Below are 57671 nucleotides of genomic sequence, written 5' to 3' on the forward strand. Positions count from 1 at the left end.
CCCAGCGCTTTATAGTGCAGTTGTTAATCTCTGACTATGCTTGGGTTAAGCATTAAGCATTAAGCATTAAACAAGGAGGTTTGTATGCCGCACCCTCGCAGAACTCAGATAAGTGTTGAAGACACTCCCGTCTATTACAGAGGAAGAGGATTAAACTGGCTTACAACACACACCATATCTTAAGTTCGCTCTGCGATGGAGTTCATAGATTTCACAACCTAACAATGGCTCAGTTCTATTAAGAACGGCGCCAAAACGCTCAAAGTAGTCTTCATTAACCTGTTTTGCACTGATAAGTGGTACTTCAATACTGACATCTACACGACCTTTACGTATTAACGCGGGGTCAAGATTATCAGAATGATTGGTGGTCATTATTACAAGGCAGTCATCAAGAGGAATGATTCCGTCTAACGCGTTTAGAACGCCACCTAAAGTGAGTGGAGGGTTATCTGCATTGCTTTCAGCAGTTCGTGATACCGTAGCCTTTACACAGTCACAGTCCTCGATTAACAACATAGCTCCGGGCGGTACTTTTCTAATAGCCTTATGAATAGTGGCATCATTTACCGTCGATAGATTCAATATGTATAGATCGCGATGATACTCAACGGCTAAGGCTCTCGCTATACCCGTCTTACCTGTACCCGTTTTTCCATGTAACAGTATGGTTAGCTTACTTACAACCGATTCCCCCCTACTTGCGAAGTTATCAACTTCCCCCATCAACTCCTGCTTAAACCCTCCATCTAGCACTAATTCACTAAAACCCGATGATTTCAATATGCCATAGCAACACCATTCGGTTTCTTCGAAAATATTAACTTTCGGCTCAGTAGAGATGTCTCCACGAGTATCTTCTAGAAAACTATGTAGTTTATCTTTTGCCCACCATGGTGCACTTACAGTAATGGTATCGTAAGCCATCGTACTATCGACCTTAGTACGGGTCGCCAACATGATACAACCATGGAATTTAAACAGGTGCATACCGTAGCCGATAGACTTAACACTGACACGCCCGTCGTAACTCATACTATAGTCAAAGTACACAGCCTCAGAGATAGAGCGTGAAAAAAACGGAATGGTAGTATTACTGATCAAAAAGGACAGTTTATTGAATACCTCTGTGCGCGCTTGATGGCTATCGTCGATAGTGAGCCGCACAAACAGCAGGCAACTGAGCCAACTTAACAGCTTCGCGGGGACATCTTTTAGCATGTAGCCTACGAGTCCAATTAACGTTAATGTTAATACTCCAACAATGACAGCCGTCAACAAAGGATCACCATTGGTGAGCGCCTTAATTTGTAGTAATACCTCGTTCATTTACTCACCTTTACTATAAATGCCTAATAGACATAGTCGAGAATACAGCCAACCGAGTCGAGGATACTACCAAGGTATCCTCAGTATGTGCGCTATCGCACCTGGTTAAAGCGACTTGATAAAGATCCCCTGCTTATCACTAACGATTGCCATAGGTCGTAGCAATATCACACTTTAAATCAACATCTTAATATTAGATTGATATTTAAGCGCTCACTAAAGTAAACGGATGAACATCAGGGATGGCGCCGTTCATCAAAGAGTTGGATGGAGCGGCTCTGCATCCACGGATTGACTTGAATAACATCCGTGTTTAACTGCCAGTTCGCCATATATGGCTCTCGTTCATAAGCTTAGAGGCCCTAGGTTTCTATTCACCGAGTCGGTGAGTGAATGCCATGGCAAGCCTGTAAACTGCTTGTCAATAAACGTTAATTGGTAAGCTGTGTTAGTGGTTTATCAGCCTACAACTCAAATATCATTCAGCGAAGTCTCAATAAGAAAGCCGCTAATGAAGGCGGCTTTCGTGATCGATTGCCCTGTAACCCTTGAATTTTCTTGGTTACATTAAATCAATAGGCATCAGAGCAAATACACGTTCAAGCTGCAGGCGCCGTGGGCACCGACGACGAGGGCTTGTTCGATATCGGCGGTTTTTGATGGACCCGCGATAAACACCCCGAACTCACCTGAGGCTAGCGTGATTTCTTTAGCTGCCTGATGTAGGGTCGGCACAATCTTATTCGCTGGCAGGGCTAAGATCAGGTTTTCACAGATAAAAGGCGTGACTCTGTGGCCTAAATTCTTATTGTTCACCCAAATGGCACCGTTTTCGGCAACGCCAATGTCACCTGGGATCACTGCATAATCTATGTTTTTGAGCTCGTGGGCTGTGGGTGGCATTTCACGGTTTGCCGTGACACCTTCTACAAGGGAGATGACCTGTAACCCTTGGGCGATATGTTCATCGACTTTGGCTTGCAGGGCGACTAAGCCACCTTCTTTATGCAGCGTACCCGCGACAGTATTGAGGTTGGTCTCGAACTGGCCGACGAGATTGTCACGTCTTGGCGTCACATCTATGCTTGGCATAGGATGATTTGTTAAGGCCGACAGTTTGAGCGCATTGAGAATTTCAAGTTTACTAGACATCTTATAGGCTCCTGTGTTTCTTAAACCAAGCTTCGAAGCTGGAGTTCGGGGCGACGGGCAGTTCACGGTATTTACCCCATGCACCGCTAAAGGGTTTTAACAGACTGCCCGGTAGAATGCGCAGCGCGGTTCTCGCCACACTCATAGAGCAATTCAGCATGGTTTCACTTGCCATAAATTTACCCACTAATGGCATATAACTATTTTTGCCATAAGGGAGTTTTCCGGCTTCGGCCTTAAGGCGTCTGTGGTGGAAAATAATCTTATCGAGCGGCACTTTTGTTGGGCAGATATAGGTACAGCTGCCACACAAGGTACAAGCCCAAGCAATCGAGTTAGTGTCATCAATCTTAGCGCCTACTGCGATACCAATGGGGCCTGGAATGGTGTAGTTGTAGCTGTAACCGCCGGAGCGACGATACACAGGGCAGGTATTGAGGCAACCACCACAACGGATACATTTCAATGATTCTGCAAGGATTTTATCCTTAAGCATCTCAGTGCGACCATTGTCGACAATAATAATATGCATCTCGCCAGCAGGCTGTGGACCACGGTAAAAGGCGCTATAAGTCGTAACAGGTTGACCCGTAGCGTTACGTGCTAAGGTACGCAGCAAAACGGCGGCACTGTCCACATCGGGCACCACTTTGTCGATCCCCATTGAATGCAACTGCAGTTTAGGCAAGTTAGCACCCATGTCGGCGTTGCCTTCGTTGGTACAAACCACCACGGCGCCTTTGTCAGCAATCGCCATGTTCACGCCTGTCATCGCGGCATCGGCAGTAAGGAATTTTTCTCGTAAATGAGCGCGGGCGGCACGGGTTAAATACAAGGGATCGGCTGCCCCTGCTTTAGTGCCGAGTTTCTCATGGAAGAGGTCGCCAACTTCTTCTTTTTTCATGTGAATAGCGGGAACTACTATGTGTGATGGCGGCATTTTGGCGAGCTGAATAATCCGCTCGCCCAAGTCAGTATCTATGACTTCAATACCACGTTGTTCTAAGTACGGATTGAGGTGACATTCCTCGGTCAGCATTGACTTAGACTTCACTAATTTTTTGACATTATGGCGCGATAAAATGTCATGGACGATACGATTATGTTCGGCGCCATCTTTTGCCCAATGGACTTGTATGCCGTTGGCGATACAGTTTTGCTCAAAGGTTTCGAGGTATTGGGCAAGATTTGTGAGCGTATGGAGCTTAATTTCTGAGCCTAACTGACGCAGCTGTTCCCACTCTGGGATACTACCCGCAGCGCGGTCGCGTTTTTCTCTGAGCATCCACAGGGCTTTTGAATGCCAGTCGACACGGGTTTCGTCGCGGCAAAAAATATCGGCTTTATGGGCATGGACCTGTGAGCCTTGACTAGCATCGTGATTATGATTGTAAGCCATGGTGAGTCTCCTAAAGCGCGGCGTTCAGCACTTGCGCTATGTGGCGAATTTCAATCGGCAATTGCTGTCTGCGGATCATGCCATCGAGGTGCAACAGGCATGAAGGATCAAAACCTACGACATACTCTGCACCCGTTGCCGCGTGGGCTTGGGCCTTGTCTTTACCCATTTTGGCAGACACTGCGCCCTCATCGACGGCGAACGTACCGCCAAAGCCACAGCATTCGTCACGACGGTCGGTATAGACTATGTCTATACCCGCAATATTGGCGAGCACGGCTTCGACTTTGTTGAATCTTGGCCCCATCTGCTCGCTTGGTGTCGCAAGGCTTAACATGCGAATACCATGGCAACTCAGTTGTAGGCTGATTTTGTGCGTAAAGGGCTTGTTAAAGGCGGGGATTGGCGCGATATCGTGCAAAAATTCTGTCAGTTCATAGAGCTTGTTGATCACAGCTTGCGCTTCAGGGCTGCTATCAAACTCGTGGAAGTTTTCTTTGGCGGCCACTAAGCAAGAGGCGGCTGGGCAAACAATAGCGTCGCATTCCACTCCCTTAAAGGCGTTGAGCAATTTAAGGGTGGTACTGCGCGCTGCATCGAAGCAACCTGAGTTTGTCATCGGCTGGCCACAGCATGTTTGACCCGCGGGTAGAATCACTTGGTGCCCAAGTTTCTCTAATAATTCCAAGGTGGCAATAGCAACCTCTGGCATCATTTGATTGACTAGACACGGGATGAAAAGGGCGATTTTCATTGTGTTTTCTCTTTCTTGTTAGTGAACGACATTGCCTTGCACTGTGCCCCCAAAGTCCACACAAATGCTAAGGTAGTTGATCAAATATAGGCCTATCTAAAGTAAATAAGTAGCCCTAATTTAGTAAATGAGCTTGTAGATTTTTGCAAAAATGAGAATATTTTAACTTGCTGATTATGTTGGTTTAAAAATGTATTTATTCAGCTTTGGATTTATCAATAATATTAAAAAATGAATAAATGAGAATAGTTCGCTTATATAAACAAACGGGGCTAAATATCGCCCCGTTGTTTACTACTGTCATACCAGATTAGCGGCTGCACTCTTCGAGCAGATAAGCTAAGTGGCGATAGGAAATGCCACTGTGCTGAGTGAGGCCGACTTCACACATACGGTTGGCGTAATAGCCTTCCTTAATCTCGACAGGAATGAGCTTTTTGATATTACGCAGCGCGCTGGCGTTGATTTCAGGCTTATACAAGCCTTTTTCACCCGCGTAACCGCAGCAGTCAATTCCCGCAGGTTTGAGCACTTGCGCAGAGCAGGCATCGGCAATTGCTTGCATTTTAGGCTCAAGTTTCATCTTGCGTGCGCTACAACCTAAGTGCAGTGCCACATTGACTTTTTTGCTGATGTTGAGCTTAGTTAGCAAGTTGTCGTGCATAAACTCAACTAAGTCGATAATCTGCACTTTTGGATTACCCGACAAAGTTCGGTAGGTACAAGACAGCGCATCGACGACCACAGGCAGCTTGCCGTCATTGGTCATCTTGCTCACCGCATCGATAAGTTCTTGGCGTTTGGCATCGGCGTTTTTAAAATCGCCCTTAGACTCCCACATTTGGCCGCAGCATAAATCGCGGGTTTTCTCTGGCGTAATCACGTTATAACCCGCGCGTTCCAGCAGCGTGACGACCACTTCTGGCAAAGTGCGGTTATCGGGATCTTTTGGTGTCGGGCCAAAGGTTCTGCCGCCACAGGCTGGGAAATAGACCACAGTTTCTTGGCCTACTTTTGCAGGTGATGGTTTTGGTAGCTTGCCGCCTTTCGGGAAATCAGGATTCCAATACGGCACTTCTTTCGAAATCAGACGGCCGGTTTTCATCAGCGCACTGGTGATGCCATCGCCAGTGATCTTGTGGATCACGCCGAGCATGTCAAAACCTGAGCTGATCACTTGGTTAACCGCGCCAAAATGTTTGGCTTGGAAATCTAATACTTTCTGTTCAGTGGTACTGATGTACGGCGTGCGCAGCTTACGTACCAATTGGCCCATGCTGTTATCCACTGGACACGCAATAGTACAAAGCTGACATGCGGCGCAGGTATCAACCACATCGTATTTAGCGGCGGCGCGCATTTCGGCTGCAGCGGCTTTATCACCGGACTGCTCTAAGCGCTCGATTTCACGCAAAGTGGCAATACGTTGACGCGGCGAGAAGTTAAGTGCCGATGTTGGACAGGTTTTTTCGCAGAATCCACATTCGATACACTTATCGACAAAATCATCGACCACAGGGCAGGGCTTAATATTTTTCACATGCACTGTGCTGTCATCGTTCAAGATAACGCCAGGGTTAAGCATGCCTTCGGGATCGAAAATGTGCTTGATGCGTTTCATCAAGGTGTAGGCATCGGCGCCCCATTCCATTTCAACAAAGGGCGCTACCGCGCGGCCTGTGCCGTGCTCGGCTTTCATTGAACCGTCGTACTTGTGGATCACCATTTCGGCGACATCTTGCATAAAGCCTTGGAAACGTTCGATATCGGCTTGCGATGCAAAAGTCGGCGTGATGATAAAGTGGAAGTTACCCGCTAATGCATGGCCGTAAATCACCCCTTCTGGGTAACCATGTTTGTTAAACAATGCGGTTAAATCCGCTGCTGCTTCGGCTAAATGTTCAACGTTAAAGGCCACGTCTTCGATAATAACTGAGCTGCCCTTTGGACGTTCGCCGCCAATAATTGGGAACAAACCTGAGCGCATTGCCCAGTATTTGCTGTAAACACTGGCATCGCTACTGAAGGTAATGGGGCGTTCAGTTTTAAGGTGTGACAGTTTGGCAATTATATCTTGGGTGTTGGTTCCTAAGGTTTGAGCATCATTAGCGCGGGATTCAATCAGTAGAATTGCAGCGCCTTCAGGCAATGTGCTCAACCAATCTGGCATGCCTTTTTTGCCCGTCACGGCTTTGATGGATGCCCAGTCGAGTAATTCGGCGGCGGCTACACTGTCACCAATAATCGGCGGAATCGCGCTCGCGGCATCCACCATGTTAAAGAATACCGCCATGGCGGAGGCTTTAAATTTGGCTTCATCAACTGTGTGGTAAGTGACTTCTTCCACAAAGGCTAAAGTGCCTTCTGCGCCGACAATCAAGTGGTTAATCAGCTCGAAGGGATCTTCGAAATCCACCAGCGAATTGATGCTGTAACCTGTGGTGTTCTTGATGGAATATTTTTTACGAATGCGCTGGGCGAGGACTTCATTGCTGCGGGTCAGTTTTGCTAACGCAGTCAACGAGTCTAATAATTCGCCATGGGATTGGGTAAAGGCCGCTTTGGATTTGTCGCAGCCTGTGTCTAATTCAGTGCCATCGGCAAACAAGAGTTTGACTGATGCTATGGTTTGATAGCTGTTTTGAGCCGTGCCGCAGCACATGCCTGAAGCGTTGTTGGACACAATCCCGCCGACCATAGCCGAGGTTAATGTGGCTGGATCTGGGCCTATCTTTTTATTCAATGGCTTAAGTGCAGCGTTGGCATCGGAGCCTATCACGGCCGCGCCAAGAGTGATCTTGTTGCTGTCTGGGCTGACTTCTATGGTTCTAAAACCATCGTGGCCTAAGATCAGCAATATACCATCGCCAATGGCTTGGCCCGATAAACTGGTGCCTGCGGCGCGAAAGGTAACTGGGACCTTGTGAGCGCGAGCAATGGCCAGCGTGTGTTTTGCCTGCTCGAGATTATCAGCATGAACAACAATTTCTGGCACTATGCGGAAATAACTCGCGTCGGTAGACCAAGCGAAGCGGCGAACAGGATCATTAGATACTGCGGACTCGCCGAGCAGTTTAATTAAGTCTTTATATACAACGTCATAATTAATTGACATAAGGCTACTCTCTTAACGCTAAAAATGACCAAGGCCGCCGCAGCGACCTTAGTTTTCAATGGGCTTAGAAACCACCCCAAAGGGTAGCAATAGTGCCCGCAAGTAATGCATAACCAATGGCAACTGGCATGGTTTTACGGATGATTTCAGACTCTCTACCCGCCATACCGACTACCGTTGCAGCCGCAACCACGTTCATCACACACATCATGTTACCCGCGTTCGCACCTATGCCTTGTAGGGCAAGGACGAGAGCGTGGTTCATGCCGATATTGTCAGCCACACTGTACTGTAGGCCTGAGAACATCATGTTGGAGAAGGTTGCTGAACCCGATAGGAAGGCACCAAAAATACCGACGATAGGCGCCATCCAAGCCCACACTGCACCCATGGAACCTGCCAACATATCTGCTAATGCGACAGGCATAGAGGCTAGGCCCGCACCATTCACACCTGAGTTTAAGAAGATTTTCACCATAGGCACGGAAGCCCCTAATGAAATAATGGTTGGTAACATGGATTTACATGACACACCGACCGTTTGCTTAATCGCAGGGCTTTTCATTTTGAATAGGAAGAAACCTAAGATACACACGGCAACGAAGAAGGCACCAGGCGCATATAAGGTGGCGAAGCTCGCCTTAAGTTCAGTGCCCATCAAGCCCGTCCAGCTGATGTTAAAGCCGGATAACCAGGCTTTTAGCGGAGCAACGGTACGTGACAGCACTAACAGCGCAGCCATGATGATGTAAGGCGTCCAAGCGGCGATTTGGGAAAATTTAGCAGTGGTTTCCACTTTGGCGGTTTCTTGGTTGTCATTTTCGGCAAAGTCATTCCAAGCGGCTTTAGGCAGTAAGTAGCCTTTGCGAGCAACTGGGATCACCATTGCCATACCGATTAAAGAACCGATAACCGATGGGAATTCTGGGCCAGCAACATAGTTGATGATCCATGCTGGAACGGTAAACGAAAGACCTGCAAAAATCGCAAATTTCCAAATCGCTAAGCCTTCTTTGAAGGATTTATTGCGACCAAAGAAGCCTGTCAGAATCGACACCATCACTAATGGAATTAACGAACCTGTGATTAAATCGATAGTGATCATGTGCATTGCAATAAACTGCGCAAAGTCAGCATAGGTGCCGCCATGTTCTGCAATTTGCGCCGCAGCCATGCTTACGCCGCCTTGGGTCAAGCCTTGCTCCATACCAAAGAGTACGGGTAGACCAATCGCACCGAAGGACACACAGGCAGAGTCGGCAATCAAAGCAACAACTGCTGCGGCAACCGGTGGCACGCCAAGCAGTACGAGCAGTGGTGCGCCAATCGCGGCGGGTGTACCAAAGCCTGCACTGCCTTCGATAAAGGCACCAAATAACCAACAGATGATGATTACTTGCACACGGGCATCGGCGCTGATGTTAGTGAAACCTGCGCGGATAGTGTCCATCGCACCTGAATATTTCAGGGTATTCAGTAGGAACACAGCACCAAAAATGATGGTTAAAGGTGTGATGGCTGAAAGCAGTCCTTCGAGGACCGATGCCGCCAGTAATGTGGTATCCATTTGCCAAATAAACACAGCGGCGAGCGCAGTGACTAGCATGGAAATGGGCATAGCCTTTGATGCGGGCATTCTGAGTAATACTAGGAATAGCATTACACTGAGCACAGGCGTCAAGCTGGCGAGGAGTTGAAGTATTGTCATGCTTGCCTCTTCATAAAGTGGTCTGTCTTATTATTAATATTAGAATTTTTCATCTGCCTTCATGTCGACTTCCCAGACCGATAAATCAGCAGTTAATACTGCAATGAGTTATGGTCTCGACATTCTGTGTTGTGTACTAGACGCTATTGTGGGCTTGACTAATATGATCTAGATCATCTTGGCTGCTATATGAAATGCTAATTTACAGTGCTGCGGGACACTTCTCTCAGGGGATTTATCTATCTGTGACAGTGATCACTTAGACGGCTAGGCGTATATCTATTTCGATTATATTAAATTTAAGTTATCGGTATTTTAGTTATTAAAACTAGAGTTATCACTCAAGTTGATGGTCATTATTGCAATTAACTGATCCATTTATTTCATTAATAGGCTGTTATTGGTTTTTTTAGACATTTTTAAGGTGTGATTAAGGTCGCATAGGGTGATGCTGCTTAATTGGTGATGTTACACTGGTATATTTCAAGTTGTTGTTATAGTTGATTTATTTTGTGGTTTTAAGGTGGTTTTTTATAGTGATCCAGATCACTTTTTTAAATAGTGGAATTTTCTTGTGATGCATGTCACTTAATTAATTTTACTTTAATATGAAATTAAATAACCGTTATTTAAGTTACTTTCAGTTTATTTGAGCGAACAGCGCGCCTTAAATGTCGATGATATTTAGCGGCTAACGCAAATATTGAAATTAAAAGTCACCGCTTCTAATAGCTTAAGCTGAATTATTGAGAGTACAGGGCTAAATTGAGGCAAAAAGTTCACGTAATAAAGCGAAAGAATGCTGTGCGAACTTTTATCAGACTGGTTAGTGTGATTAATTCGCAAATGCGATGAATGAGAATGCCGGCTCGTTTATTTAATCTAGTGGGCAGTTCACTCACTATTATCTTAATGAGATCTTCTCGTATTTAGCCGTCGTTGTTATGGGGATATTAAAGGCATAAAAAAGAGACGGGAGACGTCTCTTTTATGGGGATCGGTAATTAATGGGAATAGGACAAATATGCGCTGGCTTAAAACAACTTGCTGCCCCAGCCTAATTTGGTCCGTAGTACGTGGAAATAATTGTGCCCTTTAGGATGAATTAAGCGTAATCGTTCTGAGCTGCGACGCACTATGATTTCATCGCCCGGTAACACGGCTAGATGCACGTGGCCATCACAGCTGACTTCGAGGTTCTCGCCATTGTCCGGTGACACCACCATTTTAATGGTGCTGCAGGCATCGACGACAATCGGGCGGCACGACAAAGTGTGCGGAAACATAGGCACTAAGATCAGGGCCTGCAAATTAGGCGTCAGGATAGCGCCGCCAGCGGAGAGGGCATAAGCCGTCGAACCCGTTGGCGTTGACACTATCATGCCGTCGGCACGCTGGCTGTACATGAACTGATCGTCAATATAGACCTCAAACTCAATCATGTGGGCAATTTTACCCGGATGGAGTACGGCTTCGTTGACAGCGGTATTGCTCGCCTTGAGCATACCGTGGCGATAGACTTCGGCTTCGAGTAAGAATCTGTGCTCGGTATCAAACTCACCGTCGAGGACTTTGGCGAGCGCTTCTTCAAAGGCATCGGGCGGCAGGTCGGTTAAGAAGCCCAAATTACCGCGGTTAACGCCAATCACGCCTAAATCGAAGCGGGCTAATACCCTAGCAGCACCAAGCATGTTACCGTCACCACCGACGACTATGGCTAAGTCGCAGCGCGCGCCAATTTCTAGTAAATCGACCGCCTCGATATTGGGCCCTAGTTCGGCAGCAACACGCTCTTCCACTAAGACTTCAAAGCCTTGCATTGTCAGCCAATGATGCAGACGTTTTAAGGTTTGGTTGGTCCCTTGGTGATGAGGTTTGCCGATAAGGCCGATAGTATGAAACTTTGTGGTCATATTTATGCTAGATCTGGCCTTAGGCCTTGAAACGTCAAAATTGATCCCCATAATATGCCCAGAGTATTTCAGAAACAAAGCATTTTTAGCTGGAGTGAAAATGAGCAACGAATCGATTAAAGCAGAACAGGATCTGATCCAAGAGGGTGTAGAGTCTGAAGTATCTACCGCAGAAGCAAGTCTGATCGATGAGCTTACCCAGGCCAATTTCCGTATTGAAGAGCTGGAACAGTTACTCGCTGAAGCTTTGGCGAAAGTTGAAGAGCAGAAGGATTCAGTCATCCGCGCCGCAGCCGAAGTCGATAATATTCGTCGTCGTGCCGCAATGGATGTGGAAAAGGCGAACAAGTTTGCCTTGGAAAAGTTCGCCAATGAACTGTTGCCAGTACTTGATAACATGGAGCGCGCATTGATGGGGACTAACCCTGAAGATGAAGCGACGAAAGCGATTTATCAAGGTGTTGAGTTAACTCAAAAAAGCTTACTCACTGCGGTGGCTAAATTTGGTGTTAAGCAGATTGATCCACAAGGTCAGTCATTTAACCCTGATCAACATCAAGCTATTGGTATGCAGCCAAGTGCCGAGTTCCCTGCGAACACTGTGATGTTGGTGATGCAAAAGGGCTATGAGCTGAACAGTCGCTTGCTGCGCCCTGCTATGGTAATGGTGTCACAGGGTGGCCCTAACCAAGAAAGCGCAACGATAGATATCGAAGCTTAAGCTTTATTGGTTAGGCCGCTGTTCTAACAGACAGCAACAAAAAAGGACTGCAATTGCAGTCCTTTTTTTATGGGCGAAATCTGAATCGGCAAACAGTATCGGTCAGCAGTACTTGACCGAGTTCTCGTTCTTACGCCATCTATTGAATCACTTATTGCGCTAGATAAGCATTGATTTGCGCCAGTATGCCTTCGGCATCCAGTTGCAAGTCATGGGTAACTTCCTCGGGTGAGCCATGTTTGATAAATTCATCAGGCAAACCAATTTGAAGCACGTCCTTGGGCATTCGCAGCTTTTGAAGCTGTTCAAGTACGCCAGTACCTGCGCCGCCCATGATGGCGTTTTCTTCCACTGTGACTAGCACTTCGTGGGTTTGCGCCATCTCTTTGACTAAATCAACATCGAGCGGTTTTACAAAGCGCATATCGACAACCGTTGCATCTAAGCTTTCGGCAGCGGTTAACGCCGAGGCTAACAAGGTGCCAAAGTTGAGAATGGCAATGCGCTTGCCCACACGTTTGATCACGCCTTTACCAATCGGTAATGCCGTCATCGCTTCGACTTGCGTTGCTCCCGTGGCACAGCCCCTTGGATAACGCACTGCACTTGGACCCGCATCATAGCAATAGCCAGTGTAGAGCATTTGACGACATTCATTTTCGTCCGACGGCGCCATGATCACCATGTTGGGGATGCAACGCATAAAGCTTAAATCGAATGCACCTTGGTGAGTTGGACCATCGGCACCGACAATACCGCCGCGATCGATAGCGAACAATACCGGTAATTGCTGTAGCGCCACATCATGAATAAGTTGATCGTAGGCGCGTTGCAGGAAGGTCGAGTAAATCGCCACCACAGGCTTAAAGCCTTCACAGGCAAAACCTGCGGCTAAAGTCACTGCATGCTGCTCGGCAATCGCCGCATCGAAATATTGTTTCGGGAAACGCTGGGAAAACTCAACCATACCCGAGCCTTCGCGCATCGCAGGAGTAATGGCTAATACTTTCTCATCTTGCTCAGCGATGTCGCATAACCATTTACCGAAGACTTGGGAAAAGGTCGGTAAACCGGGTTTGGTGGCCGGCTTTTTAAACAGCGACGGGTCGAACTTAGGTACGGCATGCCAACCGATAGGATCTTTTTCAGCAGGTTCATAACCACGACCTTTCTTTGTCATGATGTGCAGCACCTGTGGACCTTTCAGATTGCGCATATTACGCATGGTCTCGACCAGAGCATCAACATCGTGGCCGTCGATAGGACCGATATAGTTGAAACCTAACTCCTCAAATAGCGTGCCAGGAACGACCATGCCCTTAAGGTGTTCCTCAGTGCGTTTGGCCATTTCTTTGATGACGGGCATGCCTTTCAATACTTTCTTGCCGCCTTCGCGCAGCGTAGTGTAGAAACGGCCTGACATCAGTTGGGCTAAATGGTTATTGAGGGCGCCGACATTTTCAGAGATCGACATTTCGTTGTCGTTCAGTACCACGAGCATGTCATTGTGTAAGTCGCCTGCGTGGTTCATGGCTTCAAACACCATACCACCAGTCATGGCGCCATCACCGATCACGGCAACGACTTTACGACCCGCTTGTTCTTTTTCTGCGGCAATCGCCATCGCCAGTGCGGCGCTGATAGACGTGCCTGAATGCCCAACGCTGAAAGTGTCGTATTCACTTTCTTCACGCCATGGGAAAGGATGCAAGCCATCTTTTTGGCGAATGGTGTGCATCTTGTCGCGACGACCCGTGAGAATTTTGTGGGGATAAGCCTGATGGCCCACATCCCAAATTAGCCGATCAAAAGGGGTGTTGTAGACATAGTGCAACGCAACAGTGAGTTCCACTGTGCCGAGCCCAGAGGCAAAATGTCCGCTGGATATGCCAACAGACTTAAGAAGGAACTCGCGCAGTTCGTCGGCTACTTGTGGTAAAAGTGCCTGAGGAAGCTGGCGGAGTTCATTAGGGGTGTTGGCCTGCGCCAACACGGGAAACTGAGAAATGTCCAAACTCATAGCGAGATACTTCGACTCTTATTATATTCTTCGCTCAATGATATAGCGGGCGAAGTCTGCAATTAACTGGCTATTGTATGGCAATTTAGCCAGCGCTGATAGTGCCTCTTGGATCAGTTGTTTGGCGGTGTCTTGTGCACCTTGTAGTCCAAGTAGTTGTGGAAACGTACTCTTATTCGATTCAGTATCAGAGCCTTGCGGCTTACCGAGTTCTTCGGTGGTGGCTACGATGTCAAGGATATCGTCTTGTACTTGAAAGGCGAGTCCGACCGCATGGGCAAAATCCATCATAGCAGCATACTGATTTTTTGGCGCGTTTGCGGCGATTAACGCTAACTCAACGGCGCAGCTGATAAGGGCGCCCGTTTTCATATTATGTAACTGAGTTAATGCTTTAAGATCAATATGTTTATCTGTTGAGGCTAAGTCTATCGCTTGGCCGCCACACATGCCACGATAACCTGAGGCTTTTGCCAATACTCTGACCATAGCGATATGTTGCTCGCTGCTGATCCCAGGGACCGCTTCGGTGACAATTTCAAAGGCTAAGGTCTGCAGTGCATCCCCCGCTAAAATGGCGGTCGCTTCATCAAAAGCGATATGCACTGTGGGCTGACCACGGCGCAGTTCATCATCATCCATGGCGGGTAAATCGTCGTGGATCAATGAATAAGCATGGATACATTCAATGGCTGCGGCGCAAGCATCTAATTTTTCGAGCTCGACCCCAAACATGCGTCCGACACTGTAGACAAGGAAAGGTCGAATGCGTTTGCCACCCAATAAGGCGCCGTAAGTCATGGCGGCTTTTAATTGGGGAGCAGTATCTTCAAGCGTACTAAAACGCTGTTTTAATTGATTATCAACCCGTTGTTGATATTCTTGAATGGCACTGACTAACACGCTTATTCGCCCTCAACGGCATAGGGGGATAGGGGCGCATTTTCATCTTGTTTCAGTAAAATGGCCACTTTTTGTTGGGCTTGTTCGAGTTTTGCTTGGCTATTTCGAACCAGATTGATGCCACGTTCAAATTGTTTTAACGCGTCATCGAGGGAGATATCGCCTTGTTCTAGATCGGCAACAATGCGCTCGAGTTCGCCAAGGGATTCTTCAAAACTGAGATTTTCGGGTTTCTTCGCCACGTTTATGCTTCCTTTGATTTAGCGGACACAAGGTATATCAGGGCGGCTTTAGGGTCAAATTCAGACTAAAGATATTTGCTCAATAGCACGCTTTGTTACTGAAATTTTTTCAGAAAATATAAATTGTCGCTAAACTTGCTTAGTGTGTGTCCGATAACTGACAATAGTATCATCATTTGTATGGTAATTTTTAACTGGATAGACAAGGCTCGCATGTGTGTCGGTGGGATTATCTTACTCAGTGGAACAACTGAGTGTTATTGCTTACCTAGGGTAAGTATTATGTCGTTTATTACGAAAATTGAGGAGCCGTTGTGGATTTAGCAACAGTAATTGGAATTGTGGGTGCCTTTGGTTTTATCCTCGGGGCAATGGCCACCAGCGGCGGTTTAATGATTTTCGTTGATGTACCCTCGATTCTTATTGTTTTCGGTGGGTCCTTCTTCGTGGTGATGATGAAGTTCAATCTTAAACAGTTTTTTAGTGCGGTAAAAATCGCCGCCAAAGCGTTTATTTTTAAGATTGATAAGCCAGAAGATTTGATTGAACAGTCCGTGACTATGGCTGATGCCGCCCGTAAAGGCGGTTTTTTAGCCTTAGAAGAAGCGCAGATTACTAACAGCTTTATGCAAAAAGCCGTCGACATGCTCGTTGATGGTCACGATGGTGAAGTGGTGCGCGCTGCCTTAGAGAAGGATATCGCCCTGACCGAAGAGCGCCATCGTACTGGGATCGGCATTTTTAGAGCGTTTGGTGACGTAGGTCCGGCAATGGGCATGATAGGTACGCTGGTGGGTCTTGTGGCCATGCTGTCAAACATGTCAGATCCTAAATCCATCGGCCCTTCAATGGCGGTGGCCTTGTTAACCACCTTATACGGCGCTATGGTCGCCAACATGGTTTGTCTTCCTATCGCGGATAAGTTAACGCTTAGGATGGGTGAAGAAATGCTGAACCGTAACTTGATTATGGATGCGGTATTGGCGATTCAAGACGGACAAAACCCTCGGGTGATTGAAGGCTTCTTGAAAAATTATCTGGCTGAGAAAAATCGCAAAATAGATACAACGGACGGAGAGTAGCCCATGGCTAAGGCTAAGTGCAACTGTCCACCGGCCGGAGCACCGATGTGGTTGGCGACCTTTGCTGACTTGATGTCGCTGTTGATGTGTTTCTTCGTGTTGTTATTGTCATTTTCCGAAATGGACGTATTGAAGTTTAAGCAGATCGCGGGCTCAATGAAGTATGCCTTTGGTGTGCAAAATAAGGTGGAAGTCAAAGATATCCCGAAAGGGACGTCTGTTATTGCCTTAGAATTTAGACCCGGCCGCCCCGATCCCACGCCGATTGAAATCATCAACCAGCAAACTAATGAAATGACGGAACCTGTATTGGATTACCAAGCGGGTGAAGACGACAGTGCTGGCGGCGTTCAGCAGCAAAGTGGTTCTCAGCGTGGCGGTGAAGCCACTGCAACGGCGCAGGAAGTGGCCGATGCGGTTAAAGCCGAAGCGGCAGCGGCGCAGGATAAGATCAATCAAGAAGTGAAGAAGATGGCGCAGGAGCTCAATAAAGAGATCACCGATGGTGCGATCGAAATTGAGTCATTAGGTCAGCAGATTATTATCCGTATCCGTGAAAAGGGCGCATTTGCCTCTGGTTCGGGTTTCCTTCAACCACGATTTAAGCCTGTGGTGCGATCTGTTGGCGAACTGCTAAAAGATGTGCCGGGGATTATTACCGTATCGGGTTACACGGATGTTATGCAAATCAGCGATGAGCTTTATAGCTCTAACTGGGATTTATCCAGCAAACGCGCTGTGGCTGTGGCCCACGAGTTAGTACAAGTTAAAGGCTTTGATTCTAAACGGATGAAAGTGGTTGGCATGGCGTCTAATAACCCGATAGTGCCAAATGATTCACCGGAGAATCGTGCCCGTAACCGCAGGGTGGAAATTGCCATTGAGCAAGGTAAAGCGAAGGAATCTGATGAGATTCAGGTCGGTAATTCGCCTTAGGTAGCTTGGTATTCACTGAAACTAAAGCCGTAATCCTGTTGCGGCTTTTTTATTGGGCGAATGTGGACTTTCCCTTTTTTTGCTAACGCTTTGTGCATCAAAGCGCTGTGGTTGGTTTGAATCCATTTGGGCTTTACGCCAATCGCAGAGAGTGTGTAATCCCTAAGCTTTCTTCAACCTTACCTCAACCACTTATCTCAAATAATTCATTTCAAACCACTCATTTTAAGCAGGGCAATTCAAACTAAGTGAATAGGCTTCACTGACATTATCCCAACCTCATTCGCTTAAAAATCCCGCCGTGACTTAATCACTAATGCGCCATTAATCCGCCATGAATGTGGCTTGTGTGGCTGTTTGCGACGCGCGCTGAAACTCGCATTTTTAGGTCGCTTGGGTATATAATCCCCCGATTATTCTTTTAACCAATTTTGCTGTTTTAAAATTGCCCGCGGAAATCCCATGAAGTTTATTGTAAAGCTGTACCCAGAAATCATGATGAAGAGCAAACCCGTAAGGATGCGCTTCACCAAAATGCTCGAAACCAATATACGTAATGTACTCAAAAAAGTCGACGAAGACGCTAAAGTTCAACGTCAGTGGGACCGCATTATGGTAATGGTGCCAAAGGATAAGCCTGAATTGGCCCAAGCCTTCGGTGAGCGTCTGGCGTGTATTCCTGGCATTGCCCACGTAGTGCAAGTGGATGAGTACAGCTTTGAATCTGTGGACGATATTTATCAGCAAGTCTTGCCTGTTTACCGTGACCAACTCGCGGGTAAAACCTTCTGCGTGCGAGTGAAGCGCACTGGCGATCACGATTTTAATTCTATCGAAGTGGAGCGTTACGTCGGCGGCGGCTTAAATCAGTTTACCGATGCTTTAGGTGTGCGTTTAAAGAATCCCGATATTACCGTTAACCTTGAAATTGAACGCGATAATCTTTATATGGTCACTAAGCGTATTGAAGGCTTAGGTGGTTTCCCGATGGCGACACAGGAAGATGTGTTGTCTTTGATTTCAGGTGGTTTTGACTCAGGTGTGTCTAGCTATCAGTTTATCAAAAAGGGCGCTCGTACCCATTACTGCTTCTTTAATCTTGGCGGCGCACAGCACGAAATTGGTGTTAAACAAGTGGCTTACCATTTGTGGAAAACCTACGGCGAATCCCATAAGGTGAAGTTTATCTCTGTGCCTTTTGAGCCTGTGGTCGCTGAGATTTTAGAGCGTATCGATAATGGCCAAATGGGCGTTGTGCTCAAGCGTATGATGATGCGCACTGCGGCGCGTATTGCCGACCGTATGGGCATTCAAGCCTTGGTGACCGGTGAAAGTTTAGGCCAAGTCTCTAGCCAAACGTTGACCAACTTGAACGTGATTGACCGCTGTACTGAGCTGTTGATTTTACGTCCGCTGATCGCCATGGATAAACAAGACATTATCAACGAGAGCCGTAAAATCGGCACCGAAGATTTTGCCAAATCTATGCCTGAATATTGCGGCGTGATTTCGCAAAAGCCAACGGTTAAAGCGGTATTAGCTAAAGTAGAAGCGGAAGAGAAAAAGTTCTCTGAAGATTTGATCGATCAAATCATCGCCCAGTCTGTCACTATTGATATCAGGGAGATCGCAGAACAAATGGATACTCGGATTACTGAGACTGAAACGGTCGCCAGTATTGATACCAACCAAGTGGTCATTGATATTCGCGCCCCTGAAGAAGAGGAAAGCAAACCGTTACAAATTGAAGGCATTGAGATTAAACGTATCCCATTCTTCAAGTTAGCGACTCAGTTTGCCGATCTCGATAAGCAAAAGACTTATTTGCTGTATTGTGAGCGTGGGGTGATGAGTAAATTGCAGGCATTGTATTTAATCGAGCAAGGCTACACTAACGTCAAAGTGTATCGCCCATAAATCCATGCAAACTTGCCCACTGACATGTCTTGTCAGTGGGAAGTGCCCATAGAGATTGAATACAAAAAAGCCGCATATCAATGCGGCTTTTTCTTTTGGTCTTCGGGGTGAAAACCTAAATTGGTGTTGTCTTATAAGCTGTTAGGCTTAACGATTTGCTGATTTGATGCGACATCATCTGCGGCAATCAACAGAGTAGCTTCTTGCAGCACTTCTTGGTGCATTTTATTCATTGCAGCAGTTAAGTCTGCAGTGATACTGGCTTGTAAGTCGCTAGTATCGATGACGATTTCGTCAACGAGTACATTAGCACAGGCATTTAAGCTGAGTGCTGAAATTATCGCTAACGCAAACGCTGATTTTAAATTAAACATAGTCGCCTCCGGGCTGACAAATTAACGCTGTCAGACATTCCCATCACCAACTTTGAGATTGTCCAACTAGGGTGTTTCATAGATATAAGTGTTTCGTGGATACCGCTGTTTCAATGGCGCAAAATTTAACCAAAATCACTGGTCTTTACAAACGATTAAATGTAACAATACGGATTAGAAAAACTAATTAAAAAACGAGACTGAGATCACTATGTCCAGACGATTACCACCGCTTAATGCGGTTAAAGCATTTGAGGCAGCCGCGCGGCATTTGAGCTTTACGCGCGCAGCAGAAGAATTGTTTGTTACGCAGGCTGCGGTGAGCCATCAAATAAAGGCATTAGAAGATTTCCTCGGATTAAAATTATTTCGCCGAAAGAACCGTTCTTTGCTTTTAACTGAAGAAGGGCAGAGCTACTTCCTCGACATCAAAGACATCTTTATTCAACTCGCCGATGCTACCGACCGATTACTCGCCCGCAGTGCGATTGGTTCTCTGACGGTCAGTATGTCGCCCAGTTTTGCAATTCAATGGTTAGTGCCGCGTTTGGCAAAGTTCAGTGAGAAAAATCCCGATATCGACGTGCGTATTAAAGCCGTCGATACCGAAGCGAGCTCATTAACCGATGATGTGGATGTCGCCATTTATTATGGTCTAGGCAATTGGCCTGGTCTGCGCGCCGATAAGCTCAGAAACGAAGTGCTCATTCCTGTGTGTTCGCCCATGTTGCTCAACGGTCCTAAGCCGTTGTCAAAACCGAGCGATTTAAAATATCACACGCTATTACATGATATGAATCGTCACGATTGGCAGGCGTGGTTTAGACAATGTGGGATTAACGATATTAATGTGAACCAAGGCCCCATTTTCAGTCATTCGTCCTTGGTATTGCAGGCGGCGGCCCATGGTCAAGGCGTGGCTTTAGGTTACAGCGTACTGGCGCGTCCCGATATAAAAGCGGGGCGTCTCGTGTGTCCATTCCAAGAAGTCTTAGTCAGTAAAGATGCTTACTACTTGGTTTGCCAGCAGAATCACGCTGAACTTGGTAAGGTCGTCGCGTTTCGCGAATGGATGTTAGATATGTTTGCTGAGGAGTCGCGCAGTGAGTTGTTGCCCGGATAAGCCAAGTTTTGTGTTAGAGGGTGAGCCTGCGAGCACAATGATTTTATTAGCCCACGGCGCGGGCGCTAACATGGACTCTGAGTTTATGCAGGCTATGTCGGCGGGGTTGGTGGCTAAGGGCTGCCAAGTAATGCGCTTTAATTTTCCCTATATGCAGGCCAATGCCGTCGATGGCAAACGGCGTCCACCGGACCGCGCGCCTAAATTGCTCGCGTGTTTTACTCAGATGCTCGATATCGCTCATTCACAACCTAAGGTCGAGCGTGTCGTACTGATGGGCAAATCCATGGGCGGACGTATGGCGGCGTTATTAGCCTGCGATCCCGCGTTAGCTTCGCGCATCGATAGGGTGATTTGTTTAGGTTATCCCTTTGTGCCACTTAAAGGCGGCGAGCCTAGATTGGAACCTTTGAATGAATGCCAAGTCCCAGTATTAGTCGTACAGGGCGAGCGGGATAAGTTCGGTGGCAAAGAGCAGATCCCAAATTGGCCTTTGAAAGCTGAGATAGGATTGGCTTGGATAACCGACGGCGATCATAGTTTTGTCCCAAGAAAGTCGTCAGGCACTACTGAAGCGGCTAACCTTGCACGTGCCATTGATTTATCTAGCGATTTTATTGGTTAGCTTAATGTTGAGCGAATGAATGTTGAATGAGTTAAGCCCATTCCAGCAGGAGAGTTAAATGCGTAAAGGTCTATTGTTACTCGCCGCCGTGAGCGGATTTTTAGCCGTCGCCTTAGGGGCTTTTGGTGCCCATGGTTTAAAAGCAGTCGCGCCACCGGATTTGATTGACGTGTTTAATCTTGGGGTGCAATACCATTTCTACCATACCTTCGCCTTAATCATGGTTGCCTTTTCGGGCCAATGGTTAACCTCACGTTTATTGGATTGGTCGGCGTATTTGTTTATTGCAGGCATAGTGTTGTTTTCTGGCTCGTTATACGGACTGGCATTGTTCGGCACTAAGTGGCTGGGCCCTGTCACGCCGATGGGCGGTGGGTGTTTCTTACTCGGCTGGTTATTATTTGCCGCTGCGGTATGGCGCCATAAAGTGATTGACGGTCACGAGTCTTAATCTCGAACGTTAAGTGTGAGTTAACAGGCTTAGGGCGCACCTAAGCCTTTTTTATTTCTCCAATCGCAATTCAAGGTCCGCAGTAGGCAAATAGGGCATTTATGGATTGAAATTGGTATACTGACGCCCAAATCGATAGTCAGCCAATGCTTTGGCTTGGATTTCTCAGGGATCCCCATGAAAAACCTATTTTTATTTTGCCGCGCAGGCTTTGAAAAAGAATGCGCTGCAGAAATCCAACAGCGAGCCGGTGAGCTCAATGTGGGCGGCTTTGTTAAGGCCAACAATAACGACGCCTATGTCGTGTACCAATGTTTTGAAGATGACGCCGCTGATACGTTAGTGAAACAACTGCCTTTAGATTCGCTCATTTTCGCTCGCCAGATGTTTGCTGCCAGCGACTTATTAGTCGACTTGCCTGAAAACGACAGAATTAGCCCAATCGTGGCGGCACTCAGTGACGTCAGCAAAGCGGGTGAAGTGCGGGTTGAAACGCCAGATACTAACGAAGCGAAAGAGCTATCGGCTTTTTGCCGTAAGTTCACTGTGCCTTTACGCCAGCATTTGAAAAAATCTGGCAGTTTGCTCGCGCAGGAAAATCCAAAACGTCCGATTGTCCACGTGTGTTTTATCGGACCCGGCCGTGCCTATGTGGGTTATTCCTACAGCAATAACAGCTCGCCACACTTTATGGGTATTCCACGTCTGAAAATGGCGGCGGATGCACCGAGTCGTTCTAGCCTAAAACTCGATGAGGCCTTTGGCCAATTCGTGCCAAAGGACGAGCAAGAAGAGCGTATTCGCAGTGGTATGAACTCAGTGGATTTGGGCGCTTGCCCAGGTGGCTGGACTTATCAACTGGTGCGTCGCGGCATGTTTGTCTCGGCTGTCGATAATGGTCCCATGGATGAGAAACTCATGGAAACGGGCCAAGTGAAGCATTACCGTGAAGACGGTTTCCGTTTCGAGCCACAGCGCAAAAACATCTATTGGCTAGTGTGCGACATGGTTGAGAAACCAGCGCGCGTTGCCGAACTGATTGAAGCTTGGGCGATTAACGGTTGGTTTAAGGAAGCGATTTTCAACCTTAAATTACCGATGAAGAGCCGCTATAAAGAAGTCACTGCCATTCTTGAGACCATGCAGACCATTCTTAAAGAGAATGGCGTGACCGATTTTAAAGTGCAGTGTAAGCATCTTTATCACGATCGTGATGAAGTGACAGTGCATTTATGGCTGCGTCCTAATACCGCGTGGAATTAATTCCTGCGATAACTCTGCAGTGATATTGCCGTCGTTACTCGCGTACGTTACTTAGGTACGCTAATACGGTAATCGTCAGGCGGGTTTAAAAGCCACGCAGTTTTAAAGCCATGCAGGTTTAAAAGCCAGATAACAAAAAGCCCCAAAGGAAACTTTGGGGCTTTTTCGTGTTTACTCATTTGAGTTTCAAGCGCTTACTTCTTATGAAGCTGAAGCTTAAGCTTAAGCTTAAGCTTGAACAAGCGCGTTATAGACTCGTCTTAAACGCGCTCAGTATTGAGATCACAGACGCTCAAGTACCGCTTGAGTGAAGTCATTCGTGCCGTGAGTGCCGCCTAAATCGCGAGTGGTACGGTCGCCTTCTTCGATCACTGCAGATACCGCTTTACGGATTTGCTCAGCTTTGTCAGCCATACCTAAATATTCCAGCATCTGGATAGAGGCTAAAATTACTGAGGTTGGGTTCGCGAGGTTTTTACCAGCAATATCAGGTGCACTACCGTGAACGGCTTCGAAAATCGCTGCATCACGGCCAATGTTTGCGCCTGGTGCCATACCTAAACCACCAACTAAACCGGCACACAGATCCGATAAAATGTCACCGAACAGGTTGGTCGTCACGATCACATCGAAGTTTTCTGGGTTCATCACTAACTTCATGCACGTTGCATCGACGATCATTTCTTCAGTCTTGATGTCTGGGTAACGTAGGCTCACTTCACGGGCCACTTTCAGGAACAGGCCTGATGTTGACTTCATGATGTTGGCTTTGTGCACGATAGTGACTTTCTTACGGTTTTCTTTGCGAGCTAGTTCGTAGGCAAAAGTGGCGATTTGCTCGGCACCTTGGCGAGTCACGATACTGGTCGCTTCTGCCGTCAAACCATCTTCAGACACTTTTTGGCCATAGCCAGAATACATGCCTTCAGTGTTTTCGCGCACAGTGATTATATCGATATTTTCGTAACGAGCTTGAGTGCCTTTGAAAGAAATCACTGGGCGTACGTTAGCGTACAGGCCGAATTTTTTACGTAAAGTCACGTTGATAGAGGTAAAGCCTTCACCTACTGGCGTCGTCAGTGGACCTTTCAGTGTGATACGGTTTTTTTCGATTAATTCTAAGGTGCGCGGTGGCAGTAACTCGCCTTGCTTTTCGAGTGCAGTCAGGCCGGCATCGGCAAATTCATATTCAAAATCACAGCCCGCTTTATCGAGAATTTTTAAGGCTGAATCAATAATACTTGGGCCAATTCCATCACCTGGAATTACGGTTATCGTTCTTTTTGACATGGAGAAGTCCTTCCACGGTTCGTCGTTACTGCAATTGTCTGCCCCAGCGTTAACTGGATAGCAGGACTATGAATTTGGTATTTTTTCTGTCTATTATTTTAACCATCTTTGGTCAAACTTCACAGGAAATAGTGAGCAATATCACGATTTTTTATGTGGTATAACTTGTAAAAATACTGGGTTCTCACCATGATGGAGAGCCAATGGTTAAAAAAGTCTACTTTAGTCTAACAAATACATAAAAGAGGAAGACATTGAAGTTAATCCCTATCACATCTCTGGTGCTGTTATCCCTTGGAATATTGCCAGCAGTGCAGGCTGAAACCAGCACTAAACCGCTCACTCTCACAGACATCATGCACTTTGAATCCCTTGAAAAGCCGGTTATCGCAGATAAGGGCCAAGTCATCGCGGTCGAGTCTGCGCCCGATCGCGGGGATAGTCACGTCATTGTGAAAAATGTGCTGTCGCAGCAAAGTTATCAAATCGCGGGTGGGTCAGATCCTTTAGTGAGTGACGATGGCCACTTTGTGGCTGTGGTGGTCAAACCGAGTTTGCTCACGCGTGAAACGAGTGATGCCAAGGCGAAGAAAAAACTCAAATCTGACATGGTACTACTCGATACCCAAACGGGCACTCAAACCCGCTTTGAGCGCGTGAAGGAATTCGTGTTCAGTGATGACGGTAAGCATTTGGCAATGTGGTTTGAGGCCGATGAAGAGTCCAAAAAAGACCCTGAGCCTAAAGCCATCGAAAAACTCGCTGAAGCAGGCACACAAACTCCTGCGAAAGCCGATAAGCCAAAGGTTGATAAGTTTGACCAAGGCCGTCGTTTTACTTTGCTTAGTTTAGACGGTCAAACCCAGCGCATCGATGTTGAGCAAGTGACAGGTTATGTGTTTGATAAGGCGAGCCGCCGACTTGCGTTAGCGGTGAATGATATCGCCAATAAACAGCATCAATTGCAGTTAGTGGATTTACGTACCCACCAAAAAACCGTCGCTTTTGACTCGCCTAGCCAACAGGTTGGTGCGTTAGCGCTGGCTAAAAATGGTCGTTGGCTGGCGTTTACGCAGGGCAAAGATAGCGAGTTGCCCTATGGTCGAAGCTATCAGTTATCGCTGGTCGATTTGCAATCGGGTAAAATCAGCAAAACTCCTGAGTCACCCGAGTGGAAACTCAATCGATACACAAGTTTAAGCTTCTCATTGGACAGCGAACGGCTGTTCTTCGGCCGCGTGCCAGAGGTGAGCCAGCAGCTTAGTTTGCAGAAAATCTCCGAAGAAAAAGACCTGTTTAATGCCGATATTGTTACCGGACAGCGCGGGCTTAAGGTATGGCATGGTGACGACCCACGGATTAAACCCCACGAAATCAAGCAATATGAGGATGAGCAAAAGCGCACTTACCTTGCGGTATTACATTTAGGCTCAAATAACGTGGTGCAGCTTGGCGATAAAACTGTTCCAGATGTGAGGATTTCACAACATAAGCGCTTTATGTTGGCGAGTTCAGATTTGCCCTATCGCAAGATGGCGACGTGGGCTGGCTTCTATCAAGACTATTATCTGGTCGACATTAACACTGGCAGTAAGGTGCCTTTTTTGACTCAGCAGCCGAGCGATGCCGAGCCAAGTTTGTCGGGTAATGGCAAGTATGTGGCTTATTATCAACAAGGTAATGTTTATCTTTATGATATTGCTGAGGCCCATCGCACTAATCTGACAAGATCATTAAAGGTCAGCTTTGCCGATGAAGACCATGACTATCCATCGAGCGCGCCGGGATACGGTTTTGGCACTTGGCTGAAAGATGACGCTGGGTTCTTGGTTTACGATAAATACGATGTCTGGCAGTTTAATACTGAATCTAAGGCGGGTTTTGCCTTAACCGCAGGTAAAGGGCGAACCCAGAAAATTCAATATCGTCTTGAGGGCTTAGTCGATAATCCCGATGAGCCGACTGAGCTTGCCTATAACGCCACTGTGTTACTCCACGGTTATAGCGATAAAACCAAGGCCGATGGCTTCTACCAAGCGACGCTCGGCGCAGCGGGCGTGAAAACGCTGATGCAAGGCGAGTATAAGTTGACCGTGTTAGGACGCAGTAAAGACGCAGACACTATCGTCTTTTCCAAGGAGCGTTTCGACTTATTCCCTGACTTGTATACGGCTAACTATAGCGCACCGCAAAATGCGCTTAAGCAAACGGATTTAGATAAGCAACGTCAAGCGTTTAACTGGAGCCAATCTGAGTTAGTTCACTGGACGAATGGCGATGGTAAGCCTTTAGATGGGGTGCTGATCAAGCCGACCAATTATCAAGCGGGTAAGCGCGTTCCTGTACTGGTTTATTACTATCGCTTTATGACGGATAGACTGCACGCCTTTCCGCAGATGAACATTAACCACAGACCTAATTTTGCTTGGTATATCAATAATGGCTATGCGGTGTTCCTACCGGATATGCGCTTTGAAATTGGTTACCCAGGTGCGAGTTCGGTGCAAGCGCTCACCTCAGGCGTGCAAAAGCTGATAGAGATGGGCATTGCCGATCCCGATGCTATTGGTCTGCAAGGTCATTCTTGGAGTGGTTATCAAACGGCGTTTGCCATCACTCAAACTAAGATGTTTAAGGCGGCGGTCGCGGGTGCGCCGGTATCGAACATGACCAGCGCCTACAGCGGTATTCGCCACGGCACGGGTATTGCGCGTCAGTTCCAGTATGAAACTGGACAGAGCCGCATTGGTGCGAGTTTGTTTGCCGCGCCACAAAAATACATTGAAAACTCGCCAGTATTCTACGCTGACCGAATTCAAACGCCTTTGATGATCATGTTTGGTGATAAGGACGACGCAGTGCCTTGGGAACAAGGTGTTGAAATGTACTTGGCCATGCGCCGTGCGGGTAAAGATGTGGTGTTCTTACAATATGAGGATGAGCCGCATCACTTGAAAAAGTACCCGAATAAGCTCGATTACAGCATTCGCATGATGCAGTATTTCGATCATTATCTGAAGGGTAAACCCGCGCCAGAATGGCTCAGCAAAGGCGAAGCCTATGTCGAGTACAAGGCAGATGATGAATAAGTGACTGATTTAGCTTATTGCTATGGCACTGAGTGACCTAGGTATTCTGTCACTAAGACGTTAATTTGGTTAATTATGAAACAAAAACGCCACCGATTAGGTGGCGTTTTTATTTAGCAGTCAGTCGTATTTATTTACTGCTCAATGTCTCGTGGGCGGAAGTGAGCACAGTGTCTGTGCCCGCATCGAGGTATTGCTTATAGGTATCTTGGCCCCAAGCAATCAACTTATCATTTTCAAAAATAAGCGGGGTACATTCCTCTTTGGTCGTCACACCGTCTGATTTCTCATGGTGAGTGCGATAAAAGAGCACCTGTAACTTGGCTTCCTTGACGGCTTTTGCCTCTGAAAAGTCGGCCTTACCGAGCAATTCTTTTACTGAACCGATATTTTGCCCTAAGGTTAAATCGTTCATCTTCTGGCTGTTATAGGCCTGTCGGTCCTCCCAATTCATGTCTTCTGGCGTTGGTTCATAAACCAGTACAACCACAGCGACAAAGGCGACGTAGGCGGCAAAAATACTACCAATAATTACTGAAACTTTTGATTTCATTTATAGTTATTCCTTTACCTCATTAAATGAGTCACTTGAGCACGTCCATAAAATACGCTTTTGTTGCGCTAAGGTAAATGCGTTAATTGCAACTTTGTGTTAACAGAAGTTTAGTCTTGATTGATGGTTTTTTCAGGTGGGGAGTCAATCACGCGAAAGTCTTTCAAGTTGATATTGAGTGGTAGGTCCGTTTGTAACTGCGCCAGCTTATAACTCAGCCTCGCCATCTCTTTGCCCTCGGCGAGCTTCTTCGCTTGCTTAGCGCCTAAGTTAGATAAGGATGAAAACAAGGTCGGTAAGCTTCTAAAGGTTTTCAATAACTCGGCGGCCGACTTAGGGCCTATGCCCGCAATACCAGGAATTTTATTACCGCTGTCGCCCGCTAATGCCATCAAGTCGAGAAATTGGCTGCGCTCAACACCAAGCTTTTGTTCCAACGCCGCAATATCAAGATACTGCTGATTAAAGTGATCCCATTGACTGATTTGGCGATGATTAAGCTGACTAAAACCTTTGTCGGTTGACACAATTATGGCTTCACCTTGCGCTTTAGCGGTTTTTATCGCCAGTGTCGCAATCACATCATCGGCCTCCGCGGCGGCATAAATAGAGCCAATGTGCATTGCGGTTAAATGGTCTTGCAGCGCAACTAAACCCTGCGCCAGTGGTTCTGGCATAGGTTTACGGCCTTTTTTGTAATCGGGATAAAGCTGTTTACGCCATGAGATTTCATCACCGTCCCACACGATAGCAACATGGGTAGGGCGATGCACCCGCAGCAGTTTAGTGCACGCCGAACTGACGCGCTCTGTGAGGCTTTGCATATCTGTTTCATCGGGGATCGCCGCATAGATGCGGCGAACCAAGTTGAGACCATCGATGATTAAAAACTTGTTCATGGGGTGTCGTTGTTTCGCTCTCTATTTCACTATTTGGTAGCAAGGAATATAAGCGCTTCCGGGAAGCTTCATTCTCTGTTGTTGCACAAATGCACTCAAGAGCTTATCCATCATGTCCATGAATTTAGGATCGCCTTTCAATTGGAAGGGACCATCGCGCTCTATGTGCTTGATTGTTTCCGACTTGACGTTACCCGCCACTATACCCGAAAACGCTTTGCGCAGGTTGGCGGCAAGCTCGGCTTTATTGGTTTGGAAGTGCAAGTCCAAGTTTGCCATCACCTCGTGGCTCGGGACAAAAGGTAACTGGAATTCAGATTCAATCTTCAGTGCCCACTGATATTGGTAAGCATCACCCGTTGAGCGGCGATAGGCTTTCACCTGCTCCATGCTTTTCTTCATGATACGCGCCACTTCAGTGGGATTATCTATGATGATTTGATACTTCTTCTGAGCTTCAGGGCCTAAGGTTGAGGCAATAAACTCATCAATCTTAATGAAGTAATCGGCGCTTTCCGTGGGGCCTGTGAGGATCAGCGGGAAAGGGGTTTCTTGGTTTTCTTCGTTGAGTAAGATACCTAAGATATAGAGCAACTCTTCCGCCGTGCCAGCACCACCTGGGAAGATAATAATGCCGTGACCTAAACGCACGAAGGCTTCGAGACGTTTTTCAATATCGGGCAAGATCACCAGTTCATTGACGATTTGATTCGGTGGCTCGGCGGCAATAATACTCGGCTCAGTCAAACCAATATAACGGGCATTTTTAATCCTTTGTTTGGCATGGCCTATGGCCGCACCTTTCATCGGGCCTTCCATCGCGCCAGGACCACAGCCAGTACAAATGTCCAATTCCCTCAGGCCAAGTTGATAACCTACCTCGCGGGTATATTGGTATTCGATGGCATTAATACTGTGCCCGCCCCAACAGACCACGACGTTCGGGTCTTTCATGGGGGCAATCGCCCGCGCGTTACGTAAAATATCAAACACCACATTGGTGATATGGTGGGCGTTGGTCAGATTAATGTGTTTGAGCGAGTCGTATCTGTCGCTGATATAGAGGATGTCGCGTAAGACTGAGAACAGATGTTCTTGAATGCCGGTGATTATTTGGCCATCGACAAAGGCTTGTTCAGGGGGATTGACCAGTTCTAATTTAACACCGCGTTCCCGTTGTAGGACGTGGATGTCGAAATCATGGTATTGCTCGAATAGGGCTTTAGAGTTGTCGGTTTTTAAACCCGCGGCAAGTACTGCTAAGGAGCAGTTGCGGTACAGTTGATATAGTGTGCTTTTGGCACTTTTTTTGAGACGATCAACTTCAAGTTGCGAAAGCTGATCCATGCTGCCTTTAGGGCTGACTTTTACTATCATTTACCACTCCTTCGTCATGACAGGAGTGATTAGAGGAGGCGTATAGTGGGGATCAATTATACGTCAATCACAACCCTGTCTCTGCTTTCGTGTTTCGCTTTGTAGAGTGCTGCATCGGCGCGTTCGAAGGTCTCATGTATGAGCTCACTTCCCATAACTTGCGCAGCCCCTATAGATACTGTAACTGTAATTCTCTGATTTTTAAATTTAAATGGAATATTTTTTACTTTCTCGCGCACTCTGTTTAAAAGTTGAGCTATATCAGCAGGTGCTACATCGGGTAATAGCAGGACAAATTCTTCGCCGCCATAACGGGCAACAAATTCGGTATCGCGTAGCGAGTTTTTCAAGGCCATCGCAATCACCTGCAGGGTTTTGTCGCCCGTGCTGTGACCAAAGCTGTCGTTGATAGTTTTGAAGTGGTCGATATCGGCAACCGCCACCCACAGGGGCGATTTATGCCGTTGATAGTTACGGTATTCAAGATCCATGCGCTCTTCTAACGCGGCACGGTTAGGTAACTGAGTTAAGCTGTCGAGCAAGTTAAGTTTTTGCTGTTCGAACAAACGCTCTTTGTAGGTGTTCGCCTCGTTACTTAATTCATTAAGCTCTTTGCGCATCGTCTCCATCGATTTACGCAGTAAGGCTTGTTCTCTTTGCTCTAAGGCTTCTTTACGGGCCAATGCTGAACGAATGGAGTTAAGTTGCTCAGTCAATTGGGCTTTAAGATCGACAATATCTTCTACATCGAGAATGATTTCACCGGCGTTATCGACGCGGGTGTTGATCTCACGATTCAACTGGGTCTTGAGTTGGAAGCTGCGTTGATTGTGGTTGTAAGATTCACTGACCACTTCACGCACTGCGGCTAAGGCATCGTTTAGAGCAAACAAAAACTCTTGCGATGCCGATTTCTCGCGGGCGATGTTATCAAGCAATAAAGCTAAAATGGTTTGGTAGGCTTCGAGCAAGCTGTCTACTTCAATCTCAGAAGAGAGCACTTCTTTGATCACTAAGACTTGGTCACGCTGATCTTTACGAAACTCGATTTCCGAAATCATCTGCGCCAGCTCATGAGCTAGCTGCCTGTGTTTTGGCAAGACATCGAGTTTTTCAGATTCGTTAAATTGTAGCTGTAATATGGTTTCGTAGAAGCCGATGATTTGCTTAACTTTAGGAATATATTCCCAAACTGTGTGAAAAGGTTTAGCCAGATCTTGTTTGAAGTAATTGACTTCTTTTTTGAGTTTTTCAGGTGCAGAGTTCACGCGTTGGATTTGACGGATCACCTGTGACAAACCCGTACGACTCTCTTCGAGCTGTACCATCACATGGTGATATTGGCCTTTTAACAGGCGCTCGACATCGACTAATTCTGGCAATGCCTCATCGACTCGCTCAAACGTATTTAAGTTATGGCGAAGTTTGGCGAGTTTATTATCTAGCTCAAGATTTTGCCCTTTACAGGCGAGGCTTAAGTGACCAATAAATTGCAGTAATGTCTGTAACTTTGCGTTTCTGTCTTCATTGACTTCATCGAGGGCAAGTTTGGCCGAATGAAGTTTCTGTTGCAGCAAGGCAAGTTGTGAAACGGTAGCGCTCGAATCCTTCATCCTGAGTGTTGTCCTAACTCTGCAAGGCTAAAAAACATGACGATCCTATGTCCAGATTAGCTGTTAACTCATATGATACTAATGTTATAACACTGGGCGTAGAGTGCAAATGCGATTTACCTATGACTCTGTGATTAATTGCTGATATTGATCAAATATTTTCCAGTAATTGCCTATCTTGGTTATTTTCCCAGCAAGGCCAGCGAACATCTTCTTTATTTCCGTTGGTATCTAATCTGATTAACCCGCGCTCAATGCCTTTTTCAAGGTGTAAAAATAACGGATTGGCAAATAAGCTTAGAGGGACAAAATCGAGTGCTCTGAGGGCGACAAAATAATCGTTATTGCCCTCTAAACTGCGGGCACAGGCGAGCGCCATCTGCACGGTTTCGAACTTTAATTTCGCGGCCATTTTGATTTCTGATTTCGCTAACAGTGGCAAGTTGGCAAAACCAAGACGGAAATGATGGACGATGTGCTGTTGGTCGAGTTTCTGGCGTATCTGGCTGAGCACATGCGTTGGCTCAACGGCTTGGGTGAACCGCACTGCAAATACCCCTTGGCGTATCACATACACAGGTGCTGCGAGCGCATCGGTTAGATGAGTGGCCAGTTGCGCCGTTACTGCATCACTAAAATATTGGCCATAGTCGAGGTCGGTCGTGAGCTGGGTGGGGAAGGCGATAATCCCTAAAGCTGTTGTAGACGCTTGATGTTGATTATGGCCCAAGTGCGCTAATAGCGCCGCATAGCCTAAGTTATGGGTGAAGGGTTCCTGTAGGCTCAGTTGGGTTAATGCGGCGTTTTTTGCCATGGTTTTGCGGCGATGATGCAACATATACGCAATCACCAGCAGCAAGAGTCCGGCAATCAGGCAGCTGATGAGCAGTAGCGTGTGGGTGCTGTTGCTTTCCTTCACTGTCTCGGCAAGTTTTCCCTGAACCATGTTGAGCTCAAGTTTGAGCTGTTGCTCCGCAAGGGCTGAGGTCGACACTGGTGAGTCTTTCTCTTTCTCTGCAAGGGTGTTACCTAGCTCTATGATACGGGTCTGGGCATCGATGGTTTTGGTTAATTCCCCTAATTTTTGCGACGCCGAGGCAATCAGTGTGAGCGCGGCTTTTTGTTCATTGACAAGTTTTAAGTCGATAGCCAATGCCAATGCGATGTCGGCATGGGTCATCATCAATGGCCAATCTTGGTTAGTTTGCGCGATTTCGCCAATTAAGAGTTCGTTATAAACCTGATAATGATGGCTTTGTTTTTCTTTGAATATTTGATTGGCCATCAGTAAATATTTTAGGGCGTTAACATTGTCATTAATATTTGAGTAGGCTTGCCCAAGATTGTGGAAATTAAGGCCTTGGGCAATATAGTTACCGCGTTTGGCATCTAATTGCTGAGCATTAAGGTAGTAATCAATCGCTTTATTCCAATCCCCTTGTTCGCCATAGACCATAGCGATCACTGTCATACAGCTTGAAAGATAGGTGTCATTGCCCATCTTTTTAAAACCGGCCGCGGCTTCGTGGGCATTTTTAAGGGCTTCATCCCACTGCTTTAAATCGCGATATACCTTAGAAAGTTGCAATTGCAGATTGGTTTTCATCGCCGGGTAATTAGAGCGATTGGAGATCCGAATCGCTTCACTGTAATGCTGCAATGATTTGGTGAGCTGCTGATTAAAATTGTAATAGAACCCCAGTCTTGCTTCAGCCGCTGCGATTAAATAATCGTTTCTGAGCTTATAGGCAATGTCGCGGTATGTATGGAAGTGCATCAGCGCTGGTACTTCTTGGCGGATCAATAAATGTAAGCCGCCTAAGTGCTCATGAATATTGTGCTTAAGAATCAATGCTTCGATGTCATAACTGTCGTTGATGCGAGTGAGCGCTTCGTTATAAAGGCCAATCGCTTCTTGATATTTTTGCTCGGTACGACCAAGGTAACGACCATTCAACATGGCGACCATAGCAAGTTCGTAGGGCGATTGCGCCGCAGTGGATAAGAGTTCAATCAAGCTTTTTGCGTCTTGAAAACCGACCTTAGTTTTCACGTTCGGCTCCATATTCAGCCGAGTCAGCAGATACAAAATCTGTTCAAATTCGGTTGGACTGTAGCCTTGCTCTTGGGCTGCACGCTCAAATTGGTCACGGTTTTGGAACGCAAGGGGGAAGGAAATGGATTTGTTGAGCACATCATACATTTGCTGTGGAGATTCTCTTAACTCCACCTCATCAGCTTCGAGATCTCGGCTTTGAACGCTAAAAGGCAGTGACAGCAACAAAGTAAATAAAATAACCGTGAGTTTTTGCATTTGAACTGTGATTCCTCATTCCTTAAGTCAAGGAACTTATTTTGTTAGCTTTTGTTAGCGCCTAATGAGGATGCTACATCGACTTGTTATACTTGGAAAAATCATAAGAAGCATAATAACAGAAGGAAGCAAGAGTGAAACCCAACAGATTATCAATCTTGATATTAAGTGCATTATTCTCGGGCCAAGTATTGGCCGATGTGAAATATCAAATCGACCTCGTTAAACCCGAGCATCATATCGCCCAAGTGAGTGTGACTTTTCCTGAAGTGAAGACCAGCGATTTTACGGTCAATCTGCCAGTGTGGCGCACGGGTAAATATCAAGTATTGCCTTTGGCCGATGGCGTGCGTTTATTTAGCGCTAAAGACAATCAAGGTCATGAACTTCCATGGAAACGTACGGCGAGCGGTGAATGGCAAGTCGCGCTCACGCAGCCAACCAGCGTAACGGTTAGTTATCAGTTGTATGCCAATGAATTAGGCCAAAGGGTTCGCCATATTGATGCGAGCCACGCGTATTTAGATGCCAGCGGCGTGTTCATGTATAGCCCGCAATTTCGCTATGAGCCAGTGTCGGTTCAATTGAACGTTCCTGAAGCGTGGCAAAGTTACTCGGGCATGGCATCAGGCGCACCAGCGTATTCTTTCATCGCACCGAATTACGATGTGTTAATTGATTCCCCTATCGAAACCGGTGTGAGCACCCATAAGCAATTCAGTGCTAATGGCAAAAACTATGAGTTAGTATTTTGGGGTGAAGGTAACTATGACGCCGATAAAGTCGTTAAGGATTTAACGGCATTAAGTGGTCAAGCAAAGGCGATTTGGGATGATTATCCCTTTGATCGTTATGTGTATATGGTGCACGCCACTAGCGGCGCCAGTGGCGCGACAGAACATGTAAATTCTACGGTTATCCAACTGCCGCGTTTTAGTTTCCGTGAACGCAAGGATTACCTACGCTTTATTAGCACAGCATCCCATGAGTTTATCCATACCTGGAACGTAAAGGCCTATCGTCCTGCGGGACTTGTGCCCTATGATTATCAGCATGAAAACATGACGGAATTACTGTGGATGGCCGAAGGCTCTACCAGTTATTTTCAAGGCCAGTTACTGCTGCGTGCTGGGGTGATGACGCCTAAAGAATTCCTCGAAGACTTAGCTAAACGCGTCGAGAAAAACCAACTCAACCCTGGGCGTGAAACTCAATCTGTTGCCGAGGCGAGTGCAGGAGAGTGGAGCAGTACGGGCGGTGATTATGCGATTAATCACAGTGTGAATATCTATTCTGAGGGTTACTTAACCTCCTTAGCGTTAGATTTCTCGCTGCTCCAAGATACTAAGCTAAAGCATTCATACCGCGATGTGCATCGCCGTTTATATCAAGATCACCGTGTGCCAAAGGGCTATGGGGTTAGTGATGTGCAGCATATCCTTAAGGATTTATCCGGCAAAGATTATGCGCCTTGGTGGCAGGCAAATGTGAATAGCCCGATGAGCTTAGATTTCCCTGAGTTGTTATCGCAGGCTGGGTTAGCAATGTCCTATGGCAAAGATTCAAAAGTCGAGGCATTTGCCGGCATGACGTTAAGCAGCGCTCATGGTTCTTTAGTGTTAGACCAAGTGCTGCGTAATGGCCCAGCGTGGCAAGCGGGTATCGTCGCGGGGGATGAAGTATTAGCGATTAATGGTCTTAAGGTGACGGCTGCGGGTTTTGATAAGCGCATTAAAGACTTTAAGACTGGCGATAGCATTGAAGTGACATTATTCAGCAACGATAAAATCAAACAAGTTAAGCTCACCCTTAGTGAGCAGCAAAGCGGTAAGCTAGTGCTTAAGGGCGATGCGAAAGCGACTAAGCAACAGAAAGCTTTTTTCAAGGCTTGGTTAGGCATTGATTGGCCGTTTGATAATAAAGGCGAGCTAGTGTCTAAAGCTAATGATTAAATCAAGTGGCACTCGGTTTGCGATTAAGCCGAATATCTTAACTTTAGGTGTTTAACTGTCATAAAAAAGGCGCCCACTCATTTAGAGGGGCGCCTTTTGTTATTCTGTATTTCAACTCATTCATACGAGAATACGAGTGAGTCGCAGATTTAGTTTACCTAACTCGCTGAGGCTTAAACTTGTGCTTCTTCGAGTCCACCTAGTGCTGCCACGAGTGCATGCATCAAGGCGACCAATTCGCTGCCCATTAAGGCAAAGTCTGCATCTAAACGTGCCATAGGGTCATCAGTGCCGACTTCATCGTTACCCGCTCTAAATTCTTCAGAGAATTTAAGACGTTTTACGCTGGCATCCGATTGCAATAATAGTGCAATCGATTGGCCGAAATGCAGTGCTAACTTGTGGACTTGCTTGCCTGTTGCGAGGTGAGCTAAGACTTCGTCTTCTTTCAGATCTTGCTGCTTAAAGCGCACAATACCACCTTCATCCGCTTCGGATTTAAGTTCAGCTTCATCTTGCATTTCAAAAGGTAATGGCGCGCTGCCAAGTTTTAACCATTCGGTTAAATTGGATTCGACTGGCGCTTTAAAGCTCAATGGGATCACTGGCAGACTACCGAGTGCTTTGCGTAGGAGTGCTAACAACTCTTCGGCCTTAGTGGCGCTTGAACTGTCGACAAGGATCATTTCCAGTTCAGGCAATATCAGTGCGTGAGTCTGGCTGCGGCGTGAGAAAGCGCGTGGCAGTAAACTTGTGATGATTTCATCTTTTAGCGCATCTTTTTCTTTTTTCGCCATCTTACGATTTTCTTCATCTTCAATGAGGGCGACTTTTTCTTCTAGGGCTTCTTTGACGACTTGGCCTGGGAGGATTTTCTCTTCTTTAGTCACACAGATCAGATGGCGATTGTCGGCGCTGTGTACCAAAGAACTGCCTTTTTTGCCTAACGCATTTGAGAAACCAAATTTACTGACATCTTGGCTTGAGCACGGGGAGAAAGTGAAATCGGCCAACGCAGTTTCTAGCGCTTCGGTTTCGACGGCAAAAGGTTTATTGAAACGATAAAGAGTAAGATTTTTAAACCACATAAGAGGCGCTCATTGAAAATTAAAGTGGCAGTTTACGGCATAGTTTGGGCGGGGTAAACCTGTGTTCGACAGCTAATTTCTAGTGGCTAATCAGAATTCATTAAACTGTAACATAAGAATTAACTCGGCTGTAGGCCCCATCTTTACTGGGTTTAGCACCAAGCTTAGCGTCAGCTTTTTTACCTTGCGCACTAAACAGTCACAATTGAAATAAAACTGAAACACATTCATTGCACACTTTCGGTCGTTCCAAACCAATAACCAAGACGAACATAACGTCGAAAGGATTAAATGATGAACGTTTTTTGTAAAACTCTACTTGCTTCTGCGCTAGCTTCTGCAACTCTGGCTTCAGCTTATGCCGCTGAGCCACTGACTGTTTATGGTAAGTTGAATGTCACCGCTCAATCAAATGATGAGAAAGGTGATGCTACAACAACTATTCAAAGTAATGCTTCTCGTTTTGGTGTGAAGGGTAATTTCGAACTGTCTAGCTCGCTGGAAGCGTTCTACACAGTTGAATACGAAGTTGATACAGGTGCTGCGACTAGCGACAACTTTAAAGCTCGTAACCAATTTGTTGGCCTAAAAGGCGCATTCGGTTCGTTCTCAGTTGGTCGTAACGACACGCTGTTAAAAATCTCTCAAGGTAACGTTGACCAATTCAACGATTTATCTGGCGACTTAAAAAGCCTGTTCAAAGGCGACAACCGTTTAGGTCAAACTGCGACTTACTTATCTCCATCAATCAGCGGTTTTGTATTCGGTGCGACTTATGCTGCTGAAGGTGATGCTGACCAACAGGGTCAAGATGGTTTCAGCTTAGCCGCTATGTACGGTGACGCTAAACTGAAAAAATCACCTATCTATGCTGCTATAGCTTATGACTCAGATGTGAAAGGTTATGAAATCCTGCGTGCATCGGTTCAAGGTAAAATCGCTAATTTAACTTTAGGCGGTATGTACCAACAACAGGAAGAAACTTATAAAAACGCGCTGCCTGTAACGACCGATAGCGTTAATGGTTACCTGTTCAGTGCCGCTTACGATATCGATGCTGTTACTTTGAAAGCACAATATCAAGACATGGAAGACAAAGGTGATTCATGGTCAGTAGGTGCTGATTATGCACTGGCTAAACCTACTAAAGTCTTCGCTTTCTACACCAATCGTTCGTTAGAAGCGTCTACTGATGATGACAAATATATCGGTGTTGGCTTAGAACACAAATTCTAAATCCAGTATTAAGATTCAATTAAGGAGGCATATTGCCTCCTTTTTTATTGCTATAAACAAACAGTTATATAAACTTATTATGACAAATATTACTACTATATGGCTCAAACGGCGTGCTAATTCATAAATCTGTAATAAAAATGACTAATAATAGCCGTGTTGACATTCACTGACAGAAAATCACTTATGACTGCAAGGATATTGATAGTAGAAGACGAGTTAGCCATCCGCGAGATGCTGACTTTTGTAATGGAACAGCATGGGTTTACGACCTCTGCGGCGGAAGATTTTGATTCGGCCATTGCGCTGCTAAAGGAGCCTTACCCCGATCTGATTTTATTGGATTGGATGTTTCCTGGCGGAAGTGGTATTCAATTGGCGAAACGCTTGAAGCAAGATGAGTTCACGCGTCAAATTCCGATCATCATGTTAACTGCCCGCGGTGAAGAGGAAGATAAAGTCAAAGGTCTCGAAGTCGGCGCCGATGATTACATCACTAAACCTTTCTCCCCTAAAGAACTTGTCGCACGTATTAAGGCCGTATTGCGTCGCAGTGCACCGACTCGTTTAGAAGAAACCATTGATGTGCAGGGCTTAATGCTCGATCCTGTGAGCCACAGGGTGAGCGTAGGTGATACTGTATTAGATATGGGCCCAACCGAATTTCGTTTATTACACTTTTTCATGACCCACCCAGAACGTGTCTACAGCCGCGAACAGCTGCTCGACAATGTGTGGGGAACCAATGTGTATGTTGAAGACAGAACCGTTGACGTGCATATCAGACGCCTTCGTAAAGCCGTTGAAGAGTCTGGTCACGACCGCTTGATCCAAACGGTTCGTGGCGCAGGTTATCGTTTCTCTACACGCATTTAGTGCCGAATAAGTGTTAGGCACAAGTTAGCTTTTAGGCTATCTTGTGCTCCTCTTATTTAGCCTGATGTTTGGGTTTATTTATGTCTGACTCTTATTCAGGGTACCGGTTGTTTACGCGCTTAGCCTTATATCTACTGCTTTGTGCGCTAATAGGTTTATTGGTAGGGAAACTTCTCTGGATACTCTTTATCGGCATGCTAGGGCTGGTTTGCTGGCATTACCGACAATTATCACGGCTTAACTTTTGGTTATGGCGCGATAGGAAACTCACACCGCCGCAGGGCAGTGGGAGTTGGGAAGGGGTGTTTAATGGCATTTATCGCCTTCAAGGGAAAAATCGTCGACGTGTCGGTCAATTAGCCGCATTGTTGGCGCGATTCCGCCAAGGTGCAGAGGCGTTACCCGATGCAGCTGTGGTGCTCGATTCAGAGCATAATATTTTATGGTGCAACAAGTTAGCGCAGCTTATTCTCGGTTTTGTTTGGCCGCAGGATAATGGCCAACGTATTGATAACTTGATCCGCCATCCTGATTTTTCCGCTTATATTAAATCCGCACAATACAAAGAGCCGCTGGAGTTACCTTCGCCAGTATCGGATAGGCGTTTGCTTGAGATCCGTATCATGGCCTACGGTGATAGGCAGCTACTGTTAATTGCGCGGGATATCACTCGTATACGTCAGCTTGAGGGCATGCGTAAAGAGTTTGTCGCGAATGTGTCACATGAGCTGAAAACGCCGCTCACTGTGCTACAGGGTTACCTCGAAATGATGCAAAGCATGGCGGAACCCGATTCGATGAACGTGAAGCCGCTGGCCTTAATGCAGCAGCAGACGCGGCGAATGCAGTCCATGGTCGAACAGCTATTGATATTATCGCGGATTGAAGATGCGGCCGATATCAACCTCGAACATACAGTGAATATTACGCAACTGATGGAGGTGCTGAAGGAAGAAGCTAAAGCGCTGGCACAAGATAGATACGAGTTGAGCTTCTATTGCGAACCAGGGCTTGATTCCCATGGGAATGAATTGCAGCTTCGAAGCGCTTGTTCTAATTTGATTTCTAATGCGATTCGTTACACTGAACCCGGCGGCAAAATCACAGTGCAGTGGCGCAGTATGGCCACGGGAGCCATCTTTAGCGTAACGGATACGGGCGAAGGCATTGCGCCCCAGCACATAGGTCGATTAACTGAACGTTTTTATCGGGTAGACAGTGCGCGTTCAAGGCAAACCGGTGGCAGTGGTTTAGGTCTTGCGATTGTAAAGCATGCACTTAACCATCATCACAGTGAGCTTAAAATCAGCAGTGAATTGGGTAAAGGCAGTACCTTTAGCTTTGTTATTCCGTTGCATCTTATCGAGCGTAAGAAATAAATTGCTTGATTGAAATATTCGCAATTAATAATAAAAACAGGTCACTATGGCCTGTTTTTTATTTCTAGGGCTACTGAGTTCATTATTAATGACAGAAAAAATCGATATAACGCATTGTCATCTAAGTGTCACATTACGGACATAGAATTGTCATTGTAGCGATTGATACTGGCTGCGTCTGAAGAAACTTAAGTTACAAATTAGTTAGCTTACTACTGGAGCACATAATGAAACTGAAAAAGCTTGTCGGCGCGATTACCCTAACAGCCGCTGGTGTATTCTCTGCAACTGCGATGGCATCGATTGATCAATCTCTGCCAACCTATGAAAAAGCAAGTGGCGTGTCAGGCAACTTATCATCTGTAGGTTCAGATACGTTAGCCAACATGATGACACTTTGGGCTGAAGAATTTAAACAAATGTACCCTAACGTCAACATCCAGATCCAAGCGGCGGGTTCTTCTACTGCGCCACCAGCGTTGACAGAAGGCACTTCACAGTTCGGCCCAATGAGCCGCAAGATGAAGCCTAACGAAATTGAAGCGTTCGAAAAACATTATGGTTATAAGCCAACTGCGGTTCGCGTAGCTATCGATGCTTTAGCAGTATTCGTACATAAAGATAACCCAATCAAAGGTTTAAGCGTTGAACAAGTTGATGGTATTTTCTCTTCTACTCACAAATGTGGTAGCAGCGACATCCAACGTTGGGGCGAGCTGGGCTTAGACGGTAACTGGTCAGCTAAAGACGTTCAACTTTACGGTCGTAACTCTGTATCTGGTACTTACGGTTACTTTAAAGAGCACGCACTGTGTAAAGGCGACTTCAAAGCGAACGTGAACGAGCAACCAGGTTCTGCATCTGTTGTGCAATCTGTTTCTCAATCTCTAAACGCGATTGGTTACTCAGGTATCGGTTACAAAACTGCTGGTGTTAAAGCAGTTGCGATTGCTAAGAAAGGCGAAGAGTTTATCGAAGCAACTGCAGAAAACGCAGCTAACGGTACTTACCCACTATCACGTTACTTATATGTTTACGTGAACAAGCAACCAAACAAAGACTTAGCACCAATGGAAAAAGAATTCCTACGTTATGTGCTGTCTAAGCAAGGTCAGCAAGTGGTTGAGAAAGACGGTTATGTGACTCTGCCTAAGAGCGTAGTTGCTAAAGATTTAGAACAAGTGGGTATCCGCTTGTAAGCTAAACGGCTTGTTAATCAAGGACCTCCTTGGAGGTCCTTTTTTGTTTCTGGGGTTTTATCCGGGCGATGATGTTTGGTCATTCTGTCTGGTAGATTGCCAAATAAAAGGCATAAAAAAAGCAACCTAAATAGGTTGCTGTAAATTCCAATTCGGAATCTTGGGACGGTCGCGCTAGAAACCATCTAAAGGAGAATGATGATGAACGAAGAAACTCATTACAAAGATTCGGTTCATAATATCTGACTCAGCATCCTTAAATTAGTTCAGAGAAAGTGCGAAATATTTTAAATAATTTTGCATTTGTTTTTTTAAAGAGGTGTGAGCCTCGATTTTTTGCTCAGTTTGTACCTCGCAATTGGCGTCGTAGACTATTGCCCCGCAATTCTTGCATGACGCAAGAGAATCGATTGCAGCTCTGTGATTGCCGCCAAAGATAAATTGTTACAAAAACTCGCCGATAAGCTGATCTAAAACTCTGCTACGATTTGCCTCTGAGCAAATGTGCAGTCGATAATAATGGCTAATAATCTGTGATGAGTTATGGCTGTGAGTCGTTATAACAACGACAAGTTATGCAGTATTGCTCTACAGCTGCGTTCACTATTATGCATTCAAACTTACCCTTTACAATTGAGCCAGAGATAGGGGGCTAACGCCCATCGCCCTGTGCCCATAACTTGAATATTGAGGCGACAGTGTTACAACCAACTAAGACTAAGAATACCTTAGCGGATGCAACGACTTGGGATTTAACCCGAGATTACCATTCTTTTGCTAATACCGAACAAGTGCAAGTGAGACATGTCTCTTTGGATTTAGTGGTGGATTTTGACGCGCAGCGTCTTTTCGGTAAAGCGACGCTGTCCTTGGAATACCTTGAGCCCGATGTAACAGAGCTTTGGCTCGATAGCCGCGATCTAACCATACTCGCGGTTACTTCTGTGAATGATGCAGATAGCGTCAATGCCACTGATACAGTGAGTGTTTTAACAACAGAAAATGAGGAGCCGCTCGATTTTGTGCTGAGTGAAGCCAATTCCATTCTCGGGCAAAAATTATGTATCAGTTTACCAACGTCACCTTGCAAACAGGTTTGCATTCACTATCAAACCTCTCCCGCCGCCCAAGGATTACAGTGGCTAGCACCTGAGCAAACTGCGGGTAAACAGTTACCTTATCTCTTTAGCCAATCGCAACCGATCAATGCCCGCAGCTGGATCCCATTACAGGATACGCCTAAGGCGCGGATCACCTTCGAGGCTAAGGTGCAAGTGCCCAAAGGCATGCGCGCGGTTATGAGCGCGATGAATCATCCCGACGCGCCGCTTAATGGTGTGTTTCACTTTGAGATGGAGCGACCTATTCCGACCCATTTAATGGCGCTGGCCGTCGGTGATATTGCCTTTCAAGCGATAGGCCCAAGATGCGGGGTTTATACCGAGCCAAGTATGCTGGTCGCTGCTGCAACAGAGTTTGAAGATACCGAACATATGCTCGACGTTGCCGAGTCATTGTTAGGTCCTTATGTGTGGGATCGTTATGACATGATTATCTTGCCGCCGAGTTTCCCCTTTGGCGGGATGGAAAATCCACGTTTAGCCTTTTTAACGCCCACACTCATCGCCGGCGATAAAAGCTTGGTTTCCACCGTTGCCCATGAGTTAGCGCATTCGTGGACGGGCAATTTAGTCAGTAATGCAACTTGGCGAGATCTCTGGTTAAACGAGGGTTTCACTACTTACTTTACTAACCGTATCGTGGAAGCGGTTTACGGCAAAGAGCAGGCAGAGTTGGAGTGGGTGATAGAGTTTGGTCGCTTAAAAGAAGAAATGGCGTCTTTGCCTAAGGATAAACAAACCTTGCCCGCCAATGTGCAGCAGGGCGATCCCAACCTTGCCTTTAATCGTTTTACCTATGATAAAGCCTCGATGTTTGTCCATGATCTCGAGTGCAGGCTAGGGCGAGTGGCGTTCGATAAGTTTTTACGCAACTATGTGGATCATTTTGCCTTTAAGGCGATTACCACCGAAGTGTTTGTCGAATACGCGCAGCAAACCTTACTGCCATTACACTCAGATAAGATCACCGAAGCCGAGTTATTAACGTGGATTTATGGCGAAGGTTTGCCCGAGGGATATTGCGGACCAATATCCATGAGTTTAGATAAAGTTGATGATGCGCTGGCGAGTTTTTTACAGGGAACGGCCGCGAGTCGATTAAGCGTGAAAGATTGGCGTGTACATCATTGGCAGTATTTTCTGACCCAATTACCGGAAGTCGTCAGCCAAGTGCAACTGATGGATCTGGATGAAACATTCCAATTCACCCAATCGACCAATGCGGAAATTGCCTGTGATTGGTTTAGGGTGGCGATTCGCAATCATTACGACCCTGTGTTGCCGGCTTTAAGTGCTTATTTAGTGCGTATTGGACGCGGTAAATTTGTGCGGCCACTTTATGCTGAGCTGCAAATCGCGGGGTATCATACTGAATTAAAAGATATCTATACAAAGGCTCGCGCAGGCTATCACCCTTCGATTCAAGTTCAATTAGACAAGTCGCTAATATTATAGACATTTAGGCGATTATAGCGATTTAGGTGCGTATAGAAATTTAGGCAAAAAAAATGGCAACCTAAGGTTGCCACAAGGAAATCAGTGCGGGATACAAATAGAACTCAGTGCGCTAGCGTGTTTTCTATTGTGTCCCAAAAGGGAGATGATGATGAACGACCAACTAATTAGACTCAATGCGATAAAACAGAAACTGTGTCATTTGAGTGAATGAAACTGTGACTCCACATATTTCATTCTCAAGGTGCATTTAATCTTATCCGTTAATCCTTACCTATACTCAGAGTCGCCATTTTTAATTAAGTTCACCGATATCAGAAAAAAATCTCAAAAAGTTTAAAAGATTTTCTGAGGTATTTTTCTGGTAAATATTGAGTGCTCACACTTAAGTGCTACATTTGTTTTACATTAAAATCATAGCAATAAAAATTAAAAGCGTGTCAGCTTATTAATCTATGAGCTAGCGTTAGCGCTTGTTGAAATTTGAGCAAAAAAAATGGCAACCTAAGGTTGCCACAAGGAAATCAGTGCAGGATACAAGTAGAATTCAGTGCGCTAGCGTGTTTTCTATTGTGTCCCAAAAGGGAGATGATGATGAACGACCAACTAATTAGACTCAATGCGATAAAACAGAAACTGTGTCATTTGAGTAGATGAAACTGCGACTTCACATATTTCATTCTCAAGGTGCATTTAATCTTATCCGTTAATCCTTACCTATAGTCAGAGTCGCCATTTTTAATTAAGTTCATCGATATCGCAAAAAAACACCAAAAAGTTTAAAAAAGAATTTCTGAGAGATAAAAAGCAGTTGAAATGAGACATTTATTTTACATATAAATCATTGGGATAAAAAAAGGCAACCCAATGGTTGCCTAGTGACCTATTCCTAGGTCAAGGGGGCCGCGCTAGAAGCCCCAGGGAGATGATGAACATGAAAAAGACATTCACTGTTCAATACATTTGAGGGGGCTTGTACGGTTAAAGTTCCATAAAAAAGTTAAAATAAATCTAAATTTTTATAAAACGCAAAATTTCAAATAGATAGCTAGTAAATTATTTTAGCAAAGCGGCAATTTTACTTTCTAACGCTTCGGGTTTCGTGGTCGATGCAAATCGTTCAATCGCTTCGCCTTGGCGATTAACTAAAAATTTGGTGAAATTCCATTTGATACCTTGAGTGCCTAATACACCGGGAGCGGCTTTCTTAAGGTATTGATAAAGTGGATGGGTGTGTTCGCCATTCACTTCTATTTTAGAAAATAGTGGAAATGTCACGCCAAAATTCAATTCACAAAAGGCTTGAATACCTTGTTCATCGGCTTTTTCTTGGGCGCCAAATTGATTGCAAGGAAAGCCCAAAATCACTAATCCTCGACCTTTATATTCTTGATATAACGCTTCTAATCCCTTGTATTGCGGTGTAAACCCACATTCACTGGCGGTGTTAACGATCAAGAGTACTTTGCCTCGATACTGCTCTAAACTTACCGCGTTGCCTTGAATGTCTGTCGCTGATTGGCTGTATATATTCGTAGTCATGTTCACCTCCATAGGATCTTAGTCAACAGCATAAACTTAAAAATGATTTCCAGCAATCTAGTTGTGCGCAATTTATTTTGTGGGTTTGCTAATTTACTTAATTATCAATATAGTTACAGCAATTTTGTAGCTAAAGAAAAGGGCATCTGTGTGACAGAAAATGACGCAGAATACGAAACAAACATGCAAGCGGACGTGGGGCAGGTTGTTCAACAACTCACTGAAGTTGAAGGCGAAGAACAAGCTGAAGTGTTTAGCGAAATTTTGAATGACTCAGAACCTGGAACCATAGCCTTAGCGCTTGAATCCTTGCCCTTGGATGAGCGTTACGAGCGTTGGCAGCAAGTTGAATTTGCTGACCGAGTGACAGTGTTGAGCTTAATGCGTGCCGATCCGCGCATGGGGATCCTTAAACGGATGCCCGACAATGAAGTGGACTTGCTATTTGCCCAGTTAAGCCCAGAAGATTTAATTGAGTGGAGTGATTATCTCCCTGAAAGTTTTACCGATCGCGCCTTGGCCCAGATGGGCGAGCGTCAGCGACAACGATTCGAACTCTACGATCAGTACTCTGAGAATGAAATCGGCCGTTATACCGATCATCAAATGTTGGTGCTCAGTGATAAGGCGAGCGTTGCGCAGGCACAGCGCTTTTTCCGCCGTATTGAACTCGATTGTAACGACAATTTGTTTATCGTTGATGATCAGGATAAGTATCAAGGCACAGTGCGTCGGTATGACATTTTTAAACATAATCCCGATGAATTATTGATTTCACTCTTGTCCGAGGATAGCCGTGCGTTATCCGCTGACACAAGTTTATTGGAAGCGGCCGAAGCGATAGAGCACAGCCGCGAAATCGAATTGCCTGTGATCGATGAGTCTGGAGAGTTAATTGGTCGCGTGACGTTGCGAACTGCGACCGCTTTAGTGCGTGAACATTATGAAGCGCAATTGATGGCGACTGCAGGTATGGATGAGTCCGACGACTTGTTCGCGCCGATTATGAAAGGCGCCCAGCGCCGCGCTGTGTGGCTCGGGATCAATTTGCTGACAGCTTTCCTCGCTTCGGCGACGATTGGCTTATTTGAAAATGTGTTATCCCAAGTGGTCGCGTTAGCGGTATTGATGCCGATTGTGGCTTCTATGGGCGGCATTGCGGGTAGTCAGTCGTTGACGCTGATGATCCGCGGCATGGCTATGGGACAGATTTCAGCGGGTAATTTGTTTTCGTTAATGAAGAACGAACTCGGCATTGGCGTAGTTAACGGTTTTTTGTGGGCGATAGTCATAGGTTTAGTCGCGGGCTGGTGGTTCGGTGAAGCGACCATAGGCATAGTGATTGGCTGCGCAATTTTGATTAACATGGCCGTGGCAGCAATTGCTGGTGTGGTCGTGCCTATGGTGCTGCAGAAGTTTAACCAAGATGCGGCGCTGTCGGGTTCAGTGATCTTAACCACAGTGACAGATGTGGTTGGCTTCTTTACTTTCTTAGGTATGGCGACCCTCTTGTATCTGTAGTGCATTGGTATATAAACAGTTATATCAATAGTGCTCTGTTAGATTTGTAGTGTGAGAGTGATAGCGAAGTGGGATATGAGTGCACAGCTAAGTGGCGTGCATTCCCCGTATGTTGGCAACATTAACGGTTTAATCTGGATATGAGTGACATTCAGTTTGTAATAAGTGAACAGTTAGAGGAATTAGCGCTGGCGGCACAATTGATTGATGGGCGTGATGATAACGCCCATCCGCTGGACCATCAGGTATTTTTCGATTCTCGTGCGGTGATCTTAGCGAAAACTCTTGAGGGCGAGATAGTCGGTTGCGCTGCGATAAAAGCCGGTAAAGGCACTGTCGGTGAATTGGGTTATCTGGTGGTGTCGCCCCATTATCGACGTCAAGGCATAGCTCAAGGTTTAACGCAAAAACGTATCGAAGTGGCGAAGGCTTTAGGGATCTCGATTTTATACGCCACTATTCGCGCCGAGAACACCTCGAGCCAAGCCAATTTGTTGAAGGCGGGCTTTCAATTTTGGCGTGATTATTTGAGTATCCGCGGTACGGGCAACACAGTGGGTTGGTATTATTTAGCCTTAAGTGCCAATGTCGACGCTGAAGCGATAATGCTGTCTTTAGTGGGTGATCGTATTCAAGCAGTATAATTGTGCTGTAAGTGAAAAGACTTAGATCTTCAGCTGTTTCAAGTTTGTTTTGCATTTGTATATCCCTCGCAAATTATCCCCATTTATACGCAAATAGGCTGATTTTCTTTATTTATTCGGTATGATCCGCGGCTATTACCCACAGTCATTTATTGAGGTGTTTTTATGGCTAAGTTCAGAGTAGCAAGTGTTTTATTATTGAGTGCGGCAGCGCTGCAAGTGAATGCGTCAGAATTTAATCTTGGGTTGAACAACGATGTGGTTTCTACTGAGTTAGAACTGCAATTGAGCAAAGATACTAACGCAGTGTTAGGTTATATCTATGCTGACGAGGGTGGCCATATTGCCCAAGGTGCAATGCACATGACCCATGATGTGGGTGTGCATCACTTTGAAGTTGGCGCTAAGTTAAGTCAGCTTTGGTCTGACTATTCTCCAAATGGTAGCGCCATTTCTGTTGGTGGCCGTTATGCGCTATCTATGGGACCTAATATTTCATTACACGCCGCCGCTTACTACGCACCGTCAGTCTTATCGTTTGGTAATGTTGATGGTCAATATGAGCTCGATTCAAAAGTGCAATACCGCGTAACGCCAAACATGGCGTTTTATGTTGGTTATCGCAAGATTGCCTATGAGTACGATAATGCGCGCGATTTCACTTTCGAAGATGGCGTGTATATTGGCGGTAAATTCCGCTTCTAAAACAAATCGTTTTGATCTCGCTGCGTTAACTTAGCAGTCGATGTAAAGAGCCGGCCGAGGTCAACTTCGCCGGCTTTTCCATTTTGCTTTTAGCTCGCTGTAGCTGGGCAATATGGATGAGAAAATGACTAATCCGATACCGATCAACATCACTAGGCTGAGTTCTTCATCGAGTATCCACCAGCCGAACAAGGCCGCAAAAATCAATCCGGTATATTCTACAGGCGCCATTTGGCTCGCATCGGCACGTCGATAGGCGTGAATGATGAGATAGGTCATGCCAATATAAAATAGTCCTAACGTTAATCCCACCTGCGCCACTGGCAAACTAAAATCAGCGCCTTCGTATAAGGTCGCCGGTATCAGAAATATCATCGCAAAGGCATTAGACCAAAAGAGCATAGAGAAAGGATGTTCATGGGTCGAATAGGCCTTTAAAATCAAACTATTCAATGCCGACGTCATGGCACCGAAAAAGGCTAAACCTATATACAGGTTAAACTCTGTTGGTTGGCTGATAAGTAAAATGCCAGTAAAACCAATGATCCCCGCAACTGAGCGTCGATAGCCTATGCGTTCATGCAAAAATAACGCAGAAAGCACGAGGAGTAACAAAGGTGAGGTATAAATCACGGCGGTTACCGTTGCGAGGGGTAGATGCAAAATGGCAAGCATAAAAATGGCATTGCCGAGTCCAATCAATAGGGCGCGGGCAAGATGCACTTTGTAATAAGGGCTAAGTTTGAGATTACCCTGCAAGCGCCACACAAAAGGCAGCACTAGCAAGGTGGCAAAGAGTTGTCTGTAGAGCACCAGTTGGAACACGGGGGCATCATTTTCAAGCAACTTGACCAAGAGGTTGCCACTGGCAATCAGGAGTTGTGCGGCTAAAATCATCAATAGAGGCTGCATAGGATCCCAGCAAAAAATAAGTCAGTATTAAGTTGTATTTTGGATTTCAGGCCACGGTTTGGACTTTGAGATTAAAATAGCTCCATACGGCATGGGATATTCGACTAATTTAGCCTAACTGATTGTAAAAAACTAAATGTGGCCATAAAGTTAACCTACAATTCCAACTATCGACTAAGATTGACAGCATTAGCATTTACTTCATAGCTGTATAAATGATCTATGGCCCTTTAACTTAATAAGCCGATGAACAAACTTAAACAAACCCTATTTTGGTGTTTTTTACTTTTTATATGGACATTAAGTCCCTCTGTATTAAGCGCTGAAATTGCGTTGGACTCGCCGTATTTGTTCCATGCTCAAGCGGATCAACAGCCCCCAAAACAGTTTGATGCCGTGCCCCATTGGATGGGCCAACTCGACGAAGCTAACTCTGTGAGTTTAACCGGCGGTGACTATTGGATGATCACGCCTGTGATGGTCAATCAACGTCAGTCGAATTGGGTAGTGGATGCGAGTAATTCGATTATCGAATCCGTAGATTATTGGATACTCGGCAGTGATGGCAGTTCACAGCATGCCCACAGCGGCTACAGTGCCCCCTACGAATTTTTATTTGATTATGGCCGCAAGGTCACCTTGAATATGGGCACGGATTATTGGCTATTGGTTAAGCTCAGTAGCCGTTATTATTCATCGCCTCCCGAGATTGCCCTGCAAAGTGTGACGGATCATCAGTTGATGTCTGATCGCCTCGCCATGGCAGTGCTGCTGTGCTTAGGCGGTTTATTGTTTATCGCCTTATATAATCTTCTGATTTATATCTCTATTCTCGATAAAGCTTTTCTTTATTATGGCCTTTATGTCTTCGCGTATTTTGCTGGCTGGGCACTGACCTTCCATTTGCCGGCGCACTTGTTTAATTTCCATTACCTTGAGTTGCACCATCTGTTTTTTATCAGTTTGCCGATTTTTAATATCATGTTTTACAAGCACTTCTTGCAGCTGCCTAGCTACTCACCACGATTGTGGCGCCTTAGTCAGTATTTGATGTTTGCTTGTATTGTTGCTTTGCCGACCAGTATTTGGTTGTTGCCCTATACGGCGATTATTGCCTCAGTGCTGATCATGCTGTGGATTGCCTTAGCGATTACCTGCGGTAATGTGTGCTTGATGAAAGGCTTTGCCCCAGCGCGTTATTTTATTCTCGCCTTTACTTGTTTACTCTTGCCTGCGGTGATTATTTTGCCCGGGAATATGGGGCTAACACCTGATTTTATCGAACATGCGGAGCTGGCGACGCTGATGGGCGGCACGGCTGATGCGCTGCTATTGTCCTTAGCGTTAGCGAATAAGCTTAAGTTACTCGCAGAGGAACGTAAGGCGCATATTGAAGAGCTCGCAATTGCGTGGGAAAAGGCCCGCTTAGATGGGTTGACCCGAGTCGGTAATCGTTATGCTTTTGATGAATATATGAATTCGCAATTAGGCTTCGCCGATAAAGTGGTGCAGCCTATGGCTTTAGCGCTATTGAATATCGATAGCCTGAAAAGTGTTAACGAAACGCTCGGCCATCAAGAGGGCGATAGATTACTGCAAGTGGTAGTGCAGTTATTGCAAGCAACGGACTTAGCGCATTTAAAGCTTTATCGTATTAGTGGTGATGAGTTTGTGGTTGTGACGCCTTCGGTGGGGATCCCGCTATTGCTGAGTTCGTTAAATGGGTTAGCCGAACAATTAGCCAGCCAAGGCTTTAAGGATTGTCAGTGTAGTTTTGGGATCTCGTTAAACTCTGAGGTGGCCGATCCCCACGAGTGGCTGCGTTCGGCAGACACTAACTTGTACCAATCGCGAATGGATAAGCGCCGCCAAGAGTATGCCGATACGCGTGGGGTCGATGTGAGACTGCATTTAAGCTAGCCAATTCAGCATTCAATAAAACCATTTGCATGGGATGCTAGAACAAAACTAGACAACATAGAAAGGCGCAGATAAATTCTGCGCCTTATTGTTTTCACCTTAAGTATAAAATTGCTTATCTAAGCTATAAATATCAGTATTCTAACTATCAACTTATTCAAGCAGCTTTATCTGTGTGACGGTTGATATCACTTGCCCGTGGCGTAAGCGGGTTTGCAGGCTATCACCGATTGTCAGCTTATCCGTGGAGTCGACCACTTGATTGTGGATGTCAGTGGTGATGCTGTAGCCACGGCTCAAGGTAGCAAGCGGACTGACGGTTTCGAGTTGATGGGCCGCGTATTTTATCCGTTGCTCACTTTGACTGAGTTTGTCCTGCAATGCATCCTGTAAGCGACTCGCAAGATAACTTAGGCGGTTACCCTCAATGGCGAGCTTATGCTTGGGAGATTGCTGTTCAAGGCGACTTGCGAGCAACTGCTGACGGCGGCTGAGTATGTGCAAGCGATTCGACTGCGCCGACTCCAGTCTTAATTGCATCTCATCGAATCTTTGCTCGAACTGCTGCAAGGTCCGTTTGGGATCTTGGCGCTGCAGTCTGTGCTCAAGCAAACTGAGTCGCCTTTCTTGCTTAAGTTGATAATGTTTCGCACTTTGTTGCAGGCGCGATAAAGCTGTTGCGAGTTTTTGCGCCTTATTGTCGCTATCTTGGGATAACAACTCTGCACCTGCAGACGGTGTTGGGGCGCGAATATCAGCAACGTAATCACTGATGGTGGTGTCGACTTCGTGGCCGACGGCGCTGACCACGGGCAGGGCGCTGTTATAAATTGTGTGGGCGAGGGCTTCGCTGTTAAAACACCACAAATCCTCAAGCGAACCGCCGCCGCGGGTGAGCAGTAAGACATCGACTTCTAAACGCTGGTTGGCGATATTGATTGCCTGACAAATACTCTGCGCTGCAGTTTCACCTTGAACTTGAGTCGGATAGATAATGACTTCGATTGAAGGGTCGCGCCTTGCGAGTACGTGTAAGACATCGCGAATCGCTGCGCCGGTTGGCGAAGTAATAACGCCAATGCGTTGGATGTTTTTTGGCAGCGGTCTTTTGGTGTCGGCGGCGAATAATCCTTCGGCGGCGAGCTTCATTTTGAGAGCATCGAACTGCTGGGCGAGTAGTCCATCCCCTGCTGGCAGCATGGACTCAATCAATAATTGATAGTCGCCTCTGGGTTCATACACGCTGATCGCGCCTTTGACTAACACTTGCTGACCATTGATGGGCTTAAAGCTGACCGTTTGGTTACGGCCTTTAAACATGGCACAACGGATCTGGGAAGAGTGGTCTTTTAAGGTGAGATACCAATGACCTGAGCTGGGGGAGGAAAAGTTGGATATTTCACCATTTAGCCAAATTTTACCCAGTTGTCCCTCGAGAATTTGTCTGACTTCACCATTGAGTCGCGAGACAGTATAAATATTGTTTTTGGCGCCTTGCATCGAATTACTCAATTAAATGGGGATATTTGCTATTTTCCATTTACCAGTGCCGATATGCAAGGTATAATCCCGCCGCAATATTTCACCTCTAAATCCTACTCAACTGGGGAGATGTTGCATATGCTACGTTTAATTAAAGAAGCGCTTACTTTTGACGATGTGTTGCTTGTTCCTGCGCATTCGACTGTACTCCCAAATACCGCCATTCTTAAAACTCGCCTGACCAATACCATTGAATTGAATATCCCACTTGTGTCTGCCGCTATGGACACAGTTACCGAAGCTCGTCTTGCGATCGCTATGGCGCAGGAAGGCGGCTTAGGCTTTATTCATAAAAACATGAGCATTGAAAAACAAGCCGAAGAAGTTCGTAAAGTAAAAATTTACGAAGCGGGCGTGGTTCAACAACCTGTAACTGTGACGCCATCAACGACCTTAGCCGATCTGAAAGTGTTAACACTGAAGAATGGTTTTGCGGGTTATCCAGTGGTTAACGAAGCAAACGAGCTGGTCGGTATCATTACTGGCCGTGACGTACGTTTCGTGACGGATTGGAGCAAAACGGTAGAAGAAGTGATGACGCCTAAAGCGCGTTTAGTCACTGTTGCCGAAGGCACTAAATTAGATGAAGTGCAAAAATTGATGCACTCACACCGTATCGAAAAAGTGCTTGTGGTTGATGATAACTATAAGCTGAAAGGCCTCATCACAGTTAAAGACTTCGAGAAAGCCGAACGTAAACCTAACGCCTGTAAAGATGAGTTAGGCCGTTTACGTGTTGGCGCTGCAGTTGGTGCGGGCGCAGGTAACGAGGAGCGTGTTGACGCACTCGTTAAAGCTGGCGTTGATGTATTACTTATCGATTCTTCACACGGACATTCAGAAGGCGTTTTACAACGCATTCGTGAAACCCGCGCTAAACATCCTGATTTGCAAATTATCGGTGGTAACGTTGCCACGGCTGAAGGCGCATTAGCGCTGGTCGAAGCCGGCGTTAACGCAGTTAAAGTCGGTATTGGCCCTGGTTCTATCTGTACGACTCGTATCGTAACTGGTGTTGGCGTGCCACAAATCACAGCCGTTTCAGATGCTGCCGCAGCTATGAAGAGCCTAGGTATTCCTGTGATTGCCGATGGTGGTATTCGTTTCTCTGGTGACTTAGCCAAAGCATTAGCCGCGGGTGCATCTTGCATCATGGCGGGCTCAATGTTTGCGGGAACTGAGGAAGCGCCAGGCGAAACTGAACTCTATCAAGGCCGTGCGTATAAATCCTACCGTGGTATGGGTTCTTTAGGCGCTATGTCTCAAGGCTCATCTGACCGCTATTTCCAATCAGATAATGCTGCCGACAAGTTAGTCCCAGAAGGTGTTGAAGCGCGCGTGCCTTACAAAGGCAAGTTGAAGGAAATCATCCATCAACATATGGGCGGTCTGCGTTCATGCATGGGCTTAACGGGTTGTGCCACCATTCTAGAACTGAATGAAAAAGCCCAATTTGTGAAAGTGACTTCAGCAGGCATGGGCGAGTCTCACGTGCACGATGTGACTATCACTAAAGAAGCGCCGAACTACCGTTCAGGTTCTTAATCGTTTGATAAGAGGGGCGGCGATAGGCCGCCCCCTTTGTAAAGCGTGTGATCCAATACTCAAGGCTGGCTCTCGCCGCGTTGAGCAATGTTAAAACAATAGATGAGATAAAGGTTACCCATGAGCGATATTCATGAGCACAAGATACTGATCCTCGATTTTGGATCTCAGTACACTCAACTGATTGCCCGTCGTATCCGTGAAATCGGTGTGTACTGTGAATTATGGGCTTGGGATGTAACAGAAGCCCAAATCCGCGAATTTGCCCCGAACGGTATTATTCTTGCTGGCGGACCTGAAAGTGTAACGGCTGAAAACTCGCCGCGTGCGCCTGAATACGTATTTACTGCGGGCGTGCCTGTACTGGGCATTTGCTACGGCATGCAAACCATGTCTGAGCAGCTGGGCGGTAAAGTGATCCAAGGTGTGGGTGAAGGTGAATTCGGCTACGCTCAAATTGAAATGCTGACAGATTCCTTGCTATTCAAAGGCATTGAAGACGCAGTTAATAGCGAAGGCAAACCCTTACTCGACGTATGGATGAGCCACGGCGATAAAGTGTCGGCCATTCCTGAAGGGTTTGTGGCAGTTGCTAAAACGGACACTTGCCCATTTGCTGCTATGGCAAACGAAGAGAAGCAATTCTTCGGCGTACAGTTCCACCCTGAAGTGACCCACACTCGGCAAGGCATGCGGATGTTATCGCACTTTGCCTTAGACATTTGTGGCTGTGCGGCTAACTGGAAACCTTCCTCTATCATCGAAGATGCGATTGAGCGCTTGAAGAAGCAAATCGGCGATGATGAGGTGATTTTAGGGCTATCGGGCGGTGTCGATTCGTCGGTTGTGGCTATGTTGCTGCACCGCGCTATCGGCAAAAAACTGACCTGCGTATTCGTTGATAACGGTTTATTACGTTTGAACGAAGCCGAGCAAGTGATGGAAATGTTTGGCGATCATTTCGGCCTGAATATCATTCACGTTGATGCGGAAAACCGTTTCCTCGACGCGATGAAAGGCGAAGCCGATCCAGAAGCTAAGCGTAAGATCATCGGCCGCGTATTCGTGGAAATTTTCGATGAAGAATCGAAAAAATGCGCCAATGCCAAATGGTTAGCGCAAGGCACGATTTATCCAGACGTGATTGAATCTGCTGGCAGTGCCACAGGCAAAGCACATGTGATTAAATCTCACCATAACGTTGGCGGTTTGCCAGCCGATATGGAACTGGGATTAGTTGAGCCACTGCGCGAACTGTTTAAAGATGAAGTGCGCAAAATTGGTCTTGAGTTAGGTCTGCCATACAACATGCTTTATCGTCACCCGTTCCCAGGACCAGGTCTTGGTGTGCGCGTATTAGGTGAAGTGAAGAAAGAATACTGTGACTTATTGCGCCGCGCCGATGCTATCTTCATCGAAGAACTGCATAAAGCCGACCTGTACAATAAAGTCAGCCAAGCCTTTACCGTGTTCTTACCTGTACGCTCAGTCGGTGTTATGGGTGATGGCCGTAAATATGATTGGGTTGTGTCACTGCGCGCCGTTGAAACCGTTGATTTTATGACGGCCCATTGGGCACATCTGCCCTATGATTTCTTAGGTCGTGTGTCTAACCGCATCATCAACGAAGTCGATGGTATTTCCCGTGTGGTTTACGATATTTCTGGCAAGCCACCAGCGACTATCGAATGGGAATAGCCCAAATATAAATAGCTAATAAAATACTATTTATGGTTTATCTCAATGCCAGTCATTTTATTGACTGGCATTTTTTATTGGGGTAACGATATTGACTCAAAAAACAAGGTGATCCACAAATCTGAAGCAGTCAGTATCGCTTTGTACGCAAACAGCAGTCCTTTGATGGAGTAATTATATAAGGCTGCACTTTATTACGAATGCGGGATTGTGTACCGCTATGTGGGTTAACATATCTAATTTGCAAGGTTTTCCTCCTTAAACTTCTTTTTAATCATTATGCTAAGAGCTGTTATTATCGAATTATTGATTATCCAATAAAATTATCTTGCTCTCGATAGGGTTAACAAGATGTTCAGCTGAGGATTACCGTGGCAATTTTTGATATTGAGAAAGACGAATTACTCCGACTCTCCGATACTCAGCTCGAAGAGTTGATTGCTCGCCTTGCCGAGGCTGAAATAGCTGCGCAGGGACATAGCCCTGCATATGTAAACTGGTCAGGCTCAATTAATGCTCCTGATGGTGGCATTGATATTCACGTTCAAGTCCCCGTCGAACAGCTGAGCACAGGTTTTCTTGAAAGACCCAACACAATTCTTCAGGCCAAAAAGCATTCAATGCCGAGGGCTGCGATCATCAAGGAAATGGTCACCGCTGGGAAACTGTCACTGACCATCTCTGAACATGCCAAAAGAGGTGGGAGCTATATCATTGTCAGCTTAGGTGATGATTGCTCTCCTCCTATGAAGAGGGACCGCCTCAAAGCAATGCGAGATGCCGTAGCGGATGATCCTAATAGTGACAATCTTTACTTGGACTTCTACGACCGTTCTAAACTGGCTCAATGGGTACGGCAACATCCGTCAGTCATGCTCTGGACAAAAAGAAATCTCGGTCAGGGATATTCAGGTTGGCAGCCATACGGCGCATGGAGCAATCCACCAGAGGGGACGCCTGACACCTTGATTTCAGCCTCGGGAGTCACTGTGACTGCCGTCAGGCTGGGGGCAACAGCTCAGCATTAATGACGCTATCGGCCCGATGCGAGATCTTATTCGCTCCACTAAGAAGGCGGTTCGCATCACTGGGTTATCTGGTGTTGGAAAGACCAGAATTGTGCAGGCACTTTTTGATGAGACAGTCGGCACAGATGCGCTTGACCGGACTATCG

General features: G+C 46.2%; 44 protein-coding genes (1 of these 44 running past the window's edge). 23 read left to right on the forward strand and 21 right to left on the reverse strand.

What is annotated here, in order from left to right; translation table 11 throughout:
• Positions 1-150: 150 nt before the first annotated feature.
• The 7 genes from FW758_RS11395 to nadK all read right to left on the reverse strand — a co-directional run bounded on the left by FW758_RS11395 (position 151) and on the right by nadK (position 11370).
• Entirely contained in the window at positions 151-1329 is a 1179-nt protein-coding gene (locus tag FW758_RS11395) for an AAA family ATPase (RefSeq protein WP_446445439.1), read from the reverse strand.
• A 582-nt stretch (positions 1330-1911) separates the two neighbouring features.
• Entirely contained in the window at positions 1912-2481 is a 570-nt protein-coding gene (locus FW758_RS11400; RefSeq protein WP_011846278.1) for a LutC/YkgG family protein, read from the reverse strand.
• A 1-nt stretch (position 2482) separates the two neighbouring features.
• Positions 2483-3880 (reverse strand): lactate utilization protein B, encoded by a 1398-nt coding sequence (locus tag FW758_RS11405; protein ID WP_342901729.1) that lies wholly within the window; start codon positions 3878-3880, stop codon positions 2483-2485.
• A 10-nt stretch (positions 3881-3890) separates the two neighbouring features.
• Positions 3891-4634 carry a (Fe-S)-binding protein gene (locus FW758_RS11410; RefSeq protein WP_446445440.1) on the reverse strand — a complete coding sequence of 248 codons (744 nt, stop codon included), beginning with the start codon at positions 4632-4634 and terminating at the stop codon, positions 3891-3893.
• Positions 4635-4944: 310 nt separating this feature from the next.
• Positions 4945-7749, reverse strand: coding sequence for an FAD-binding and (Fe-S)-binding domain-containing protein (locus tag FW758_RS11415; protein WP_446445441.1), 2805 nt, complete (start codon positions 7747-7749; stop codon positions 4945-4947).
• Positions 7750-7813: 64 nt separating this feature from the next.
• The gene (locus tag FW758_RS11420) at positions 7814-9457 is read right to left on the reverse strand and encodes an L-lactate permease (protein WP_006085150.1); all 1644 of its coding nucleotides are present in this window, start codon (positions 9455-9457) and stop codon (positions 7814-7816) included.
• Positions 9458-10491: 1034 nt separating this feature from the next.
• Positions 10492-11370 carry an NAD(+) kinase gene (gene nadK / locus FW758_RS11425; RefSeq protein ID WP_012588194.1) on the reverse strand — a complete coding sequence of 293 codons (879 nt, stop codon included), beginning with the start codon at positions 11368-11370 and terminating at the stop codon, positions 10492-10494.
• Positions 11371-11470: 100 nt separating this feature from the next.
• Here nadK and grpE point away from each other — a divergent pair, with 100 nt between their 5' ends.
• Positions 11471-12091: a nucleotide exchange factor GrpE gene (grpE, locus tag FW758_RS11430; protein WP_028760692.1), complete on the forward strand. Its 621-nt coding sequence runs from the start codon at positions 11471-11473 to the stop codon at positions 12089-12091.
• A 151-nt stretch (positions 12092-12242) separates the two neighbouring features.
• On the opposite strand, the gene dxs is transcribed toward grpE, so the two are convergent.
• The 3 genes from dxs to xseB are packed head-to-tail and all read right to left on the reverse strand — an operon-like array spanning position 12243 to position 15256.
• On the reverse strand, positions 12243-14111 hold the full coding sequence (dxs, locus tag FW758_RS11435) for a 1-deoxy-D-xylulose-5-phosphate synthase (RefSeq protein WP_446445442.1): 1869 nt from the start codon (positions 14109-14111) through the stop codon (positions 12243-12245).
• Between the two features lie 21 nt (positions 14112-14132).
• Positions 14133-15014 (reverse strand): (2E,6E)-farnesyl diphosphate synthase, encoded by an 882-nt coding sequence (gene ispA, locus FW758_RS11440; RefSeq protein ID WP_115335186.1) that lies wholly within the window; start codon positions 15012-15014, stop codon positions 14133-14135.
• Positions 15015-15016: 2 nt separating this feature from the next.
• Positions 15017-15256: an exodeoxyribonuclease VII small subunit gene (gene xseB / locus FW758_RS11445; protein ID WP_006080884.1), complete on the reverse strand. Its 240-nt coding sequence runs from the start codon at positions 15254-15256 to the stop codon at positions 15017-15019.
• 314 nt (positions 15257-15570) lie between these two features.
• Between xseB and pomA the strand changes: the two genes are divergently transcribed.
• From pomA to thiI, 3 genes are all read left to right on the forward strand, one after another.
• On the forward strand, positions 15571-16338 hold the full coding sequence (gene pomA, locus FW758_RS11450) for a flagellar motor protein PomA (RefSeq protein ID WP_006085155.1): 768 nt from the start codon (positions 15571-15573) through the stop codon (positions 16336-16338).
• A 3-nt stretch (positions 16339-16341) separates the two neighbouring features.
• Positions 16342-17274, forward strand: a complete 933-nt coding sequence (locus FW758_RS11455) for a flagellar motor protein MotB (RefSeq protein ID WP_446445443.1) — start codon at positions 16342-16344, stop codon at positions 17272-17274.
• Positions 17275-17736: 462 nt separating this feature from the next.
• Positions 17737-19191, forward strand: a complete 1455-nt coding sequence (gene thiI / locus FW758_RS11460; protein WP_006080887.1) for a tRNA uracil 4-sulfurtransferase ThiI — start codon at positions 17737-17739, stop codon at positions 19189-19191.
• Between the two features lie 131 nt (positions 19192-19322).
• On the opposite strand, the gene FW758_RS11465 is transcribed toward thiI, so the two are convergent.
• Positions 19323-19565, reverse strand: coding sequence for a hypothetical protein (locus FW758_RS11465; protein ID WP_446445444.1), 243 nt, complete (start codon positions 19563-19565; stop codon positions 19323-19325).
• 211 nt (positions 19566-19776) lie between these two features.
• Between FW758_RS11465 and FW758_RS11470 the strand changes: the two genes are divergently transcribed.
• The 4 genes from FW758_RS11470 (at position 19777) to rlmM (ending at position 23027) form a co-directional block, all read left to right on the forward strand.
• Positions 19777-20688, forward strand: a complete 912-nt coding sequence (locus tag FW758_RS11470; protein WP_006080889.1) for a transcriptional regulator GcvA — start codon at positions 19777-19779, stop codon at positions 20686-20688.
• Positions 20669-21313 carry an alpha/beta family hydrolase gene (locus tag FW758_RS11475; protein WP_347098651.1) on the forward strand — a complete coding sequence of 215 codons (645 nt, stop codon included), beginning with the start codon at positions 20669-20671 and terminating at the stop codon, positions 21311-21313. Before FW758_RS11470 ends, FW758_RS11475 begins: the two co-directional genes overlap by 20 nt.
• A gap of 58 nt (positions 21314-21371) precedes the next feature.
• The gene (locus FW758_RS11480) at positions 21372-21764 is read left to right on the forward strand and encodes a DUF423 domain-containing protein (RefSeq protein ID WP_006080891.1); all 393 of its coding nucleotides are present in this window, start codon (positions 21372-21374) and stop codon (positions 21762-21764) included.
• A 177-nt stretch (positions 21765-21941) separates the two neighbouring features.
• Positions 21942-23027 (forward strand): 23S rRNA (cytidine(2498)-2'-O)-methyltransferase RlmM, encoded by a 1086-nt coding sequence (gene rlmM / locus FW758_RS11485; protein ID WP_446445445.1) that lies wholly within the window; start codon positions 21942-21944, stop codon positions 23025-23027.
• Positions 23028-23309: 282 nt separating this feature from the next.
• Here rlmM and FW758_RS11490 read toward each other — a convergent pair whose 3' ends face one another.
• Positions 23310-24317 carry an isocitrate dehydrogenase gene (locus FW758_RS11490; RefSeq protein ID WP_446445446.1) on the reverse strand — a complete coding sequence of 336 codons (1008 nt, stop codon included), beginning with the start codon at positions 24315-24317 and terminating at the stop codon, positions 23310-23312.
• Positions 24318-24571: 254 nt separating this feature from the next.
• Between FW758_RS11490 and FW758_RS11495 the strand changes: the two genes are divergently transcribed.
• Positions 24572-27406 (forward strand): prolyl oligopeptidase family serine peptidase, encoded by a 2835-nt coding sequence (locus FW758_RS11495; RefSeq protein WP_446445447.1) that lies wholly within the window; start codon positions 24572-24574, stop codon positions 27404-27406.
• Positions 27407-27536: 130 nt separating this feature from the next.
• On the opposite strand, the gene FW758_RS11500 is transcribed toward FW758_RS11495, so the two are convergent.
• The 5 genes from FW758_RS11500 to FW758_RS11520 all read right to left on the reverse strand — a co-directional run bounded on the left by FW758_RS11500 (position 27537) and on the right by FW758_RS11520 (position 34162).
• Positions 27537-27959: a DUF3192 domain-containing protein gene (locus FW758_RS11500; protein WP_006080896.1), complete on the reverse strand. Its 423-nt coding sequence runs from the start codon at positions 27957-27959 to the stop codon at positions 27537-27539.
• A 110-nt stretch (positions 27960-28069) separates the two neighbouring features.
• A complete protein-coding gene (xni, locus tag FW758_RS11505; RefSeq protein ID WP_071939126.1) occupies positions 28070-28858 on the reverse strand; it encodes a flap endonuclease Xni in 789 nt (262 codons plus the stop codon).
• Between the two features lie 21 nt (positions 28859-28879).
• Positions 28880-30235, reverse strand: coding sequence for a nucleotide 5'-monophosphate nucleosidase PpnN (ppnN, locus tag FW758_RS11510; protein ID WP_446445448.1), 1356 nt, complete (start codon positions 30233-30235; stop codon positions 28880-28882).
• Between the two features lie 56 nt (positions 30236-30291).
• Positions 30292-31848: a diguanylate cyclase gene (locus FW758_RS11515; protein ID WP_446445449.1), complete on the reverse strand. Its 1557-nt coding sequence runs from the start codon at positions 31846-31848 to the stop codon at positions 30292-30294.
• A gap of 151 nt (positions 31849-31999) precedes the next feature.
• Positions 32000-34162, reverse strand: a complete 2163-nt coding sequence (locus FW758_RS11520) for a tetratricopeptide repeat protein (protein ID WP_446445450.1) — start codon at positions 34160-34162, stop codon at positions 32000-32002.
• A gap of 134 nt (positions 34163-34296) precedes the next feature.
• On the opposite strand from FW758_RS11520, the gene FW758_RS11525 reads away from it, so the two are divergent.
• On the forward strand, positions 34297-36114 hold the full coding sequence (locus FW758_RS11525; RefSeq protein ID WP_446445451.1) for a M61 family metallopeptidase: 1818 nt from the start codon (positions 34297-34299) through the stop codon (positions 36112-36114).
• 173 nt (positions 36115-36287) lie between these two features.
• On the opposite strand, the gene rdgC is transcribed toward FW758_RS11525, so the two are convergent.
• Positions 36288-37202, reverse strand: a complete 915-nt coding sequence (gene rdgC, locus FW758_RS11530; protein ID WP_006085165.1) for a recombination-associated protein RdgC — start codon at positions 37200-37202, stop codon at positions 36288-36290.
• A 291-nt stretch (positions 37203-37493) separates the two neighbouring features.
• Here rdgC and FW758_RS11535 point away from each other — a divergent pair, with 291 nt between their 5' ends.
• From FW758_RS11535 to FW758_RS11555, 5 genes are all read left to right on the forward strand, one after another.
• Positions 37494-38438: a porin gene (locus FW758_RS11535; RefSeq protein ID WP_012088673.1), complete on the forward strand. Its 945-nt coding sequence runs from the start codon at positions 37494-37496 to the stop codon at positions 38436-38438.
• Between the two features lie 186 nt (positions 38439-38624).
• Positions 38625-39314, forward strand: a complete 690-nt coding sequence (gene phoB / locus FW758_RS11540; protein ID WP_006080904.1) for a phosphate regulon transcriptional regulator PhoB — start codon at positions 38625-38627, stop codon at positions 39312-39314.
• Between the two features lie 80 nt (positions 39315-39394).
• Positions 39395-40693, forward strand: a complete 1299-nt coding sequence (gene phoR / locus FW758_RS11545; RefSeq protein WP_446445452.1) for a phosphate regulon sensor histidine kinase PhoR — start codon at positions 39395-39397, stop codon at positions 40691-40693.
• A gap of 227 nt (positions 40694-40920) precedes the next feature.
• On the forward strand, positions 40921-41892 hold the full coding sequence (locus FW758_RS11550; protein ID WP_006080906.1) for a PstS family phosphate ABC transporter substrate-binding protein: 972 nt from the start codon (positions 40921-40923) through the stop codon (positions 41890-41892).
• Positions 41893-42590: 698 nt separating this feature from the next.
• Positions 42591-44468, forward strand: a complete 1878-nt coding sequence (locus FW758_RS11555) for a M1 family metallopeptidase (RefSeq protein ID WP_446445453.1) — start codon at positions 42591-42593, stop codon at positions 44466-44468.
• Positions 44469-45524: 1056 nt separating this feature from the next.
• Here FW758_RS11555 and FW758_RS11560 read toward each other — a convergent pair.
• Positions 45525-46010 carry a glutathione peroxidase gene (locus tag FW758_RS11560; RefSeq protein ID WP_446445454.1) on the reverse strand — a complete coding sequence of 162 codons (486 nt, stop codon included), beginning with the start codon at positions 46008-46010 and terminating at the stop codon, positions 45525-45527.
• 150 nt (positions 46011-46160) lie between these two features.
• Between FW758_RS11560 and FW758_RS11565 the strand changes: the two genes are divergently transcribed.
• From FW758_RS11565 to FW758_RS11575, 3 genes are all read left to right on the forward strand, one after another.
• Positions 46161-47531, forward strand: coding sequence for a magnesium transporter (locus tag FW758_RS11565; protein WP_259573370.1), 1371 nt, complete (start codon positions 46161-46163; stop codon positions 47529-47531).
• Positions 47532-47671: 140 nt separating this feature from the next.
• Entirely contained in the window at positions 47672-48175 is a 504-nt protein-coding gene (locus FW758_RS11570) for a GNAT family N-acetyltransferase (RefSeq protein WP_011846298.1), read from the forward strand.
• Between the two features lie 165 nt (positions 48176-48340).
• Positions 48341-48880, forward strand: a complete 540-nt coding sequence (locus tag FW758_RS11575; protein ID WP_006085173.1) for a YfaZ family outer membrane protein — start codon at positions 48341-48343, stop codon at positions 48878-48880.
• A gap of 60 nt (positions 48881-48940) precedes the next feature.
• On the opposite strand, the gene FW758_RS11580 is transcribed toward FW758_RS11575, so the two are convergent.
• Entirely contained in the window at positions 48941-49792 is an 852-nt protein-coding gene (locus tag FW758_RS11580) for a DMT family transporter (protein WP_011846299.1), read from the reverse strand.
• A 246-nt stretch (positions 49793-50038) separates the two neighbouring features.
• Here FW758_RS11580 and FW758_RS11585 point away from each other — a divergent pair, with 246 nt between their 5' ends.
• Positions 50039-51712, forward strand: a complete 1674-nt coding sequence (locus FW758_RS11585; protein WP_446445455.1) for a diguanylate cyclase — start codon at positions 50039-50041, stop codon at positions 51710-51712.
• Positions 51713-51865: 153 nt separating this feature from the next.
• On the opposite strand, the gene xseA is transcribed toward FW758_RS11585, so the two are convergent.
• Positions 51866-53212, reverse strand: a complete 1347-nt coding sequence (gene xseA / locus FW758_RS11590) for an exodeoxyribonuclease VII large subunit (protein WP_446445456.1) — start codon at positions 53210-53212, stop codon at positions 51866-51868.
• A 120-nt stretch (positions 53213-53332) separates the two neighbouring features.
• Between xseA and guaB the strand changes: the two genes are divergently transcribed.
• The 4 genes from guaB to FW758_RS11610 all read left to right on the forward strand — a co-directional run.
• A complete protein-coding gene (gene guaB, locus FW758_RS11595) occupies positions 53333-54799 on the forward strand; it encodes an IMP dehydrogenase (RefSeq protein WP_006085677.1) in 1467 nt (488 codons plus the stop codon).
• 120 nt (positions 54800-54919) lie between these two features.
• On the forward strand, positions 54920-56497 hold the full coding sequence (gene guaA, locus FW758_RS11600) for a glutamine-hydrolyzing GMP synthase (RefSeq protein ID WP_311897874.1): 1578 nt from the start codon (positions 54920-54922) through the stop codon (positions 56495-56497).
• 371 nt (positions 56498-56868) lie between these two features.
• The gene (locus FW758_RS11605) at positions 56869-57525 is read left to right on the forward strand and encodes a hypothetical protein (RefSeq protein ID WP_446445457.1); all 657 of its coding nucleotides are present in this window, start codon (positions 56869-56871) and stop codon (positions 57523-57525) included.
• Between the two features lie 16 nt (positions 57526-57541).
• On the forward strand, positions 57542-57671 hold the start of the coding sequence (locus FW758_RS11610) for a hypothetical protein (protein WP_446445458.1). 3032 nt of this gene lie beyond the right edge of the window; the window shows 130 of its 3162 coding nt (coding positions 1-130); its start codon is at positions 57542-57544; the stop codon falls past the right edge of the window.

The organism is Shewanella sp. 1180_01, from assembly GCF_052850535.1.

Bases quoted from the DNA above. Each gene is read 5' to 3' on its own strand.
- FW758_RS11395 (WP_446445439.1), bottom strand. From the start codon at position 1,329: ATGAACGAGGTATTACTACAAATTAAGGCGCTCACCAATGGTGATCCT.
- FW758_RS11400 (WP_011846278.1), bottom strand. From the start codon at position 2,481: ATGTCTAGTAAACTTGAAATTCTCAATGCGCTCAAACTGTCGGCCTTA.
- FW758_RS11405 (WP_342901729.1), bottom strand. From the start codon at position 3,880: ATGGCTTACAATCATAATCACGATGCTAGTCAAGGCTCACAGGTCCAT.
- FW758_RS11410 (WP_446445440.1), bottom strand. From the start codon at position 4,634: ATGAAAATCGCCCTTTTCATCCCGTGTCTAGTCAATCAAATGATGCCA.
- FW758_RS11415 (WP_446445441.1), bottom strand. From the start codon at position 7,749: ATGTCAATTAATTATGACGTTGTATATAAAGACTTAATTAAACTGCTC.
- FW758_RS11420 (WP_006085150.1), bottom strand. From the start codon at position 9,457: ATGACAATACTTCAACTCCTCGCCAGCTTGACGCCTGTGCTCAGTGTA.
- nadK (WP_012588194.1), bottom strand. From the start codon at position 11,370: ATGACCACAAAGTTTCATACTATCGGCCTTATCGGCAAACCTCATCAC.
- grpE (WP_028760692.1), top strand. From the start codon at position 11,471: ATGAGCAACGAATCGATTAAAGCAGAACAGGATCTGATCCAAGAGGGT.
- dxs (WP_446445442.1), bottom strand. From the start codon at position 14,111: ATGAGTTTGGACATTTCTCAGTTTCCCGTGTTGGCGCAGGCCAACACC.
- FW758_RS11455 (WP_446445443.1), top strand. From the start codon at position 16,342: ATGGCTAAGGCTAAGTGCAACTGTCCACCGGCCGGAGCACCGATGTGG.
- thiI (WP_006080887.1), top strand. From the start codon at position 17,737: ATGAAGTTTATTGTAAAGCTGTACCCAGAAATCATGATGAAGAGCAAA.
- FW758_RS11465 (WP_446445444.1), bottom strand. From the start codon at position 19,565: ATGTTTAATTTAAAATCAGCGTTTGCGTTAGCGATAATTTCAGCACTC.
- FW758_RS11470 (WP_006080889.1), top strand. From the start codon at position 19,777: ATGTCCAGACGATTACCACCGCTTAATGCGGTTAAAGCATTTGAGGCA.
- FW758_RS11480 (WP_006080891.1), top strand. From the start codon at position 21,372: ATGCGTAAAGGTCTATTGTTACTCGCCGCCGTGAGCGGATTTTTAGCC.
- rlmM (WP_446445445.1), top strand. From the start codon at position 21,942: ATGAAAAACCTATTTTTATTTTGCCGCGCAGGCTTTGAAAAAGAATGC.
- FW758_RS11490 (WP_446445446.1), bottom strand. From the start codon at position 24,317: ATGTCAAAAAGAACGATAACCGTAATTCCAGGTGATGGAATTGGCCCA.
- FW758_RS11500 (WP_006080896.1), bottom strand. From the start codon at position 27,959: ATGAAATCAAAAGTTTCAGTAATTATTGGTAGTATTTTTGCCGCCTAC.
- xni (WP_071939126.1), bottom strand. From the start codon at position 28,858: ATGAACAAGTTTTTAATCATCGATGGTCTCAACTTGGTTCGCCGCATC.
- ppnN (WP_446445448.1), bottom strand. From the start codon at position 30,235: ATGATAGTAAAAGTCAGCCCTAAAGGCAGCATGGATCAGCTTTCGCAA.
- FW758_RS11515 (WP_446445449.1), bottom strand. From the start codon at position 31,848: ATGAAGGATTCGAGCGCTACCGTTTCACAACTTGCCTTGCTGCAACAG.
- FW758_RS11520 (WP_446445450.1), bottom strand. From the start codon at position 34,162: ATGCAAAAACTCACGGTTATTTTATTTACTTTGTTGCTGTCACTGCCT.
- rdgC (WP_006085165.1), bottom strand. From the start codon at position 37,202: ATGTGGTTTAAAAATCTTACTCTTTATCGTTTCAATAAACCTTTTGCC.
- FW758_RS11535 (WP_012088673.1), top strand. From the start codon at position 37,494: ATGATGAACGTTTTTTGTAAAACTCTACTTGCTTCTGCGCTAGCTTCT.
- phoB (WP_006080904.1), top strand. From the start codon at position 38,625: ATGACTGCAAGGATATTGATAGTAGAAGACGAGTTAGCCATCCGCGAG.
- phoR (WP_446445452.1), top strand. From the start codon at position 39,395: ATGTCTGACTCTTATTCAGGGTACCGGTTGTTTACGCGCTTAGCCTTA.
- FW758_RS11550 (WP_006080906.1), top strand. From the start codon at position 40,921: ATGAAACTGAAAAAGCTTGTCGGCGCGATTACCCTAACAGCCGCTGGT.
- FW758_RS11560 (WP_446445454.1), bottom strand. From the start codon at position 46,010: ATGACTACGAATATATACAGCCAATCAGCGACAGACATTCAAGGCAAC.
- FW758_RS11570 (WP_011846298.1), top strand. From the start codon at position 47,672: ATGAGTGACATTCAGTTTGTAATAAGTGAACAGTTAGAGGAATTAGCG.
- FW758_RS11575 (WP_006085173.1), top strand. From the start codon at position 48,341: ATGGCTAAGTTCAGAGTAGCAAGTGTTTTATTATTGAGTGCGGCAGCG.
- FW758_RS11580 (WP_011846299.1), bottom strand. From the start codon at position 49,792: ATGCAGCCTCTATTGATGATTTTAGCCGCACAACTCCTGATTGCCAGT.
- FW758_RS11585 (WP_446445455.1), top strand. From the start codon at position 50,039: ATGAACAAACTTAAACAAACCCTATTTTGGTGTTTTTTACTTTTTATA.
- xseA (WP_446445456.1), bottom strand. From the start codon at position 53,212: ATGCAAGGCGCCAAAAACAATATTTATACTGTCTCGCGACTCAATGGT.
- guaB (WP_006085677.1), top strand. From the start codon at position 53,333: ATGCTACGTTTAATTAAAGAAGCGCTTACTTTTGACGATGTGTTGCTT.
- guaA (WP_311897874.1), top strand. From the start codon at position 54,920: ATGAGCGATATTCATGAGCACAAGATACTGATCCTCGATTTTGGATCT.